Annotated in this window: 52 protein-coding genes and 1 pseudogene; 18 read left to right on the top strand and 35 right to left on the bottom strand. The window is 57.0% G+C overall.

Translation table 11 applies throughout. The features are described 5' to 3' along the window. From HHJ16_RS10250 to HHJ16_RS10220, 7 genes are all read right to left on the bottom strand, one after another. The coding region (locus tag HHJ16_RS10250; protein WP_293642601.1) for a F0F1 ATP synthase subunit gamma at positions 1–333 on the bottom strand (333 nt) is incomplete at its 3' end. Positions 334–380: 47 nt separating this feature from the next. Then, positions 381–1934 carry a F0F1 ATP synthase subunit alpha gene (gene atpA / locus HHJ16_RS10245; protein ID WP_293642600.1) on the bottom strand — a complete coding sequence of 518 codons (1554 nt, stop codon included), beginning with the start codon at positions 1932–1934 and terminating at the stop codon, positions 381–383. 60 nt (positions 1935–1994) lie between these two features. Continuing rightward, positions 1995–2525 (bottom strand): F0F1 ATP synthase subunit delta, encoded by a 531-nt coding sequence (locus tag HHJ16_RS10240; RefSeq protein WP_293642599.1) that lies wholly within the window; start codon positions 2523–2525, stop codon positions 1995–1997. A 12-nt stretch (positions 2526–2537) separates the two neighbouring features. After that, positions 2538–3008: a F0F1 ATP synthase subunit B gene (locus HHJ16_RS10235; protein WP_293642597.1), complete on the bottom strand. Its 471-nt coding sequence runs from the start codon at positions 3006–3008 to the stop codon at positions 2538–2540. A gap of 35 nt (positions 3009–3043) precedes the next feature. Continuing rightward, entirely contained in the window at positions 3044–3310 is a 267-nt protein-coding gene (atpE, locus tag HHJ16_RS10230; RefSeq protein WP_293642604.1) for a F0F1 ATP synthase subunit C, read from the bottom strand. Positions 3311–3363: 53 nt separating this feature from the next. After that, positions 3364–4248: a F0F1 ATP synthase subunit A gene (gene atpB / locus HHJ16_RS10225; RefSeq protein ID WP_293642595.1), complete on the bottom strand. Its 885-nt coding sequence runs from the start codon at positions 4246–4248 to the stop codon at positions 3364–3366. A 2-nt stretch (positions 4249–4250) separates the two neighbouring features. Continuing rightward, positions 4251–4778, bottom strand: coding sequence for an ATP synthase subunit I (locus tag HHJ16_RS10220; protein WP_293642593.1), 528 nt, complete (start codon positions 4776–4778; stop codon positions 4251–4253). A gap of 243 nt (positions 4779–5021) precedes the next feature. Here HHJ16_RS10220 and HHJ16_RS10215 point away from each other — a divergent pair, with 243 nt between their 5' ends. The 6 genes from HHJ16_RS10215 (at position 5022) to HHJ16_RS10190 (ending at position 12266) form a co-directional block, all read left to right on the top strand. Beyond that, positions 5022–5468 carry a DUF4149 domain-containing protein gene (locus tag HHJ16_RS10215; RefSeq protein ID WP_293642592.1) on the top strand — a complete coding sequence of 149 codons (447 nt, stop codon included), beginning with the start codon at positions 5022–5024 and terminating at the stop codon, positions 5466–5468. Between the two features lie 96 nt (positions 5469–5564). Next, positions 5565–5873, top strand: a complete 309-nt coding sequence (locus tag HHJ16_RS10210; RefSeq protein ID WP_293642591.1) for a DUF493 family protein — start codon at positions 5565–5567, stop codon at positions 5871–5873. Between the two features lie 152 nt (positions 5874–6025). Further along, positions 6026–6700 (top strand): lipoyl(octanoyl) transferase LipB, encoded by a 675-nt coding sequence (gene lipB, locus HHJ16_RS10205; protein ID WP_293642589.1) that lies wholly within the window; start codon positions 6026–6028, stop codon positions 6698–6700. Positions 6701–6723: 23 nt separating this feature from the next. Continuing rightward, on the top strand, positions 6724–7785 hold the full coding sequence (lipA, locus tag HHJ16_RS10200) for a lipoyl synthase (protein ID WP_293642588.1): 1062 nt from the start codon (positions 6724–6726) through the stop codon (positions 7783–7785). Between the two features lie 416 nt (positions 7786–8201). Then, positions 8202–11222, top strand: a complete 3021-nt coding sequence (locus tag HHJ16_RS10195) for a transglycosylase domain-containing protein (protein ID WP_293642587.1) — start codon at positions 8202–8204, stop codon at positions 11220–11222. 156 nt (positions 11223–11378) lie between these two features. Beyond that, positions 11379–12266, top strand: a complete 888-nt coding sequence (locus HHJ16_RS10190) for a DMT family transporter (RefSeq protein ID WP_293642585.1) — start codon at positions 11379–11381, stop codon at positions 12264–12266. Positions 12267–12325: 59 nt separating this feature from the next. Here the strand turns inward: HHJ16_RS10190 and HHJ16_RS10185 are convergent, their stop codons facing one another. After that, on the bottom strand, positions 12326–12679 hold the full coding sequence (locus HHJ16_RS10185) for a carboxymuconolactone decarboxylase family protein (protein WP_293642583.1): 354 nt from the start codon (positions 12677–12679) through the stop codon (positions 12326–12328). A 392-nt stretch (positions 12680–13071) separates the two neighbouring features. On the opposite strand from HHJ16_RS10185, the gene HHJ16_RS10180 reads away from it, so the two are divergent. Then, entirely contained in the window at positions 13072–14091 is a 1020-nt protein-coding gene (locus HHJ16_RS10180) for an alpha/beta hydrolase (protein WP_293642603.1), read from the top strand. A gap of 136 nt (positions 14092–14227) precedes the next feature. On the opposite strand, the gene ptsP is transcribed toward HHJ16_RS10180, so the two are convergent. The 5 genes from ptsP to HHJ16_RS10155 all read right to left on the bottom strand — a co-directional run bounded on the left by ptsP (position 14228) and on the right by HHJ16_RS10155 (position 17503). Further along, a complete protein-coding gene (ptsP, locus tag HHJ16_RS10175) occupies positions 14228–15997 on the bottom strand; it encodes a phosphoenolpyruvate--protein phosphotransferase (protein ID WP_293642581.1) in 1770 nt (589 codons plus the stop codon). Next, positions 15994–16155: a hypothetical protein gene (locus HHJ16_RS10170; RefSeq protein ID WP_293642580.1), complete on the bottom strand. Its 162-nt coding sequence runs from the start codon at positions 16153–16155 to the stop codon at positions 15994–15996. Before HHJ16_RS10170 ends, ptsP begins: the two co-directional genes overlap by 4 nt. Before the next feature lie 4 nt (positions 16156–16159). Then, positions 16160–16429, bottom strand: a complete 270-nt coding sequence (locus HHJ16_RS10165) for an HPr family phosphocarrier protein (protein ID WP_293642578.1) — start codon at positions 16427–16429, stop codon at positions 16160–16162. Next, positions 16398–16841 (bottom strand): PTS fructose transporter subunit IIA, encoded by a 444-nt coding sequence (locus HHJ16_RS10160; RefSeq protein ID WP_293642576.1) that lies wholly within the window; start codon positions 16839–16841, stop codon positions 16398–16400. Before HHJ16_RS10160 ends, HHJ16_RS10165 begins: the two co-directional genes overlap by 32 nt. 134 nt (positions 16842–16975) lie before the next feature. After that, positions 16976–17503 carry a hypothetical protein gene (locus HHJ16_RS10155; RefSeq protein ID WP_293642574.1) on the bottom strand — a complete coding sequence of 176 codons (528 nt, stop codon included), beginning with the start codon at positions 17501–17503 and terminating at the stop codon, positions 16976–16978. 213 nt (positions 17504–17716) lie between these two features. Here HHJ16_RS10155 and HHJ16_RS10150 point away from each other — a divergent pair, with 213 nt between their 5' ends. The 6 genes from HHJ16_RS10150 to cynS all read left to right on the top strand — a co-directional run bounded on the left by HHJ16_RS10150 (position 17717) and on the right by cynS (position 23398). Beyond that, positions 17717–18922 carry a PAS domain-containing sensor histidine kinase gene (locus tag HHJ16_RS10150; RefSeq protein ID WP_293642573.1) on the top strand — a complete coding sequence of 402 codons (1206 nt, stop codon included), beginning with the start codon at positions 17717–17719 and terminating at the stop codon, positions 18920–18922. Positions 18923–18945: 23 nt separating this feature from the next. Further along, positions 18946–19605 carry a response regulator transcription factor gene (locus tag HHJ16_RS10145; RefSeq protein ID WP_293642572.1) on the top strand — a complete coding sequence of 220 codons (660 nt, stop codon included), beginning with the start codon at positions 18946–18948 and terminating at the stop codon, positions 19603–19605. Positions 19606–19754: 149 nt separating this feature from the next. Next, the gene (locus tag HHJ16_RS10140; protein WP_293642571.1) at positions 19755–21158 is read left to right on the top strand and encodes a CmpA/NrtA family ABC transporter substrate-binding protein; all 1404 of its coding nucleotides are present in this window, start codon (positions 19755–19757) and stop codon (positions 21156–21158) included. Between the two features lie 9 nt (positions 21159–21167). Next, positions 21168–22040 carry a nitrate ABC transporter permease gene (ntrB, locus tag HHJ16_RS10135; protein ID WP_293642570.1) on the top strand — a complete coding sequence of 291 codons (873 nt, stop codon included), beginning with the start codon at positions 21168–21170 and terminating at the stop codon, positions 22038–22040. Between the two features lie 67 nt (positions 22041–22107). Next, positions 22108–22902: an ABC transporter ATP-binding protein gene (locus HHJ16_RS10130; RefSeq protein WP_293642568.1), complete on the top strand. Its 795-nt coding sequence runs from the start codon at positions 22108–22110 to the stop codon at positions 22900–22902. Positions 22903–22954: 52 nt separating this feature from the next. Continuing rightward, positions 22955–23398 (top strand): cyanase, encoded by a 444-nt coding sequence (cynS, locus tag HHJ16_RS10125; protein ID WP_293642567.1) that lies wholly within the window; start codon positions 22955–22957, stop codon positions 23396–23398. A 72-nt stretch (positions 23399–23470) separates the two neighbouring features. On the opposite strand, the gene HHJ16_RS10120 is transcribed toward cynS, so the two are convergent. The 5 genes from HHJ16_RS10120 to HHJ16_RS10100 all read right to left on the bottom strand — a co-directional run bounded on the left by HHJ16_RS10120 (position 23471) and on the right by HHJ16_RS10100 (position 29384). Then, the gene (locus HHJ16_RS10120) at positions 23471–24748 is read right to left on the bottom strand and encodes an FAD-dependent oxidoreductase (RefSeq protein WP_293642566.1); all 1278 of its coding nucleotides are present in this window, start codon (positions 24746–24748) and stop codon (positions 23471–23473) included. After that, complete coding sequence (locus tag HHJ16_RS10115) at positions 24745–25899, bottom strand: acyl-CoA dehydrogenase family protein (RefSeq protein ID WP_293642565.1); 1155 nt, start codon at positions 25897–25899, stop codon at positions 24745–24747. The genes HHJ16_RS10120 and HHJ16_RS10115 overlap by 4 nt, the downstream gene beginning before the upstream one ends. 62 nt (positions 25900–25961) lie before the next feature. After that, entirely contained in the window at positions 25962–26534 is a 573-nt protein-coding gene (locus tag HHJ16_RS10110) for an OsmC family protein (protein WP_293642563.1), read from the bottom strand. Between the two features lie 79 nt (positions 26535–26613). After that, positions 26614–27519: a sulfurtransferase gene (locus HHJ16_RS10105; protein WP_293642561.1), complete on the bottom strand. Its 906-nt coding sequence runs from the start codon at positions 27517–27519 to the stop codon at positions 26614–26616. A 242-nt stretch (positions 27520–27761) separates the two neighbouring features. Next, positions 27762–29384, bottom strand: a complete 1623-nt coding sequence (locus HHJ16_RS10100; RefSeq protein WP_293642559.1) for a sigma 54-interacting transcriptional regulator — start codon at positions 29382–29384, stop codon at positions 27762–27764. 71 nt (positions 29385–29455) lie between these two features. Between HHJ16_RS10100 and HHJ16_RS10095 the strand changes: the two genes are divergently transcribed. From HHJ16_RS10095 to HHJ16_RS10085, 3 genes are read left to right on the top strand one after another with little or no spacing between them, the layout of a single operon-like run. Beyond that, positions 29456–30691, top strand: a complete 1236-nt coding sequence (locus tag HHJ16_RS10095; protein WP_293642558.1) for a CaiB/BaiF CoA-transferase family protein — start codon at positions 29456–29458, stop codon at positions 30689–30691. Between the two features lie 54 nt (positions 30692–30745). Next, entirely contained in the window at positions 30746–32155 is a 1410-nt protein-coding gene (locus HHJ16_RS10090) for a bifunctional DedA family/phosphatase PAP2 family protein (protein ID WP_293642557.1), read from the top strand. 51 nt (positions 32156–32206) lie between these two features. Further along, positions 32207–32470: a hypothetical protein gene (locus HHJ16_RS10085; RefSeq protein WP_293642556.1), complete on the top strand. Its 264-nt coding sequence runs from the start codon at positions 32207–32209 to the stop codon at positions 32468–32470. Positions 32471–32534: 64 nt separating this feature from the next. Here HHJ16_RS10085 and HHJ16_RS10080 read toward each other — a convergent pair whose 3' ends face one another. The 3 genes from HHJ16_RS10080 to HHJ16_RS10070 all read right to left on the bottom strand — a co-directional run bounded on the left by HHJ16_RS10080 (position 32535) and on the right by HHJ16_RS10070 (position 35432). Next, complete coding sequence (locus HHJ16_RS10080; RefSeq protein ID WP_293642555.1) at positions 32535–33137, bottom strand: OmpW family outer membrane protein; 603 nt, start codon at positions 33135–33137, stop codon at positions 32535–32537. A 192-nt stretch (positions 33138–33329) separates the two neighbouring features. Next, positions 33330–34607, bottom strand: coding sequence for an aminotransferase class I/II-fold pyridoxal phosphate-dependent enzyme (locus HHJ16_RS10075; RefSeq protein WP_293642554.1), 1278 nt, complete (start codon positions 34605–34607; stop codon positions 33330–33332). Positions 34608–34727: 120 nt separating this feature from the next. Further along, entirely contained in the window at positions 34728–35432 is a 705-nt protein-coding gene (locus tag HHJ16_RS10070) for a DUF4197 domain-containing protein (protein WP_293642553.1), read from the bottom strand. A gap of 16 nt (positions 35433–35448) precedes the next feature. Here HHJ16_RS10070 and HHJ16_RS10065 point away from each other — a divergent pair, with 16 nt between their 5' ends. Continuing rightward, the gene (locus tag HHJ16_RS10065; RefSeq protein WP_293642552.1) at positions 35449–35964 is read left to right on the top strand and encodes a TlpA disulfide reductase family protein; all 516 of its coding nucleotides are present in this window, start codon (positions 35449–35451) and stop codon (positions 35962–35964) included. Between the two features lie 125 nt (positions 35965–36089). On the opposite strand, the gene HHJ16_RS10060 is transcribed toward HHJ16_RS10065, so the two are convergent. After that, entirely contained in the window at positions 36090–36545 is a 456-nt protein-coding gene (locus HHJ16_RS10060; RefSeq protein WP_293642550.1) for a cytochrome c, read from the bottom strand. Positions 36546–36730: 185 nt separating this feature from the next. Between HHJ16_RS10060 and HHJ16_RS10055 the strand changes: the two genes are divergently transcribed. Then, positions 36731–37420, top strand: a complete 690-nt coding sequence (locus HHJ16_RS10055; RefSeq protein ID WP_293642548.1) for a cytochrome b/b6 domain-containing protein — start codon at positions 36731–36733, stop codon at positions 37418–37420. A gap of 167 nt (positions 37421–37587) precedes the next feature. Here the strand turns inward: HHJ16_RS10055 and HHJ16_RS10050 are convergent, their stop codons facing one another. The 13 genes and pseudogenes from HHJ16_RS10050 to HHJ16_RS09990 all read right to left on the bottom strand — a co-directional run. Beyond that, positions 37588–38094 carry a peroxiredoxin gene (locus HHJ16_RS10050; RefSeq protein WP_293642547.1) on the bottom strand — a complete coding sequence of 169 codons (507 nt, stop codon included), beginning with the start codon at positions 38092–38094 and terminating at the stop codon, positions 37588–37590. A gap of 187 nt (positions 38095–38281) precedes the next feature. Further along, entirely contained in the window at positions 38282–38551 is a 270-nt protein-coding gene (rpsQ, locus tag HHJ16_RS10045) for a 30S ribosomal protein S17 (protein WP_293642545.1), read from the bottom strand. Further along, positions 38548–38754, bottom strand: coding sequence for a 50S ribosomal protein L29 (rpmC, locus tag HHJ16_RS10040; RefSeq protein ID WP_293642544.1), 207 nt, complete (start codon positions 38752–38754; stop codon positions 38548–38550). Before rpmC ends, rpsQ begins: the two co-directional genes overlap by 4 nt. 16 nt (positions 38755–38770) lie before the next feature. Next, on the bottom strand, positions 38771–39187 hold the full coding sequence (rplP, locus tag HHJ16_RS10035) for a 50S ribosomal protein L16 (RefSeq protein WP_011481235.1): 417 nt from the start codon (positions 39185–39187) through the stop codon (positions 38771–38773). 26 nt (positions 39188–39213) lie between these two features. After that, the gene (gene rpsC, locus HHJ16_RS10030; protein ID WP_293642543.1) at positions 39214–40122 is read right to left on the bottom strand and encodes a 30S ribosomal protein S3; all 909 of its coding nucleotides are present in this window, start codon (positions 40120–40122) and stop codon (positions 39214–39216) included. A gap of 12 nt (positions 40123–40134) precedes the next feature. Beyond that, entirely contained in the window at positions 40135–40464 is a 330-nt protein-coding gene (gene rplV, locus HHJ16_RS10025) for a 50S ribosomal protein L22 (RefSeq protein ID WP_007866508.1), read from the bottom strand. 9 nt (positions 40465–40473) lie between these two features. Next, positions 40474–40752, bottom strand: a complete 279-nt coding sequence (gene rpsS / locus HHJ16_RS10020; protein ID WP_007866503.1) for a 30S ribosomal protein S19 — start codon at positions 40750–40752, stop codon at positions 40474–40476. A 10-nt stretch (positions 40753–40762) separates the two neighbouring features. Then, positions 40763–41587 (bottom strand): 50S ribosomal protein L2, encoded by an 825-nt coding sequence (gene rplB, locus HHJ16_RS10015; RefSeq protein ID WP_293642540.1) that lies wholly within the window; start codon positions 41585–41587, stop codon positions 40763–40765. 2 nt (positions 41588–41589) lie between these two features. Beyond that, on the bottom strand, positions 41590–41916 hold the full coding sequence (gene rplW, locus HHJ16_RS10010; protein ID WP_293642539.1) for a 50S ribosomal protein L23: 327 nt from the start codon (positions 41914–41916) through the stop codon (positions 41590–41592). Then, positions 41913–42533, bottom strand: a complete 621-nt coding sequence (gene rplD, locus HHJ16_RS10005; RefSeq protein WP_293642537.1) for a 50S ribosomal protein L4 — start codon at positions 42531–42533, stop codon at positions 41913–41915. Before rplD ends, rplW begins: the two co-directional genes overlap by 4 nt. Then, on the bottom strand, positions 42533–43216 hold the full coding sequence (rplC, locus tag HHJ16_RS10000) for a 50S ribosomal protein L3 (protein WP_293642535.1): 684 nt from the start codon (positions 43214–43216) through the stop codon (positions 42533–42535). The genes rplD and rplC overlap by 1 nt, the downstream gene beginning before the upstream one ends. 226 nt (positions 43217–43442) lie before the next feature. Beyond that, the gene (rpsJ, locus tag HHJ16_RS09995; RefSeq protein ID WP_026778318.1) at positions 43443–43757 is read right to left on the bottom strand and encodes a 30S ribosomal protein S10; all 315 of its coding nucleotides are present in this window, start codon (positions 43755–43757) and stop codon (positions 43443–43445) included. Positions 43758–43782: 25 nt separating this feature from the next. Beyond that, positions 43783–43901, bottom strand: a pseudogene (locus tag HHJ16_RS09990) (elongation factor Tu); the annotation flags it as partial.

Raw genomic sequence — 43901 nt, 5'->3', positions numbered from 1 at the left:
TTCTCCTGCGGCCTGCAACTCCTTGAGCTTGCCAGTCACCGCGCGAAGTATGTTGGTGTTCAACCCACCGCACAGCCCTTTGTCGGTCGTGACCACAATAAACCCGGTGGTCTTGGCCTCATTGGATTCCATGAACGCATGGGTGTATTCGGGGTTGGCCTGACTCAGGTTGGCCGTGATGTTCCGGATCTTATCGCTGTAAGGACGAGCGGCACGCATCCGCTCCTGGGCCTTGCGCATTTTGGACGCCGCCACCATTTCCATGGCCTTGGTGATCTTCCTGGTATTTTCTACCGATTTGATCTTGCCACGTATTTCCTTGCCTGCTGCCATATGGGTTCCTAATGGTTTCTAGAACGCTTGCGTCGATTCAGGCGAGCTCAGGCAAACGACTTCTTGAATGCAACCACCGCCGCGTTTAATTCCGCCTCAGCGTCCTTGTCCATGGCTTTGTTGGCTTCAAGTTTGGCCATCAGCGCGGCATTTTTATCTTTAAGCCAGGCATGCAAACCGTGCTCGAACGCCAACACCTTCTTGACCTCCACGTCGTCCATGAAGCCCTTATTCACCGCGAACAGCGTGGCACCCATGTTAGAAATAGACAAGGGTGAGTACTGGGCTTGCTTGAGCAGTTCGGTCACCCGAGCGCCGCGGTCCAGTTGCTTGCGGGTAGCCTCGTCCAAATCAGAGGCGAACTGCGCAAACGCCGCCAGTTCACGGTACTGCGCCAAATCGGTCCGGATACCGCCAGAAAGGTTTTTGATCAGCTTGGTCTGAGCAGCACCGCCGACCCGCGACACCGAGATACCGGCGTTGATGGCAGGACGGATACCGGCATTGAATAAGCTGGTTTCCAGGAAAATCTGGCCGTCGGTGATCGAAATAACGTTGGTCGGCACAAAAGCAGACACGTCACCGGCTTGGGTTTCAATAATCGGGAGTGCGGTCAACGAGCCAGTCTTGCCTTTGACGGCACCTTTGGTGAAGTCTTCAACATACTTCTCGTTGACGCGGGCCGCACGCTCGAGCAAACGGCTGTGCAGATAAAACACGTCGCCGGGGTAGGCTTCACGGCCAGGAGGACGGCGCAGAAGCAGCGATACCTGACGGTAAGCCACGGCCTGCTTCGACAAATCGTCATACACGATCAGCGCGTCTTGTCCGCGATCGCGGAAGTACTCGCCCATCGTGCAGCCCGAGTAGGCGCTGACATATTGCATAGCCGCCGATTCGGAGGCCGATGCCGCCACCACAATGGTGTACTCCATCGCACCGGCCTGCTCCAGCGAGCGCACCACGTTTTTGATCGAAGAGGCCTTTTGGCCGATCGCGACATAGACGCAAGAAACGCCTGTGCCCTTTTGGTTGATGATGGCGTCGATCGCCACGGCGGTCTTGCCGGTTTGTCGGTCACCGATGATCAGCTCGCGCTGGCCGCGGCCCACGGGCACCATGGAATCGATGGACTTCAATCCGGTTTGCAGAGGCTGGTCGACCGATTTACGGGCGATCACACCCGGTGCCACTTTTTCGATCACGTCAGTCAACTTGGCGTTGATGGGCCCTTTGCCGTCGATCGGCTGACCCAGCGCGTTGACCACGCGGCCAAGCAACTCGGGTCCGATTGGCACTTCCAGAATACGGCCCGTGCACTTGACGGTGTCGCCTTCAGCAATGTGTTCATATTCGCCCAGAATCACGGAACCCACCGAGTCGCGCTCGAGATTCAGTGCCAGGCCATAGGTCGGCGTCCCATCCGCAGTGGCGGGAAACTCCAGCATCTCGCCCTGCATCACATCGGACAAGCCGTGAATGCGAACGATGCCGTCCGCAACGGATACCACGGTACCCTGGTTACGGATGTCGGCATTGACTGTCAAGCCCTCGATTCGGCTCTTGATCAGTTCAGAAATTTCTGCGGGATTGAGTTGCATGACTCTTTCCTTCCTTCTATATTGTTGGCCAAAAACTCGATACAACGCCTAGGCGTCAGATCAAGAAATCAGCGCGACTTTCATTTGCTCTAAACGGGCCTTTATCGAAGTGTCCAGCACCTCGTCACCCACCACGACACGGACGCCGCCAATCAGGGCCGGTTCCAGTTCAACTTTGACATTGAGCTTGTGTCCAAAGCGCTTTTCTAGCGTTGCCGCCAAATCAGTCAGCGCGGCACCTTCAAGCGGAAAGGCGCTGTATACCGTGGCATCGGATGAGCCGCTCTGTGCATTTTTCAAGGCACGGAACTGATCGGCTATTTCCGGCACTACGCTGATACGACCGTTGTCTATAACGACACGCAGGAAGTTTTTCGCGGCTTCCGGCAACGTCGTTTTAACGACTCCGGAAATTACGTCAAACGCCTGCACCGCCGTCACACCGGGGTCCCCAACAAACTGCTGCAACTGCGCATTAGCAGCAATCGCTGCCAACTCGTCGAGCCAGGCAGCGGTGCCGCCCAAGTCGGACCCTGAAGCCTTGAACAAGGCTTCAGCATAAGGACGGGCAATGGTGGCTAGTTCGGCCATGTGTGTGCTCGCTTAAAGTTCGGTCTTCAAGCGACCCAGCAAGTCAGCGTGCACACCGGCATTGACTTCCTTGCGCAGAATCTGCTCGGCACCCTTGACGGCCAATGCGGCAACCTGCTCACGCAGAATCTCGCGGGCCTTGACGGTTTGCTGCTCAGCTTCGACCTTGGCAGCGGCAATGATTTTCGCCCCTTCTTCGGTTGCCTTGGATTTGGCGTCCTCAATCAGGGAGTGGGCGCGACGCTCGGCCTCGGCCAGACGCAGTGCCGACTCGTTCCGCGACGTCGCCAGTTCTGTTTCCACGCGCTTGTTGGCAACGGAAAGTTCAGACCTGGCTTTATCGGCGGCTGCAAGGCCGTCCGCGATCTTGCGGGCGCGTTCGTCCAATGCAGTTGTAATGGGCGGCCACACGAATTTCATCGTGAACAGCACCAGCAGTGCGAAGACGATGGCTTGCGCCACCAAGGTTCCATTAATGTTCACAGTACATCTCCCTCAACGAGGTGTTGCAGGAAGTCTTACTTGACCAGACGTGCAATTTGAGCCAGAAACGGGTTGGCCGTTGCAAACCACAAGGCAATACCGGTACCAATAATGAACGCAGCGTCAATCAGACCAGCCAACAAGAACATCTTGGTTTGCAATTCGCCCATGAGCTCGGGTTGACGAGCAGCCGCTTCCAGATACTTGCTACCCATGATGCCAATGCCGATACATGCGCCCAGCGCGCCCAAACCGATGATGAGGCCAGCAGCCAGAGCGACAAAACTAATAACTTCCATGATGACTCCTTAAAATACCAAAAAGAAACGAAAACAAAACTCAAACAAACAGCGCTTCAATGCGAGTCATGCGCCTGCCCGATATACACCAGGGCCAACATCATGAACACAAAGGCCTGAAGGGTAATGATCAGAATGTGGAACACAGCCCACGACCACCCCGCCACCACATGCAGCAGCAGCAGCATCAAACTGGCAGGCTGGAACGAGAATGCCCAAGCACCGCCGAGTAGCGCAATCAACATAAACACCAGCTCGCCGGCGTACATGTTGCCAAAAAGTCGCATGCCGTGAGACACCGTCTTGGCAACAAATTCGATCAGCTGCATTGCCAGGTTTATAACCCCCAGAATCAGTGCAAAAATCGGATTTTTGCTAGTGCCGAACGGAGCAGAAACCAGCTCGTGCGCCCAGCCGCCGATACCCTTGTTCTTGACGTTGTACACAAGACAAATTACCAGGACCGAAACCGACATACCCATGGTCACGGACAAATCAGCGGTTGGTACGCTGCGCAGGTAAGCATGACTTACATCGTGTCCGGTTGCACCGTAAATCAGTGCCCAAAGCTGAGGCAGTAAATCCAACGGCAACAAATCCATCGCGTTCAGAAGAAAAATCCAGACAAAGATCGTCAGCGCCAAAGGCGCCACAAGCTTGCGACTCTTGGCGTTGTGAACAATGCCCTTTGCCTCCCCTTCGACCATCTCAACCAGGATTTCAACCGCCGCCTGAAAACGACCGGGCACCCCGGACGTTGCGTTGCGCGCTGCCTTCCACAACAGCAAACAACCAATAACACCGATGAGAATGGAGAAAAATAACGAGTCGATATTGAAGACGGTGAAGTCAACAATTTCCGTTTGAGGTTTGTTTTGCCAGTGCGTCAGGTGGTGAACAATGTATTCACTGGCTGTCGGTGCTTGCTCTTCTGCGGACATATTCAACGCTTCCTAACTCTCAAATCTGTTGTACGTTTGGGGCGCAACCAAAGCGCCAGCCAATACATTTTCAAAGTTAACACCAAGCCCGCCAACATGGCCAGCCAACTCAAATCAGCAATCAATCGGGGCGCCGCGATCATCATCGCAACGCTCAAAGCAATTTTCACCGCCTCCCACACAAAAAAACCAAAACTAGCCGTTGCAGCATTCAAGGAGGAAAACTGACTTCTCAATCCCCGCGCGAACAACGCAGCAGGTATCACCACGACAAGCGCCCCGTAAAACGCGGACCAACCCACGCTTTGCCTTCCAGTCAAACCCCAGGCAACACACGCCCCCAGAATGCCGACCATCAACTGCCCCGCCAACACCGCCCAAGGAGAGACCAAAGGCTTCGCCTCACGAAGCCTTTGCGCTTCTTCACGCGTTAAGGGCTTGAAGTCCTCGTCCTTATCCTCCACCTGCACTTCCACCTTTACCGCTTGCACTCCACGCCGATTGATGGATTGATTGACCGAATTTGCCATTTTAGACGTCACAAATTACGGGAAAGTTACAGCGCAGTATTAGCAAAGCTTTTGATTATACGTAGAAACCCCATCGCGCTGATAGAACCCGGCATTTGAATTTAAGTACCGGTTGCTTCTGGCAAAAACACGCACCGGCAAGGTAGAAATCCTGGCTCGAGGCACGCCGGCATGCTGTGTCGTATACATTGTGAAATGTCGGTAGCGCGATAGCTGCCATCCCCAACCCACGAAAGATCGCCCATGTACAACTTGATGAAATTTCTTCACCTTGCTGCCGCCATCGTCTGGCTGGGCGGAATCACTTTTATGCTGTTCGCCCTTCGCCCTGCGGCCGCTGAACAGCTCGCGCCGCCGCAGCGCCTGCCACTAATCGCGCAGATTCTCCAGCGCTTTTTTACGGGGGTGTGGGGGACCATACTGGTTTTACTGCTGACGGGCCTGCCCATGTTGTTGGGTGTCGGAATGAAAAAGGCGCCTGCGGGCTGGCACCTGATGTTGGGCATCGGCCTGGTAATGTTCGCGCTTTTCGGTCATCTTTATTTCGGTCCGTTCCGCCGCTTAAAGCAGGCGGTCAGCGGTTCCGATTGGCTCGAGGGGAGTCGCCGCGTCGGGCAAATCGCCTCGTTGTCCCTGGTAAATCTGGCGCTCGGTGCCCTGGCCATTGCGGCTGTTATCTTTCTGGTCTAAGGAGAGATACGTTGAGTGCGCCCCACGAAAGCCAGCCCGGCCGAGGCGGTACAGGGGGTGCATTGCGTACCTGTAAACTAAACGAGAGCAATCGACATGAATTCCTCTTCTAAAAATCTTCCCGAGGCTACTGCTGAGACAGCTCGCGAAAACTCACTGATTGAGTACCCGTCGCAGTTCCCCATCAAGGTCATGGGCGTTAAGGTTGAGGGCCTGGTGCAGGCCATCACCGCTGTTGCTCATCATTTCGACCCGGCATTCAATGCCTCCACCATCGAGCTGCGTGAAAGCAAAGGCGGTAAATATTTGGGTGTCACCATTACCGTCACGGCTACCAGCCGCGAGCAACTTGACGAGCTCTACCGCACCCTCTCCACACACCCGATGGTCAAAGTTGTTTTGTAGCACCCTTTCACTAAAGACCCTGGCGCTCAGATTGCCCAGAAAGCTTGCGTTCGGCGCATCGAATCCCCTGTTATCTGTGTTGTTGGAACAGCCCGGAACGCCCAGCCAGAAGCTTATTCGAACAACTGCACACTCAGCGAGATGAGGTTTCTATGCCCATAGCAACCCGCCACCTCGGTCGCGTGGATTACCTGCCAACCTACGCCGCCATGCAGGCCTTCACCGACGCCCGCACTGCAGAGACCCCTGATTCGCTATGGATTTGTGAGCATTTTCCGGTGTATACACAGGGGCTAGCTGGTAAAAGTGACCATATATTGAACGCTGGCGACGTCCCGGTGGTGCAAGCCAATCGCGGCGGCCAAGTGACCTACCACGGGCCGGGCCAGGTCGTGGCCTATCCCTTGATCGACCTCAGGCGGGCGGGTTACTACATCAAGGAATACGTTTATAAGATTGAGGAGTCAGTGATCGCGACCCTGGCGCATTTTGGCGTGACCGGACATCGCGTCACCGGCGCACCGGGCATTTACGTGCGGATGAACGACCCAGGGTCGCATGCGGCATTGATCGGCCCGTTGAACCCGGCAGACCCCTTCCAGGGCTTGGGAAAGATCGCCGCGCTGGGCATCAAGGTGAGCCGCCACTGCACGTATCACGGTGTGGCGCTGAATGTGGCGATGGATCTGGAACCATTCTCGCGAATCAACCCTTGCGGCTATGCGGGCTTAGAAACTACCGACCTTTCTACAATCGGGGTATCGGCAAGCTGGCAAGAGACGGCAGACGTGCTGGGCCAAAAGCTTGCCACCTATCTGGCGCCCTAACCTGATACAGAAGTAAACACACCATGAGTCCCTCAGAAGTCAAGAATTCAGCGAACCCCGTTGTCCGCGAGGCCCAAAGCCTTGAAGCCTACAACCCTCTGGTCAAGCAGAAAGCGGCAGCCAAGTTATCGCGTATTCCAGTCAAGGTAGTCGCCGGCGAGGTGCTGAGAAAGCCCGACTGGATTCGCGTCAAAGCCGGCAGCCCCAGCACGCGCTTCTATGAAATCAAAGACATTTTGCGAAGCAACAAGCTGGTGACGGTGTGTGAAGAAGCGAGTTGCCCAAATATTGGCGAATGCTTCGGCAAAGGCACGGCCACTTTTATGATCATGGGCGACAAGTGCACGCGTCGCTGCCCGTTTTGCGATGTGGGTCATGGCCGCCCGGACCCGCTGGACCTGGACGAGCCCGAAAATCTTGCCAAAACCATTGCCACGCTCAAGCTCAAATATGTGGTGATTACCAGCGTGGACCGCGACGATTTACGCGATGGCGGCGCCCAGCATTTCGTTGATTGCATCAAGCGCATCCGCGAGCTGTCGCCGATGACGCAAATCGAGGTGCTGGTGCCTGATTTCCGGGGTCGCGACGACCGAGCGCTTGGAATCCTGAGTTCTGCACCGCCGGATGTAATGAACCACAATCTGGAAACCGCGCCGCGCCTGTACAAGGAAGCCCGCCCCGGTAGCGACTACCAGTTCAGCCTGAACCTGCTGAAAAAGTTCAAGGCCTTACACCCCAACGTGCCCACCAAAAGCGGCATTATGGTGGGCCTGGGAGAAACCGATGACGAAATCTTGGCAGTGATGCGCGACATGCGCGCGCACGACATCGAGATGCTGACCATTGGTCAATATCTGGCGCCCTCCACCTCCCACTTGCCAGTTCGCCGCTATGTGCATCCGGACACCTTCAAGATGTTTGAGGAAAAAGCTTACGAAATGGGATTTTCCCACGCTGCCGTGGGCGCCATGGTCCGCTCCAGCTACCACGCGGACCAGCAGGCGCACGCAGCAGGTATTTCCGGAAAAATAGCGGACGTGTCCGACGGAATATCTGGCGTTACCGGCACCGCCATGCAGTGACCGCGGTCATTGCGACACGACGGCACCGAGCAAGGCAGGCCTGTCCCTGCGTCCTTATAGCGCTGCTCGGCGGGAAGGCGCGTGGCAAAGGAATGCCATCAGCGGCGCTATCTCGCCAAGCGCTCCGAACGCAAAAAAATAAGACGTCACGGAGCGTGCTGTTTCTGCAGACAAAGAGGCATGGCAAAACGCCAACCTTAAACACAAAAGTAGCTCGCCGACTTCATTAATCAGGTCTACCGCCGCATATACTTTCACAACGTTCCTATCCGGGATTCAGCCCTCATCCCAGCAGGCTTATCAATATCTTTCCGCCAGATTTCTGAAGTCTGCACCAAAATCGATTCGGGTCAAAAAGGGCGATTATCTTGATACTCAGACGATTCCGCCAAGTCGCATCTTTGTTCCTAGGGAAGATGACCCTCCGCAATCGGAGTAAGTTGCTGGCGCTGATAGGCTTGACCGGGTTGCTGGTTTTGCTGGCGTTTTTGGTCAACGCCGAATTTCGTTCATCCCGATGGCAAGCCCGATATCTGTCCAGACTTGGTCGCGAACTGACCTTCCAGCCTGAGGTGGGACCGAGTCCATCAATACGTTTTCCCAAGTCGGGACCTTACGACGAGCGTCTCGGATACAGCAAGATTCCCGCGTTTACGCAGTTCCTGTCGGCGCACGATTATCTGATTACCGACCAAGCGCGCCTCTCGCCGCGGCTGGCAGAACTCGCGGAGAAAGGGCTGTCGCCTGCTTACCAAGAGAAGACCCAAGCCGGCCTCGACTTGCTCGATTGCAATCGACAGTCTTTGTATTCGGAACGTTTTCCCGAGCACCGCTATGACCGGTTCCAATCGGTGCCGCGCTTGCTGGTAGACGCCCTGCTTTTTATCGAAGACCGCGAGCTACTCAGCACTCGTTACCCGCTTCGTAACCCTGCGTTCGACTGGAGCCGCTTCGGCAAGGCCGTCTCAGACCAATTCCTGCATGTGTTTAATAAATCGCATCAGACCCCAGGGGCCAGCACACTGGTTACGCAGATTGAGAAATACCGCCATTCTCCCGAAGGTCGTACCGCGTCGCCGCAGGAGAAGCTGCGGCAGATGGCCTCGGCTTCGGTCAGGGTGTATTTGAACGGCGAGAATACGCTTCCCACACGCCAGCAAATTGTGGTGGATTATCTGAATACGGTACCGCTTGCGGCGATGCCCGGTTACGGCGAGATCAGTGGTTTAGGCGACGGCCTTCGAGCCTGGTATGGGCGCGATTTCGCAGAGGTAAATCAGCTGCTGGCCAGCAACGCCGAGCCAACCCAAGAGGCGCCGTTGCGTCGTCGGGCGGAGGCCTTCAAACAGGCGCTTTCGCTGATGATTGCGCAACGCCGACCCTCCTACTACCTGCGCGAGGGGGCGGCTGACCTGGCACAGTTGACTGACAGCCATTTGAGGGCGCTCGCCGCAGCGGGAATCATCCCAGTTTCGCTGCGAGATGCGGCGTTGCCGATCAAGCTCAACCTTCAGCAGAAGTCCGTGCCACCCCCCCCGGTCTCCTTTGTCACACGCAAAGCGGTGACCGCATTGCGCACCAATCTTTCGGGTCTGTTGCACCTCAGCCACCTTTACGATCTGGACCGGCTGGACCTCTCCGCCTCCACAACGATGAATGGTGAAATGCAGCGCGCGGTGACGACAGTGCTGCGGCAGCTCCAGCAACCCTCCAAAGCGAAAGCGGCGGACCTGTATGGTCATAACATGCTCAGCCCCGGCGACGATCCGAGCAAACTGATTTTTAGTTTTACCCTGTTCGAGCAACGCGGCGGCGCTAATCTGCTGCGCGTGCAGACGGATAATTTTGACCAACCCTTCGACATCAACGAAGGCGCCAGACTCAACCTAGGTTCTACCGCCAAGCTGCGCACGCTCATTACCTATCTGGAAATAATCGCCGATCTGCACCAGCGCTACGCCCGCATGACCGCAACGGATCTAGGCCAAGTGCGCGTAGACAAGGAGAACGTATTGAGCCTTTGGGGACTTGCTTATCTGGCCCAAGCCAGGGATCGGGGTTTACCGGCGATGCTGGAGGCCGCGATGGAGCGACGCTACTCGGGGAGTCCCGGGGAAGGTTTTGTCACCGGTGGCGGGGTGCAGACATTTTCGAATTTCGAAGCCGAGGAAAACTACAAGGTCATGACCGTGCGCGAGGGCTTCCAACAATCGGTGAATTTGGTTTTTGTCCGGCTCATGCGCGACGTCGTGCGGCATTACAAATTCAAAATGGCCGACGCCAATTCTGAGCCCGTGGATGCGCAAAGCGCGCCCCGGCGACAACAGATCCTCGCCCGCTTTGCCGACAAGGAAGGACGCCAGTTCATGCTGCGCTTCTACAAGAAATACCAAGGCAAGACGCCGCAGGAGGCGCAGCAATTGCTACTCGGAAACCTGCGTCCGTCGCCAGCACGGCTTGCCACAGTGTTCCGAAGTGTGCAACCGAACGCAGATCTGGCGAGTTTCTCCGCCCTGATGCGTGAACAATTTCCCAAAGACAGCTTGTTGGACGCCAGGTTGAAAGCGCTCTATGAGCAATACGGACCGGACAAATTTTCACTGGCTGATCGGGGCTACATCGCCGGCGTCCATCCTTTGGAGCTCTGGCTGCTCGAATTCATGCGCCAGCATCCCGAGGCGACCCTGACGCAAACATTGGACGCAAGCCGCGACGCGCGCCAGGATGTTTATGCCTGGCTATTCAAGACTCACAATAAGAACAAGCAGGACAAACGGATCCGGCAAATGCTCGAACTGGAAGCTTTTCTGGAGATTGGACGCGACTGGCGGCGACTCGGTTATCCGTTTGAATCCTTAACGCCTTCCTATGCCAGTGCGCTTGGCGCGTCGGGGGACCGGCCCGCCGCGCTGGCAGAGTTAATGGGGATCATCGTCAACAAAGGTATGCGTTTGCCACTTAGACGGCTACCTGAGTTGGACTTTGCAAAAGGCACGCCTTACGAGACACACTTTGCGAATGCCGGTCCTGCGCCGGAGCGTCTGTTGCCCGAGGCGATTACCGACGTGGTGCGTCGATCCTTGATTGACGTGGTGGAAGGCGGTACCGCTAAACGACTCAAGGGCGGCTTACGGCAGTCGAATGGGACCCCGGTGGAAGTGGGCGGTAAAACCGGCACCGGCGACCATCGCTTTGAGGTCTACGCGCCAGGTGGCAAATTGATTTCCTCGCGCGCTGTCAATCGCTCCGCCACTTTTGTTTTTTTAATCGGTGACCGGTTTTTTGGCACCATGACTGCCTACGTGCACGAACCTTATGCGGCCAAATACAAGTTCACCAGCGCGATTTCCGTGCAACTCCTCAAATCGTTGACGCCGACACTTCTTCCCATGATGCAAACGGAGGCAAGCGATACGGCGTTGGCCTGTCAGCAATGAGGATTGCTTCGGTTATCCGCGTCGCTGAGGCGAAGGGTTTCGCGGATCCGACTCGCGTTAGCCCACTCGAAAATTGATACACGCGTAGCGGGCAAACAGCCGCCTTATCGAACGCGCGTAGTAGTCCGGCGCTTCACTGCGTCTATGCTCACGGCCATGCCTGCCAATTTTTACGCGCTCTGCGCGATCGCTTTGTGGTCGACGCTCGCCTCACTCGGGCTGTCGCTGAAGCACCTCCCGCCCTTTCTGTTGACGGGCGTGGCGCTACTGGTGGGTAGCGTGCTGGCGCTGCCATTTGTTCTCAGGGACACCGCGCAGTGGAGAGTTCCTGCGACCACCCTCGCGCTGGGCGTTTATGGACTGTTCGGTTTCCATTTTTTGCTGTTCATCGCCTTGCGCTATGCGCCACCGGTCGAGGCCAATCTGGTCAATTACCTGTGGCCGCTGTTCATGGTGGTCCTTGCACCGCTGTTTTTGGCGGGTATGAAACTGCGGGCAGTCCACGTGGTGTCAGCACTAATGGGTTTTGCCGGGGCGGCGATTGCCATTCTGGGCGCCAACAGCATGGCGACCGGCCGATCGGGTTTGAATGGCTGGTCTTGGGGTTACCTCCCCGCGTTGGGATCGGCGTTCATTTGGGCCAGCTATTCGCTACTGACCCGGCGTGTGGCAGCCTTTCCCACGGCCGCCATTGGGCTCTTCGGCGTGGTGTCCGGTTTGCTTTCGCTGCTGTGCCATTGGGTACTTGAGCCGCAGGTTCAGCCATCGGCGCACGACTGGATGTTGCTGGTTGCGATGGGACTCGGTCCACTAGGTGCAGCTTTCTTTCTGTGGGACAAAGCGCTCAAACTGGGCGATGCCCGAGAGATTGGCATTCTGAGTTACCTCACACCACTGGGCTCCACCGCCTTGCTGCTCGTGGTGAACGGTCACCCGCTGACTTGGAGCATCGGCATTGCGTCCGTGATGATAGTTGCAGCGGCGGTGCTGGGCACACGCGGACAACTAACGCCCAAGCTGCGCGCGTCGCGACTTAAACCCTGACCACCCGCCCCAAGCGCTGGCGGCCTTTTTTAAGGTCCGAAGCTACCGGTTGGCAGCACTCAGGCCCCAGCCGGCGCCAATTTTTCCCACGCTGCGATGGTCTCGGCGGCATACATCAGCGCCGGGCCGCCGCCCATGTACACGCACACAGCGAGCATCTCTTCCAGTTCGCCGCGGGTGCACTCCAGCTTGTATAGCGCCTTGACGTGAAAGCCGATGCAGCCTGAGCAACGCTGTGTCACACCAATGGCCAGCGCTATCAGCTCCTTTTGCTTGGCACCGAGTGCCCCATCGGTCATGGCGGCCCGGGCCAGCTGACCGAAGCCCGCCATGGCTTCAGGCTGGGCTCGGCGAAAAGGTGCCAGGCTCTCGTTGATATCCTGAATCAGGCCACTGTGATCAAACGTACTCATTCATATCCTGCGGTTGTTTTGCGTGCCGAACGGCAGCGGCAGGATGCCAATGCTTATTCTCGGTCGCCTCTGCCCCGGGACCAACGCCAGGTGCTGGCGCTTTTCTCGGCTGGACTGGCACTTCCGACTGACAGTGTGATACCCCCCACCCTATTGCGTCTTGACGTCGGTCAAAGCGCTTGCGAGAAGGCAACTCTGTTTTCAGTCCTTGATAGATTGTTCGACGCCACGTTGTCGAATATCCCTTCTATTGAACTGGATAAATATGATTGTCAGCAATTATATTGCTCGCAATTTATGATTTGTTGCCTAGAAAGCAAGCTCATTTCCAGCTTCCACCCGTTTTTAACTTAAGTGATTTGGCCTTCACTTCAACCATCAAGGAATCAACGATGACAAACATCACCAAACTATTTTCCGCCTCCCTGCTAAGTCTCGCAATATCCAGTGCTATGGCCGCAGGCAATCCTGCAGTCGAACACAACACACAAAAATTCCTTGACGCGCTGGCCGCAGGCAACAGTAAACCGATGGAACAAATGTCGCCAGCGGATGCGCGCGCAGTACTCGTGGGCGCCCAGGCCAGCGTCAAACTTGAGCTGCCGAAGGCTGACGTTACTCAAAAGGTTATTGAGGCTGATGGTCAAAAAATCAGTCTCACCATTGTCCGTCCCGCTGGCGTGAAGAAGAGCGTTCCCGTCTTTATGTTCTTCCATGGCGGCGGTTGGGTTCTCGGCGATTTCCCGACTCATGAACGTTTCGTTCGAGATTTGGTGGCCGGTTCCGGCGCGGCTGCCGTGTTCGTTAACTACACCCCATCTCCTGAAGCACGGTACCCGGTGGCGATCAATCAAGCCTATGCCGCAACCAAATGGGTGGCTGAGCACGGCAAGGAAATCAATCTGGATGGCTCGCGCCTGGCGGTAGCCGGCAACAGCGTTGGCGGCAACATGGCGACCGTGGTTAGCCTGATGGCCAAGGACAAGGGTGGGCCGAAGATCCGATTGCAAATGCTGTTTTGGCCCGTCACCGATGTGAACTTCGAAGATGGTTCGTATACCCAGTTTGCAGAAGGTCACTTCCTCACCAAGAACATGATGAAGTGGTTTTGGGACAATTACACGACGGATACCGAGCAACGCAAGAGCATCTACGCCTCGCCTCTGCAAGCGACCACCGAACAGCTCAGGGGCTTGCCACCAGCAGTGATTCAAACTGCAGAGAACGACGTGCTCCGGGATGAAGGCGAAGCCTATGCCAGAAAATTAGACGCTGCGGGTGTCAACGTGACGGCGGTGCGCTACAACGGCATGATTCACGACTTCGGTTTGTTGAACGTGATCAGTCAAATTCCAGGGACGCGCTCAGCCATGCTTCAGGCCTCGGAAGAGTTGAAAAAGCACTTGAAGTAATAGCCACCTGAAAAGGGGCACGCTTGGTGAGACCGCAGATGCTTACTCTTTGGCTAGCCGCGAAAACAGATTCGCAAGGAATCCTAGCCGGGAATAGACGTTTACTGAAAGCCCCAAGCGTGCCTCCATTCACACACTAATTTTGAATCAGACTAGCCGGGTCCTCACTGTCCAGCACCTGCGCAGCCCAGGCAGTTAGCTTGCTGGCGTCGGCCCGCAAAATCTGCTGCTTGACGGCCAATATCTGTGACGGGTGCATGGAAAAGCTGCGCAGTCCCAAGCCCAGCAATAGCCGCGTCATGCTCGGGTCCCCCGCCATTTCGCCGCACACGGTGACCCCTTTGCCTTGGCGCTGGCATTCTGCAATTGTGTCCGCGATCAGGCGCAGCACGGCCGGGTGACAGGGGTCGTACAAATGTGCGACCGATTCGTCCGAGCGGTCTATCGCCAGCGTGTATTGAATCAGGTCGTTGGTACCTATCGACAGAAAATCAAAGTAGCGGAGAAATAGCTTGAGCGTGAGCGCTGCAGCGGGAATTTCAATCATGGCGCCCAACCGCACCGGACCGTAGGGAATGCCTTTGTTATCCAACTGCATGCGCGCCTGATCGATCAACCCCATGGTTTGGCGGATCTCGCTGGCATGGGCCAGCATCGGCACCAGCAGGTTAACCTGACCATGCGAAGCGGCTCGCAAAATGGCGCGAAGCTGCGTCAAAAACATTGGGGGGTCTGCCAGGCTCCAGCGAATTGCACGCAATCCCAGCGCTGGGTTCAGGTGACCGTCTTGCGCCTTGCCGACAAGCCGATCAAGCGGCTTGTCCGACCCTATATCGACAGTGCGAATCGTGACGGGAAGGCCCTGCATGCCTTCAATGGCTTTGCGGTAGGCCAGGTACTGCTCGTTTTCATCGGGCAGCTTGCCTTTGCGGCCCATGAACAAGAACTCGGTGCGAAACAGCCCAACACCCACCGCCCCGACCTTGACCGCGCCGAGCGTGTCTTCCGGCATTTCGATATTGGCCAACAGTTCGACCCGTTGTCCGTCCATTGTCAGGGCGGGCGTGTGCTTGAGCCGATTCAGGCGCTCGCGCTCGAGCTCGCCCTGGCGCTGCTTGAAACCGTATTCGGCCAGAATGATGGGCGACGGGTCGACAATCAACACCCCGGCATCGCCGTCAATGATGACCCAGTCGTCTTGCTTGATCAACTGGCTAGCGCTCCGCGCGCCCACGACGGCCGGTATGTCCATGCTGCGCGCGACAATCGCCGTGTGCGACGTCTTGCCGCCCACGTCGGTCGCAAAACCGGCAAAAAGACTTTGTTTGAACTGCAGCATGTCGGCTGGCGAAATGTCGTGCGCCACCAGAACCAGCGGCACATCCAGTGTGTCGTCCAGCAACAGATCCTGCTGCGATTGTTTGCGACTTGCGCCTGCCTGCGCAGCCGGCAGCATCGGCGAAGCAGCACCCTTCATGTGCCGCAAGATGCGTTCCACCACCTGCTCCAGATCAGCCTTGCGTTCGCGCAGGTACTCGTCTTCCATATCGTCGAACTGGCGCGCAATAATCTCGTACTGGGTGGTGAGGGCCCACTCGGCGTTGTAATGCCGATCAGTGATCCAGTGCTTCACGCCGGTGATCAGCAGCTCGTCTTGCAGCAGCATCAGATGCACATCCAGCAAGGCTGAGATTTCAGGTGGCGCGTCTTTCGGCAAGTCCTGCTGCAAGCGCGTAATTTCATCGATCACTGCGTTCCGGGAAAGCCTCACCCGTGCAATTTCTTCCGTTGTTTTTGAAGCGTCTATAAAGTAATGCGTGACATCGGCGCGACTCGACGCTACCAGCACGGCGCGACCAATCGCGATGCCTCGGGAGACCGCCAGTCCGTGAACTGAGAAAGTCATTTAGAGGTCCCCAACACAGAGACTTCGGACATCACTCGCCGTTCCACGCAGGAAAGGGGGAGCTTGGCGACTGCCACGCCCCGCGCCGTGCTGCCCGAAGAGCTAACCGCTTGGGCAAGGGTCAGCACATCACGCAAAGTAAAAGGCGTGGGGGCCATACCCTTACCCTCCCTCGCCAAACTTGTCGGCGATGAGCGCGAGCAAGGCATCCATTGCGGCCTGCTCGTCCGTGCCGTTGGTTTCAACCTCGACGGTGCTGCCGAGGCCAGCCGCCAGCATCATCACCCCCATGATGCTTTTCGCATTAACGCGGCGCTCGTTCTTGGTCATCCAGACCTCGCAAGGAAAGCTTCCCGCCAGTTTGGTGAGTTTGGCGGACGCCCGGGCATGCAGGCCAAGCTTATTGCTGATGTTCGTGCTGGTCTTGATCATTTTTTCTACGTACTTGATTTTGCGGTGCGGTGATAGCCACTTGCATCACGCCTTGTGTTGCGCCCACCAGAGCTCGCGTTACGAGGGCGTCGAGCGGCTCGTGTCGGTAGGAGACAGTGCGCAGCAGCATGGGTAAATTGATGCCGGTAATTAGCTTGGTGTTGACCCCATCGACCAATTTTTGCGCCACATTGCAGGGCGTGGCGCCAAAAACATCTGTCAGCACCAGCGCGTGCGACGTACCCATCTGGGCAAGAATGATGCGCGCCTGGGCCAGCGTTTCTTCGGGCGGCATGTTGGGCGGAACATCCAGTGCCACCACGCCCGCCGCATTGTCCGGAAATACGTGTAATACGCACTGGCGAAATGCGGACGCCAGCGGCGCGTGGGCGATGATGAATATGCCGTTCATTGAACTCAATTATCTACGTAGGCTCTGAAAATAGCCGAAACAGGCGGCACAGCAACACAAAAGAGACCCCTGCCTCGCCTAAAAACTGTCCTGGGCAAGCAGATGGCGCTGACCGCCTTATAAGAACTATTCGATTATTCAAATTTAAGGCTGGAAAAATAGGTCTCGGCCACTTCAGGCGTTATTTCTTGCGCATAGATCACCACTTGAAACACCTGCGATCCTCGGGCAAAGTAGGCAGCCTGGCCGCTTACATCGGTTCCTCCCGCCCGTTTTCCCCGAGCCTGCACCACCAAAGGGGAGGGCTTCGCTGCTGCGCCACGAAGCTTGAGCGGATTCACCTCAACGGTGTCTGGCGCGGCTTGCATATTGGCCAACGTCAGTCGCTGCCACTGGGCGAGTATGGGGGTGGCCTTGTCGGCATCGCCCACATCCGCGACGGCCACAGCAAAAGTTGCGCCCCCCGCTTCGCAGCCCAGCATGAAAAGCGTGGTGTTCTGGCCGCCTAGCGGCACGACTTTTTCGGCCTTGTCGGGCTTACAGGGCAAAAGTAGACTGAGCGGGGTGTTATCCGGCCGCACCTCACGCCAGTTGAAGGCGGGGCTGCAGGCGCCCAAGGCCAAAATCGCAGTTAATACGGCAAGCTGTAAAACTCGAAGCATGATGGTTCGTGGGGTCAAGTGCGGTGAAACCTTATAGGTGCTAATGAAGGGGCGGCAAGCCTCGCACTTTACAGGGGATTCGCACAACGTTTTTAACGGCAGACTGTATTGCCGGTGGCTGTCGGCGCACTGATTTGGGCGGGTCTCCTCCTTATTTTTGCACCAATCTGGGCACGATGTTTGCTTGTCGGTGGTATGTTTACTGGCGCCTTGATGTGCAACACCGTCCCTGCTGAAACGGTGCCGACTCCTTTTCCGGGGGAAGGTCAGGTCGTCTGGCGTGATAGGCTCTCTCAACTGCTTGAATCCACCGGCGAAGGAATTTACGGCATCGACATGGACGGTCGCTGCACCTTCATCAACCGCGCTGGCGCGGCGCTGCTAGGCTACGCGCCGGACGAGGCACTGGGTCACAACATGCACGAGCTGGCCCATCACTCCCATACGGATGGGTCGCACTACCCCGAACACCTGTGCCCCATCTTCAACGCCTTTCGCGAGGGGTTGCCGTGCCGCATCGACACCGAGTTGTTCTGGCGCAAGAACGGCAGCGCGTTTGCGGTCGAATACTCCTCTCACCCCATTGTTGAAAGCGGCGTCGTCCAGGGTGCAGTGGTCACGTTTGTGGACATCTCGGCACGCCGCGAGGCCGAAGACGCTTTGAGGCAAGTCCACGCCGTGCTGGAGCAGCGTGTGAGCGAGCGCACTCAGGCACTGTCGGAAGCGTTGCAGCAACTGCGCGAACTCTCGGCGTACGCGAACACCGTGCGCGAGGAAGAGCGGACCCGCATCGCGCGCGAAGTTCACGACGAGCTGGGCAGCTTGCTGGTGGCACTCAAAATGGACGTCGGCTGGCTGGACAAGCGACTGGGCGAACAGCCGCAACGCAGTATGGACGAGGCGCAAGGCATGCGCGACCGTATGCGCTTCAAATGCCAGAACATGAGCCGGCTGATTGAGTCGGCGGTCGAGAACGTGGGCCGCATCATCACCGACTTGCGACCGAGCATTCTGGACCATCAGGGTCTATGGGCTGCACTCGACTGGCAGGCACACGAATTTGTGCAGTCGGCCGAACTCGCACTGGATTGGCAGATGGACGTCACCGACGCCGCCCCACTGCCAGAGCAGGCGGCGATAGCAGTCTTTCGCATCTTCCAGGAAATGCTCTGCAATGTGGGCCGCCACGCGCAGGCCAGCCAGATTGCCATCGCCATCAAGGCCACGGCAGATGAGATCAGCATCGCGGTGGAGGACAACGGTAAAGGAGCGGAGACCGCCGCATTCGAAGCCAACAACGCTTACGGCGTGATGGGCATGCGCGAGCGGGCCCGCCATTTGGGTGGTCGCCTTGAAATCTCAAGCGAAATCGGCTTTGGCGCTCGATTTCATTTACACATCCAGCTACTCCATAAATAGTCAGTAAACCCGATGAGCCGGCCATGAAAACTGTACATATCCTGATCGGCGATGACCACCGGATCGTGCGCGAAGGCCTCAAGCAGGTGCTGGCCGACGCCCCCGAGATCAAAGTGGTGGCCGAAGCTGAAACCGGCCCCGAAATTTTGCAACGTGTTAATGCTTTGGGCGGTCACGGCGGGCTCCATGCCGTGCTGCTCGACATTGCCTTACCGGGTCGCGACGGGATGGACGTGCTGCAGGCACTGAAAAAAAACTGGCCCTTGCTGCCGGTGTTGATGCTCAGCACGTATCCGGAAAAACAATATGCAGTTCGCTGCATCAAGCTGGGTGCAGCGGGTTACCTGAACAAAAGCGCCAGCTCCGACGACATGGTTGCCGCGGTGCGCAAAGTGGCTTCAGGTGGCCTGTATGTGTCAGCCATTGCCGCCGAAGCACTTGCCAGCGCCGTCAATGGCAGCGCGGCGCGCGGCGGTATCGAGTCGCTTTCGCACCGCGAGCATCAAGTTTTCCGCTTGCTTACGGCCGGTAAGTCTGTCGGCGAAATTGGTGCACAACTCGGACTGGCGTCTAACACGGTGAGTACTTATCGTTTGCGCATTCTGGATAAGACCGGTACAAAGAATGACGTTGAACTGGCGCTACACGCCGAGCGTCACACCAAACCACCGTCTGTCGCCTGATTTAGCGGGGACACCCTGGGCTGGTGTAGTGCGCGCACTACAAGTCGTCATTTAGTACGCGGTTAATTGTGGGGTACCGCAGGGCGGTGACCCACATTGGCGCGCACCTTGCAAGGGCTGCTTCATCTTCTTTTCGAAAGATGCGCGCCATGACTGAACACTTTTCTCCTTATGATGCCGACCGCCCGCTCATGCTCAAGTGCAGCTGCGGCCAAGACCACTCGGCGGCCGATCACCGACATGAGGCTGCCGCAGTCGAGCTGCGCCAGAGAAGCCTTACGAGCGAATTCGAGGCTTATTCCAATGAGTTCATCGAAGCCACGCTGGTCAAGGCATTGTTTCCACAAGATGCCGTACGGCGGCGCTTTTTGCGCGCCGTCGGTAAAAGTACCGCGCTGGCAGCGATCTCTAGCGTGTTGCCGGTGGCGAGCATGCAGGCGCTGGCGCAGGACGCAGGCAAAAAAGCCGGTTCGCTGGAAAAAACTAATCTGAGGATTGGCTTTATTCCCATCACGTGCGCCACGCCACTCATCATGGCGCAACCCTTAGGTTTCTATAAGCAGCAGGGCCTCAATGTCGAGGTGACAAAAACCGCTGGTTGGGCTCTGATTCGCGACAAGATGATCAACAAGGAGTACGACGCCACCCACTTCCTCAGTCCCATGCCGCTGGCCATCTCTATGGGTCTGGGTTCGAATGCCACGCCCATGAACGTCGCCACCATTCAGAACATCAACGGTCAGGCCATCACGATGAGCCTGAAGCACAAGAACAATCGCGATCCGAAAAACTGGAAGGGTTTTAAGTTCGCCATTCCCTTCGAGTTCAGCATGCACAACTTTTTGCTGCGCTACTACCTTGCGGAGGCTGGACTAAATCCAGACACGGACGTGCAGCTGCGCGTGGTACCGCCCGCCGAGATGGTCGCCAACCTGCGAGCGGGCAACATTGACGGCTTCCTTGGCCCTGACCCCTTCAACCAACGGGCGGTGTACGAAGAAGTGGGATTTATCCACCTGCTGACCAAAGACATCTGGAATGGGCACCCCTGCTGCGCTTTCGGAACCAGCACGGAGTTCATCGAGAAAAATCCGAACACCTTTGCGGCGCTCTACCGCTCGATATTGACTGCCGCCGCGATGGCGCGCGATCCAAAAAACCGCGAATTGATCGCGCGGGTCATCGCGCCTCAAGCCTACCTCAATCAACCTGAAGCCGTCCTTAATCAAGTGCTAACCGGCAAGTTCGCCGACGGTCTGGGAAACATCAAAACCGTACCAGACCGTGTCGACTTTGACCCCATGCCGTGGCAGTCGATGGCGGTATGGATGCTGACTCAAATGAAGCGCTGGGGCTATGTCAAGGGCGACATCAACTACAAGCAAATCGCCGAAAAAGTCTTCCTGATCACTGACGCTAAAAAGTATATGAAAGAGCTACACCAGAAAGTACCCGAGGGCGCGTATCCAAAGTTCAGCATCATGGGCAAAGAGTTTGACGCGGCCAAGGCAGAGCAATATGCCAAGAGCTTCGACATTCGCAAGGCCGGTTGAAAGCTAGCCATGAACATCATAAAAACAATGGGCTTTAGAGCGGGCGTGGTGTCGGCGCTGGTGCTGCTGGTTTTCGTGTCCGCATGGTACGTGGCAACCGCGTCATCGGCGGGCACTGGGACAGCAGGCGTATTAACTCAGACGGCAGATCAGATCGAGTATCAAAAGATGATGGGCAAAGACCCCGGAGCCTCTAAAGCGTCGGGCTTTCCTACGCCCGGCCAAATGGGCCAGACGGTGGTGAAACAGCTCAGTGATCCGTTTTACGACCGAGGCCCCAATGACAAGGGCATCGCCATCCAATTGGCGTACTCGCTAGGCCGGGTCGGCCTGGGCTTTCTGATGGCCTGCCTTATCGCCATTCCACTCGGCTTTGCGATTGGCATGTCGCCTTTACTGCGCCGCGCGCTGGACCCCTTTATCCAGGTGCTCAAGCCGATCTCCCCATTGGCGTGGATGCCACTGGCGCTGTACACGATCAAAGACTCTTCCGCCTCAGGAATTTTTGTGATTTTCATTTGCTCGATTTGGCCCATGTTGATCAACACCGCCTTTGGCGTGTCGGCGGTTAAGCGCGAGTGGCTCAATGTCGCCAGCACCCTTGAAGTCAATCCGCTGCGCAAGGCGTTCCTGGTGATCCTCCCGGCGGCGGCACCTACCATCCTGACAGGCATGCGAATCTCCATGGGCATTGCCTGGTTGGTCATCGTGGCAGCAGAAATGCTGGTTGGGGGCACCGGCATTGGCTACTTCGTTTGGAACGAGTGGAACAACCTTTCGCTCACCAATGTGATTTTTGCGATTCTGGTCATCGGCGTGGTGGGGATGCTGCTCGACCTCAGTTTTGCTCAACTTCAAAAGATGGTGACTTATGTGGAGTGATCTGACATCACGTACCGTGACGACAAATCTGACGGTCGGCGCAAGCTCCCCAACGAAAGAGCACACCATGCAGGGATTTCTGAAAATCGAAAGCTTGAGCAAAGCGTTCGCACCCGCGAAACCGGTGTTTTCCGACGTGTCTTTCACCATCGCCAAGGGCGAGTTCGTTTGCATCATCGGCCACTCGGGTTGTGGAAAAACCACCATCCTGAACGTGCTGGCCGGTCTGGATACGGCCACTTCGGGGCACGCTTTCATGGACAACCGCGAGATCGCCGGACCAAGCCTTGAGCGTGGCGTGGTATTTCAAAGCCATGCCCTGATGCCCTGGCTCACCGTTCGCAAGAACATTGCGTTTGCCGTGCTGTCGCGCTGGCCCGACTGGACCGCGGCCCAGGTAAAAAATCATGTGGAAAAGTTTGTAGGCATGGTGGGCTTGAGCGCCGCCATTGACAAGAAGCCCTCGCAGCTTTCTGGCGGCATGAAACAGCGTGTAGGCATTGCCCGCGCCTTTGCTATCCAGCCCAAAATGCTGCTGCTGGACGAGCCATTTGGCGCTCTCGATGCATTGACGCGCGGCACAATTCAGGATGAGCTGATGACCATTGTGCGTGAGACTCATCAAACGGTTTTCATGATTACGCACGATGTTGATGAAGCTATTTTGCTGGCCGACCGCATTTTGCTGATGAGCAACGGTACCGAAAATGCGGGCGGGTATGCACCGGGCCGCATCGCTGAAGAGGTGATCAACCCACTCCCACGAAAGCGCACACGCGCCGGGCTGCACCACTTGCCTGGTTACTACGAGCTTCGCAACCATATCGTTGACTTTTTGGTCACCCGGGCTAAAGCATGTTGAATGCGGACCGCCTCGCAACTCTCCCCCACTCTCTCAACCAACCGGAGCAAACATGAACCGCAACGACATTACCGAAAAAATCATCACTGCCAAAGTTAGCAAGGGCATCACTTGGGAGTCGGTCGCTAAAAAAGTGGGCCTGAGTAAGGAATGGACAACCGCCGCCTGTCTGGGTCAGATGACACTCGACGCTGGCCAAGCCACGATCGTCGGCGAAATTTTCAGCTTGACCGAGGAGGAGTGCAAATGGCTGCAAGTGGTGCCCTATAAAGGCTCGCTGCCCACCGCCGTGCCGACTGACCCCCTGATCTACCGCTGGTATGAGATCGTCAGCGTATATGGCTCGACCATCAAGGAGCTCATCCACGAAGAATTTGGTGACGGCATCATGAGTGCGATTGACTTCAGTATGAACATCGTGCGCCAGCCGGACCCAAAGGGCGACCGCGTGAACGTGGTGCTGTCGGGGAAATTTTTGCCTTACAAGCAGTACTGAATCCGACCTGCCCTTGACTGTATCTCCCACCGACTCCAGCTCACTTGAAAGAAATCTGAAGCCTGCCGGCTCTCAGCCCAAGGTGAGCGGCAGTGAACTTGTTTTAACGCGCACCAACGAGGGGCGTACGGTGTAGGGCAATGGCGATTGGCCCGCGAGTTCTGCTGCAAGGGTGAGCGCTTGGCGGGCAATCGGCTCAATGAAACGGCTGGTTTGGCCCGCGATGCTGATGCAGTCACCGAGCGCGTGAATCGCGGCGGCGCTGGTGCGCAGGGTCAGATCCACTGCGATTCCGTTCTCCCAGGCCAATCCCGCGCCTTTAGCCAAGCGGCTTGGCGTCTGCAGACCTGCCGCGACAATCACCTGGTCAGCGGCGAATTGCTGGCCACACGCCGTAGTGACGCGAAAGCCCGCACCTATTTTTTCAAGGCTGGCGACGCTCACGCCGCCCACAAAGCGAATCGGCAAGTCTTTCCAGGCCTGCAAAATCTGTTGGCCTGCCGCCTCAGCCTGCCAACGCGCCAAAGGCTCAGATTGCACGTCCAATAGCGTTATCCGGTGGCCCCCCAGGGCTAGGTCGTTCGCGAGTTCGCTGCCGATCAGGCCGGCGCCGACGATCACCACCTCTTTGGACGTTTCTCCCAGCGCAGCGCGCAATTGCAAGTAGACCCCTAAATGATTAATACGCCAGCAGAGCGATGCAGAAAGTTCAGGTGGCAGTGCCGCCTGCGCGCCATGCGCCAGCACCAGATGGTCGTAGCGCAGTGTGCCGCGCGTCGTGCGCAGCCGCTTGGTATCCCGACAGATGCGGATCGCATGGGTATGCGACATCATGCGCAGGTTAAGACGTCGGGCGGCATCGATACCGCGTTCCTTGATGAGTTTTTCAGGCGTGAGTTGACGCGCCATAGCCACCGACAGCAGGGGCTTGTCGTACACATCGCCCGCGCAGGAGGTCACGATGGTAATTGGCATCTCTGCGTTGCTGGCGCGCAGGTTTTCAGCCAGTTGCCAGCCTGCGCGTCCAGCGCCCACGATGACGACACCGGGGGTATGACGTGCGCTGCTGAGGGTGGCGGGCGCGCCGGTAAGACATTCAGCGCGCAGCGCGTCAAAGCTTGGCGGCGAGTACAACTCGAAGTCTTGCTTGGTCACGCCACACAGTGGGCAGTACCAGTCGTCGGGAATGTCGACAAAGCGCGTGCCAGCGACCAACCCACTGTCCGGGTCGCCCTCCGCCTCGTTGTAGATATACCCGCAGGCGTGGCAAATGTACTGCTGCCACGGAGAAATTATCCCCTTGAGTGCGGAGCTACCTTCAGGAGGGGGCGTGGCGGCAACGGCGCTCATACCGGCATCTCCTCGGTACTCAAATTCGCGATTTCCATCCGCAAGTGCTTGATGGCTGGCGTCACGATAGCGACGAAGTGTGACTCGCGCACGCGTCGCTGTACGCTGGAGCTCATCAAGTAGCCGCGCGCGCCCTGGTGCATCAGTGCGGACTGCGCGGCACGCAGGCAAAGCTCGGCGCCGTGCGCCCGAGCGTCCAGCACGTCGATAAAAAATTCACGGGTCGTATCGAATGGGGTTGCAGCCATCGTCATCACCCGAGCAGTCAGCGCATCCAGCTCGGCTTGCAGTGCGGCTGGTCGGTCTTCCAGAAATTGGTTTACATGGCCCAGTTGGGGCTCCACGGCCCACATGGAGTCAATGGCACCTTGAGTGATGCCTACCGCCATGCCGCATTGCAGCATGACAAACGCGGCGCGAATGCGGGCGATATACGGCTTGGCGGGGTCGGCGATGATCTCATCGGCCCCAATGAAATGGTCTTTCAAGCGCAAGGCATAGGTGCCGGTGCCCTCCATTGCCGAGAAGCTCGGGCACTCTCTCAATTCCACGCCTGGTGCGTCGCAGCGAAGTAGAAACATCACTTCGCGTGACCCGGGCGCAGCACTGTCCACCACCGCCGCAATTGCGCCACAGTAATGGTCAAGTGCCAGGTTGCTGACCCAAGGCAGCGTGCCGTTGACCAAATAGCCGCCGTCAACGGGTACGGCTTTGAGCAGCAGGCTTTCGATCTGCGCATAGCTTTTCATAGGGTTCGACAACGCTGTGCCGCCCAGACCCACTCCGCTGACATGCCGTTGCAAAGCCTCACCCATGAGCGCGGGGTTGCCAGACTGCTGCATATAAAGGCCGCACACCGCCTGGCACCACATCATGAATCCGGTGGCGCCGCAAACGCGCGACGCTTCGGCCATGGCGCGGATTGCCAAGCCGTAATCGCCGGTGCCCGCCGCGGAATCCAGGTGCGCACTCATGGTGCCCATTGCAGCGAATTGCCGCAAAGTAGCGAGCGGGTAGAGTCCTTTGCGGTCGATGGCTTCGACTTGCTCCGTCAGCAAGCCCTGCGCCAAGGCACGCACCGCAGCCAGCAGAGCGTCGCCTACAAGCGGCTCGTTGTTAGTGAGTTCACGGGGCAAGTCAGCAAGATTCATTGGGAGTCCTTGAGGTACGGGTGATGGACGGGGGCTAAGTCTGGGGGTTGGCGATCAGTCGCTCAATCTGCAAGGCTGATTTCCATGGGGATCGGATTACGCATGCTGTTGGCCACAGGTGAATAGAAGTTAGCGTGATGCACGATCTCTTCCAGCACTTCGCGCGGCGCGTCACCCTCAACCAGAACCTTCACGCGGATGGCCTGAAATCCCATTTCGGGGGGCATTTTCTGCAACGCACCGCCAGCACCCCAAGCAGCGGGGTTGCCAATGTCGCCTTCCAGGAAGATTTCGATTTTTGTGAGCTTGACCTGCTTCCAGGTGGCCACAGCCGTTATGCCAACGGCGAGGCAACCGCCCAGACCCGATAGAACGATCTCGCCCGGCGCTGGGGCAGTGTCCTGGCCGAACAAGTGCAGAGGCTCGTCCACCACCACCGGGACGTGGTTTCCTACCTGACTCAACGAGCGGTACTGGCCGTCCATCACCGTATGAACCTTGTTGGTGCCTCGGCTTGCGGGATTGTTGCGGCCCTTATCGGCGAAGACCATCAGGCCGTCGCGGTCGATAGGGTTCAGATAGGTTTTTACGGTTTTGACAGTCTGGGCAGGGCTAAGGGTGGCAGTATCGGACATGAAGAGTTCCTGATGGAAATTTTTAAAATAACGTGGGCGGTCTGCAAATTTGCAGACTCGGGAGACGACCGTTAAGGGTTTAGGCAGCCAGCGCCCGTGGTTGGGTCGCGGCAGCGTGGCTCGCAGTGGGCAGTCCGGTTTCGATGGGTAGAGCCGGATCGCGAGACCACTCGTTCCACGACCCGAAGTACATGCGCACGTCCTTGAATCCCGCCTGTTTGAGAGCCAAGAACGTATTGGAAGCTCGTGCGCCCTTGAAGCAATAGAGGTAGACCGTGTTGTCGGGCAGGATGCCAGCGGTGGCGCATTCAGCGCGTACCTCATCCGGCGACTTGAACACCGGACCCTGCGGTGACGGCTTCATGAAGCGGTACCACTCCAGCCATTTCGCGCCAGGCAAACGACCCTTTCGTGGCGCAAAATCTTTACCGTACGGCGAAGAGCTATCCCCAATCCATTCGTCCACATCGCGCACATCCATCAACACGGTATCGGTACCGAGCACCGCCTTGACGTCATCCAGCGTGACCATCACGTCTGCTATGGGCAAATCAGTCGGGAACTTGACTGCAACTGGTGTGGCAGGTGCAGTGGACACTGCCAGCCCGGCCGCTTTCCATGCTGAGAAGCCCCCATTAAGGACCCGCACCTTCGGATAACCCAGCCAGGTCAGCAGGTAATAGCCGCGGCAAGACTGACCATAACCGCTGTTCAAAGCGTCTTCGTAAAACACCGCCGTTTCGCGGCCGGAAAGGCCCGCCGCGCCAAGCTGCTGTGCAAAGCTTTCCTTGAGAGCTTGTAGCCCCTCTGGCGTTGAGGTGGCGAGGTAAGTAAAAATTTCGCGCAGGTTCACCGCGCCTTCAATATGGCCGGCGACGTAGGCTTCAGCGTCGCGGGTGTCGATGATGACTACCGGTTCGGCGCTCTTGAGCGCCAGGAGCTGGTCGGGGGAAATCAAAACAGGTGAATCGATTGCGTTGGCCATTGTGTCCTCGTGTAGGTTGGGTTGCAGGCGGGTTGCCCGACGGACTAAATGCAACACCTGTGCCAATGGCGGCCTATTGCAGTAAGTTTTAGCAATCTGTCCTGTGAGTCAGGTATTTGAAGGAGTCTTTGCTATGGAAAAGTCATCTTTTTAGATTTTTAAGACCTGCCGGCGTTCGAACTGCGCCGGGAGGTCACTTCAATATGTCAACAATTTGTCGACATATTGAAAGCCAAGCTGAGTCAGCGCAATCCAGCCTTGCGCAATCGGTAGCCGTATTGGCGCATCGTGAGACCCAGACTCTGCGCGGCGCGAGACTGGTTGCCGCCGTGCGCCTCCAATGCAGCTTGAAGGGCGAGGGCGGAGTGCGAAGTCGCACTGGAGTAGTCGCGTACAAGCGGCGGCTCCCTCAGGCCAGGCACCGTTGCCAAAGGGTCAGAGGAAGGCGGCAAGGAAGTGTCTAAAGGTGCTTGCTGCACAAAGCGCTGCAACGCGGCTTCAGTCACGACGGTCTTGTCCGCTAGAAGGACCAGCCGCTCAATCAAGTTGCCCAGCTCGCGGATGTTGCCCGGCCAGTCGTGGCGTGTCAGCATTTGCAGGGCACCCGCCGAGAGGTTGACGTTGCGTTGGTGAGTTTGATTAGCCCGATTCAAAAAGTGAAGGGTCAATGCGGGAATATCCTCGCGCCGCTCGCGCAAAGAGGGCAGACGAATCGGTATGACATTCAGTCGGTAAAACAGATCCTGCCGGAAGCGGCCGATCTGCACGTCGGCCGATAGATCACGGTGGGTCGCCGCTACCAGGCGGACGTTCACCTTCAACTCACGTCGCCCACCCAGGCGAACCAGCGTGCCTTCCTGCAGAGTCCGCAAGAGCTTGGACTGCAGGGCCAGCGGCAGTTCGCCGATCTCGTCGAGGAAGATGGTGCCGCCATCCGCCTGCTCGAACCACCCTGGACGTGCGCTGTTAGCGCCGGTGAAGGCGCCCCGTTCGTGGCCGAATAGCTCGGACTCGAACAGTGACTCAGGGATGGCCGCACAGTTGACCTTAATGAAGGGTTGGTCGCGTCGGCCACTGGCCAAGTGCACGGCGCGCGCAAAGAGTTCCTTGCCGGTGCCCGATTCGCCCAGCAGCAAAACGCTCACGCTGGCCTGTGACACCTGTTCCAGCTCGGCGAGCGCCCGGAGAAGTGCAGGAGAACTGCCGACCAGTCCATAGCGCGCTGTCTTGGCGTCAAGCGTTTGGGCCAGCATCGTATTGTGGTCCTGAAGTCCCCGGGTTTGCTCGGCCACGAGTTGCTGCAACTGGAGTAGCTGGCCTGCCAAGGTAGCGAGTACGCGCAGCACCGCCAAATCGTCATTGAGGTGCCGCTGGCGGCTGCGGATGCGGTGACAAGCCAACACGCCAACCGGCACATTATTCACCACCAATGGCAGCGCAAGGAAGGCGACAGTTTCGGGCGGAAGTTGATTGCGCGCCACGGCCCGGAACAGAAACTGCGGTTCTTGGTCGATATCCTGCACGAGGACCGGCTGGCCGGTCGCCAGCACGCATCCGGTGAAGCCCTCACCCCAAGCATAGCGGCCCCGGTCGATTTCTTCGCGCGTGAGGCCGTAGGCGTGGCGTATGGAGGAGGTACGCGTCTCCTGCCCACCCGTCTGCCCCTCGGCCCCCTCATCAGCCAACACGATCCGGCCACGATTAAGCCCTAGTAATTCACTCATTAAGTGCAGCATTTCGCGAAATACCAACTCCGGTGCCAAGCTCCGGCCGACCAACCGCATGATCTCGTGCATCAGCAGCAACTCCTGAACGTGCCATTCGTTGGCATTCAGGGAAGGGGTGTCGAGTTGCGATTTCGGCATGTCCTGCCTACCGCAAGTTTCGGGCCCAGAGCGGAAATTCAGGCGCAGAGTACGCTGGCAAAATAGCGACCATGAACTCTCTTCAAGGCATTCGCATCCTCGATTTGTCCCGCGTCCTCGCGGGCCCGTGGTGTACCCAGACGTTGGCTGACCTCGGCGCTGATGTCATCAAGATCGAGCGCCCAGACACCGGCGATGACACCCGTTCCTGGGGACCGCCGTTTTTAAGGGATGAGCAGGGTGCGGAGACGCAAGAAGCCGCCTACTACCTCGGCACCAACCGCAACAAGCGCTCCGTCACCTGCGATATTTCCCAGCTGGCCGGCCAGACGCTAATTCGCGAACTGGTCACGCACTGCGACGTCTTTGTCGAGAACTTCAAAGTCGGCGACATGGCGCGCTACGGCCTCGACTATGCCTCGCTGAGCGCGATCAATCCGCGTTTGGTCTATTGCTCTATCACGGGGTTTGGCCAAAACGGGCCTTACGCCGAACGGGCCGGTTACGACTATGCGATTCAAGGCATGGGCGGGCTGATGAGCATCACCGGCGAGCGCGACGACCTGGGCGGTGGCCCTCAGAAAGTCGGCGTAGCCGTCGCGGATCTAATGACCGGCATGTATGCCACGGTCGGCATACTCGCCGCCCTGCGCCATGTCGAAAAAACCGGCGAAGGCCAACAAGTGGACATGGCGCTACTCGACACTCAAGTCGCCATGCTCGCCAACCTGGGGGCCAACTATCTGGTCAGCGGCAAGGTGCCGCAGCGCATTGGCAATGCGCACCAGAACATCGTGCCTTATCAGGTGTTTGAGGTATCTCCTGCAGCGGATGGCAGCAAAGACCACTTGATCCTGGCGGTGGGCAACGATTCCCAGTATGTGAAGTTCTGCAAGGTTGCCAATATTCCGGAGCTAGCCTCGAATCCACTCTTTTCCAAAAACCGAGACCGGGTCATTAACCGGGGCCAGCTGGTGCCGATGCTGGAAGAGGTGATGAGAACCCGCACCAAAGCCGATTGGCTGACCGCGCTGGAAGCGGAAAAAGTGCCGTGCGGCGCCATTAACAATCTAGCGGAAGTGTTTGCCGACCCGCAAATCGAGGCCCGTCACATGGTCACGCACTGGAAGCATCCGATTAAAAGCGACCTGCGCTTGGTCTCCAGCCCGATCAAACTCAGCGCCACACCGGTCCGTACTGATCTGCCGCCCCCCCTGCTGGGCCAGCACACCGAAGAAGTGTTGCGCAGCTTACTGAATTACTCTGCGACACAACTGGCGGAGCTGAGGCAAAAAGCGGTAATTTGATCGCCAGTTGCTCGCACCCCGCAGTTGGTTACCCAAGGCTCAAAGGAGATGCCCATGCTGCAGTACCTCATCAACCTTATCGGCCGCCTTGGACAATGGGGCTATCTAGTCATCTTCGTTGGCGCAATGCTGGAATCGGCCGCTTTTGTCGGCTTGGTTATTCCGGGCGAAAGCCTTGTGTTGGTCGCCGGCTTTCTTGCTGCCCAGGGACTGCTCGACCTGGACCTGCTGATCGCGGTCGTTGCCGTGGGAGCGGTCGTGGGAGACAGTCTCGGTTATGAAATGGGACGCCGCATGGGGCGCCCGGCGTTGACACAGTATGGCGGGCGACTAGGCTTGACCGACGCGCGCGTTAGCAAGGCAGATGCATTTTTTTCACGGCATGGCAGTAAAGCAGTTTTTTTGGGCCGATTTGTCGGTTTTGCCCGAGCCGTGGTGCCCTTCCTGGCTGGATCGTCCCGAATGGCTTATCGGAAGTTCTTGCCTTACAACGTCGCAGGCGCGGTTCTCTGGGCGTCCGCTGTCGCGCTGCTTGGATACTTCCTGGGCGCCAGCTGGCACACCGCCGAGCGCTGGATGGGGCGGGCCAGCGCATTGCTGGGCGGCCTCGCGGTATTCGCACTGTTGCTGATCTGGTTATGGCGATGGGCAGCGCGCCATGAGGGGTTCATTAGGCAAGTCGGGTATCGCCTTCTTCAACAACCGCGTATCCGAACGCTGGCGCTCCGCTTTGCGCCTCAACTTGCTTTTATTCGAAACAGGCTGTCTCCTCGCAATTATCTTGGCTTGCAACTCACCATAGGCGCAGGGGTGCTGATTGGCGCGAGCTGGTTATTCGGCGGAATCGCCGAAGACGTTGTCAGTGGTGACCCGTTAACCGTCATCGATTTGCGGGTGGCGCAATGGTTTCACGCACACGCCACACCACTTCTGACGCAAGTCATGCGCGTGGTTACGCACCTCCATGATCCGATTCCGGTTACCGCAGCCGTGCTGCTGATGGCCAGCTATTTGGCCTGGAAGCGGGACTGGTATTGGTTCATCTGCGTAAACGTCACCATACCATTCGGGATGCTGCTCAATGTCCTGATGAAGTACGCTTTTCACCGCGCCCGCCCCAGCTTTGACGATCCACTCGTTGCCTTGTCGAGTTACAGCTTCCCAAGCGGTCATGTAGCGGGCGCAACGCTTTTTTATGGCGTGGTGGCCGCAATGCTGGTGAAGACGATTCACGGTTGGCGCTGGCGGGTGATGATTGTGCTTGCGTCGATCGCGTTGGTGATTCTGGTGGCACTCACCCGAATTTATCTGGGTGCGCACTACCTCAGTGACGTGCTGGCTGCTTTCGCCGAAGGGGTCGCCTGGTTGACGCTATGCCTCACGGCGATGCACACTTACTGGCAGCACTCCCGTAGAAACCTCGCCCCCCACCCAAAACCGAACCCGCCCGGCCACACTGAATAGGGCAGCCACCTTGGTCACATTGATTAGTCAGCGCAAAACCACCTGAATCCGATGAGAGGTCTCCTTGCCAGCGTCGTGCAGGGACTGGGACAACTGACGGCACTGACCATGAGCATCAGTGGTGACTGGTTGTTCACGGGGAAGATACCCAACGGCTTGGTGCTCGAGAGACTTAAAGCTATCGCCAACCTGATGTGGATCTTCGTGATCAGCCATGCCGGACTGGCGGTGTTCCAGCAGATTCTGAGTCATCATGTACTGCAGCGGCGGTTCAGCAGTTCCCCTTCAATGCAGTTTGACTCATCGCCTGGGTGACGGGCATAAAAAAGCCCTGTCACGCGACTGAGTGACAAGGCTTGCCGTTCAGGAAAAGTTGAACTTAGAAGCGCCAGCCCAGACCAACGCCGAAGAGCACGGGATCGATCTTGAAGGTGCCGAGATTTGCCCCGCCGGCATGCACATCCGTGCGGATGTAAACCTTTTTCACGTCCACGTTGAGGTACATATTGCCGCTCAGCGGGATATCTACACCCGCTTGCAAGGCGGGACCCCAGCTGTTTTTGTCGATGGTGGCCGCGCCTCCCAGGACATCAACGCTGGAAAAATGCGTATAGTTAATACCTGCCCCAACGTACGGTTTGACACCCTTGACGTCAAAGTGGTACTGCAACGTCACCGTCGGTGGCAGGTGATAGAGGGTGCCGATGTCTTTGCCCAAAAGGCTGGAGTGCAATGTCTGCTTCTGGGGCACCGTCAGAACCAACTCAACCGCCAAATTTTTACTGAAGAAGTAGCTGAAGTCCACTTCAGGAATGACCTTGTTGTCAATACTCAGCCCCAGGCCCGTGGTGTCGCCATTGGCGCTTTCCAGGTTCACGGCACGAACACGCACCATCCAGGGACCTTCTTTGGCCTGCTGGGCAAAGGCTGCACTTGACACGAGAGCGCACAGCACGGCAGCTGCGATAACTTGTTTTTTCATGATGAGCGTTTAATAAAGAATTGGGAACATTCCCAGCACTGATTGGGCGCTTCCGGGGCCAAAAGCACGCTTGATTTGGCTCAAAAGTGCCACAAGCGGCCTAGTAGCCCGCCGTAAGGTTGACGCAGATCAAACATCGGGACCCAAAGGTCGGCCAAATCGTTGCGTAGCTGAAACAACGTGGCCGAAGAATCAGACCACGGACAGCGCCTGTTGGAGATCCGCCAGCAGATCATCAATGTGTTCAATGCCGATGGACAAGCGCACCATATCGGCACTGACACCCGCTTTAGCCAGTTCGGCGGGATCAAGCTGGCGATGGGTGGTGGAGGCCGGGTGGCAGGCGAGCGACTTCGCGTCGCCGATATTGACCAGGCGCGTGAAGAGCTTGAGTGCATCCTGGAAGCGGGTTCCGGCGGCAATCGCGTCAGCAGAATTCACGCCAAAGCTGATGATGCCGGAGGCTCGGCCGCCCATCAGCCTTTGCGCGAGCGCATGGTCGCGGTGGTCAGGCAGGCCCGCGTAGTTGACCCAAGCGACCTTAGAGTTGCTTTGAAGGAAGTGCGCTATTGCCAAGGCGTTGTCGCAAATGCGATCCATACGAAGGGCCAGAGTTTCAATCCCTTGCAAAATCAAAAAAGCGCTCATGGGGCTGAGCGCCGCGCCCATGTTACGCAACGGCACCACACGAGCCCGACCAATATAGGCCGCAGGGCCAAACGTATCCGTGTACACCACACCGTGGTAGCTCACGTCAGGCTCATTCAGGCGTTTGAAGCGGACCTTGTGATCGGCCCAGGGGAACGTGCCGCTGTCCACAATAGCGCCGCCTATCGTCGTACCGTGACCTCCGAGGTATTTGGTGAGTGAATGCACCACAATGTCCGCGCCATGCTCGAATGGTCGGCACAAGTAGGGGCTGGGCACCGTGTTGTCCACAATGAGCGGGATCCCTGCGACGTGGGCGACCTTCGCCAAAGCGGCAATGTCAGTGACATTTCCCAGCGGGTTGCCGACCGATTCGCAAAAGATGGCCTTCGTGCGTTCATCGATTAACTTGGCAAACGAGGCCGGATCTCGCGGATCGGCAAAACGCACCCCAATACCCATTTGCGGAAAAGTGTGTGCAAACAGGTTGTAAGTGCCGCCGTACAGCGTTGCACCCGAAACGATGTTGTCTCCTGCCTCGGTAATGGTTTGGATCGCATAGCTGGTAGCAGCCATGCCAGAGGCCACAGCCAATGCACCCACCCCGCCCTCCATAGCCGCCAGGCGCGCTTCCAGCACGCCATTGGTAGGGTTCATGATGCGGCTGTAGATATTGCCCGCAACCTTCAGGTCGAACAGGTCCGCTCCATGCTGCGTGCTATCGAACGCAAAGGCCGCCGTCTGATAGATGGGCACCGCGACAGCCTTAGTGGAGGGATCTGGCGAGTAGCCGCCATGGACGGCAATAGTTTCAATTTTCATGGGGTGCACCGGTTCAAAAGAAAGCAGCGTAACAGCCCTCTTGCCGGCTTGTCTAATACCCAGTAGTTGGATGCTTATGCAGGCGTTCTCCTGAAGCGGGGGAGCCCGTCGCAATTAGCGCTACTTCAAGGCCCCAAAAACCTTCTGAAGGATCGCGCTGCCGGTGCCGACTGGATTTTGACGTATTTTCCTTTCTTCTTCGGCAATGATCAGGTAAAGGCCGTCTAGCGTCTTGCTGGTGATGTACTGCTGAATGTTCGCGTCTTCCTTTTTAACCAAGCCAAAGTCAACGGCCTTGCTGGCAAATTCGTTGTATTTTCTGGCGACTTCAACCTTTTCGGTGGCTTGCGTGACTACCGGCAAAAACTTTGCACCCAACGGGGAACGGGTTTTTTCGACAAAAAAACTGGTGACAGAGGTTTCCCCGCCCTGCAATATATTTTTGGCGTCGTTAACGTTCATGGACCGGACTGCGCCGATTAGAAGGTCTTTACCCATCGGCACGGCGGCTTCAGCGGCGCGGTTGATGGCGGTGACCAGCTCGTCGATGCGCTTGCCTTGACCAAAATTTCTAAGCAGCTGTGAGGCGTTTTCCAGGTACCCAGGCAAAGGAATGCGAACTTTTGGGTTTCCGAGGAATCCATCTGGTTTGCCCAGTAAGGCCACGGCCGCCAATACGCCCTTTTCAAGGGCAGCTTTCAAGCCCCTACTGGCCTCGGCGTTGGTCAGGTCACTCAGTGACAGCGCGTAAGCTGGGCGGTTGGTGGTTAGCAGCAATGCAACCAGCGCAGCGACGCTGGCGTGGTTAAACTCTCGACGTAGCATGATGAGAACTTTCCCGATGAAAAACTTTTCTATTTTGTCAGTATGCCGCATGGTGTTGGCTAGCGCACTGGTGCTGAGCGGATTAGCGAACCTGTCGGGTTGCAGCGGCGCGCAGGCCGCGCCGGAATCGACCTTCGTGCTGCTGGATGGCAGCACAAAGACCACCGCCGACTTGAAGGGAAAAGTCACTCTCGTCAATTTCTGGGCCACCAGCTGCACGACTTGCGTGGCGGAGATGCCCAAAGTCATTTCCACCTACAACAAATACCATAGCCAGGGCTACGACACGTTAGCAGTAGCCATGAGCTACGACCCGCCAAGCTACGTCGTCAATTACGTCGAAACACGCAAACTGCCATTCAAGGTGGCGATTGACAACACCGGTTCAGTCGCCAAAGCCTGGGGCGACGTGCAGTTGACGCCGACCACCTTTTTGGTTAATAAACGTGGACAAATTGTCAAGCAGTTCGTGGGCGAGCCGGACTTTGGCGCGCTGCACAAGCTGATCGAGCAGTTACTCGCTGAAACCTGATCTCACTGCCTCAATCGTCGAACCTGCGCGGAAAAGCTCCTTTTGAAGCCATTTAGGCCTTTCTCGTTCGGCGGACTGCGCAGGCAGGCACTCATTCGACAGCGCCGATTCGGCGCTGATTCAGGTCACTTTTCGCGGAAAGCATCGTGGCAAACCTTGCAGGTCTCGGCGGTGGCGGCAAAAGATGTTTTCAGACTGGCGAGGGTGCCGGTCTTGGTCGAAGCTGCCAGCTTGGCAGTTTCTGCAATCATCTTGTCGCTATTTGCTTTGAACTTGGCCGGCTCGGTCCAGATTTCAGGTCGTGCTTTGGTATTCCCATCCATGTCCGTACCAGGGCCGAAGGCCGACCAGGGCAATTTTGCGAGAGCGGCGACGACTTCGGCGTTGTCAGCGGCCACCTTGGGATCGAAAGGCGTTCGACCATTGACCATAGCGCCCAAGCGGCCGAAATGCTGGCCCATCACAAACAGCGCACTTTGGCGGTATTTGATGGCATCCTCCGCTTTTGCAAATTGCGCGTACGCGGGAGCAGACAGGGCAACCAGAGTAGTTGTCGCAACGATACCGGCAAAAGCTTTCATGTTTTTCCTTCTCGGTTTTTCTTGAACTCGGGTGAATGGCAACTTTGCTCCGAGTTGCCAAACAGCTGGAGTTTAGCGACTACCTGTGAGTTCCGCTGGAACCTGACCGGCGAGGGAAGGCAGCCATCTTCAACCTGGCCGCCAGAACCGCTGTAGCAGTTCTGTAGCGTCAATAACAAACAATTATGTACACCAACAAAAGTTTGAACAAGGTGCGAGTCTGGGACTTGCCGACGCGGATTTTCCACTGGACACTGGCACTCTGCGTGTTGGGCCTTGCCATTACCGGCACCCTTGGCGGCGATGCGATGGTCTGGCACTTCTGGTTTGGCTATTCAGTCTTGGCGCTGCTTTTGTTTCGTGTCATTTGGGGGCTTGTAGGAGGGCGTTGGTCACGTTTTGGCGCCTTTATTTATGGCCCTCAGAGCGTAATTAGTTACCTCAAAGGTCAAGGCAAGCCCGAGCATGGTGTGGGCCACAGCCCTATCGGGGCTGTTTCGGTCTTCGCCCTACTAGGCGCTTCTCTGGCTCAAGTTGGCACGGGCTTGTTCAGTGACGACGAAGTCGCCTTTGCCGGGCCGCTGACACGCTTTGTATCCAACGCCACGGTCAGTCTATCAACTCATTACCATGCCCACATTGGCAAATGGTTGCTGCTTGGACTGATTGCACTGCACATTGCAGCCATCCTCTTTTACCTGCGTCGCAAACACAACTTGGTTGGCGCCATGCTGCACGGCGACAAAGCATTGGTGGTGGCCGCGCCGTCCGCTCGTGACGACGCGGTGTCACGCGGGCTAGCGCTGCTAATTTTGGCAGCTTGCGCTGCGCTGGCCTATTGGGTATCGGGCCTCGCGACGCCGCCTGCCTTCTAAATGGAAACGGACTTTCGACTGTCAGGCCTTTACTTCAACAGGGCCACCAATGCCGATGGCCTACTCTCCAGGTCCTGACTCTCGAGCGACCCGAACAACTGGCAGAAGCAGTGCTTGACGACGCCTGCCGAGCGGGCCAACAGCGCCCTCTCCCAAGCGCAAAGACGTCAGGCTTTGGCTTGTGCCAGCAGCGTATCCGCGTCACTGACTTCAAACTTGCCGGGACCTTCAATATTGAGGCTCGCGATTTTGCCGTCTTTGACCAGCATTGAATAGCGGCGGCTCCGCAAGCCCATGCCCTTGCCCGTCAAGTCCTGCGTCAGCCCGGTTGCCTTGGAGAATAGTGCATCGCCATCGGCCAGCATGCGTACCTTACCGTCGGTCTTCTGGTCACGCGCCCAGGCCCCCATGACGAATGCATCGTTCACGCTCACGCACCAGATTTCATCGACACCGGCGGCCTGAAGCTCAGAGAATTTCTTCACATAGCCTGGTACGTGCTGGGCTGAGCAGGTGGGAGTGAAAGCGCCGGGAAGCGCAAACAGAGCAATCGTTTTTCCGGCGCTCGCCTTGGTCACGTCAACCGCATTAGGTCCAATGCTGCAACCTTTACCTTCCACTTCCGAGTACTCCAACAGCGTAGCTGCCGGAAGAGTGTCACCTACTTTGATCATAAAGGCTCCTAAATTGAGGAAAAGTGAAAATCTATCAATACCGCCATTCTGATCCATGGAGAAAGTCTCGGGGCGATCACGGTCTTTTTTCGTCTCACACTTTGTCACGCGTTAACGGGAGCTGGAAACAAAAACGGCTCACAAAGCGAGCCGTTCTTTAATGACTTACCGCCAAAGCCCGGAGGACTTAAACGGCAGCGCCTTTCTGCACCAACCGGGTCACAACCCAGTTTTTGGTTTTGGAGATAGGACGACTCTCCGTGATCTCGATCGTGTCACCCATCTTGTACTCGCCTTTTTCGTCATGCGCATGGTACTTGCTGGACAAAGAGACAATTTTGCCGTAAAGCTCGTGCTTGACCCGGCGTTCTACCAGCACCGTCACGGTTTTAGCGCGCTTGTCGCTGACAACCTTGCCAACCAAAGTGCGTTTGAGGGATTTTTTAGGTTCCGTCATTTGTTGGCCCCTTGCTTGATGATGGTTTCCGCCAGAATGGTTTTGGCACGGGCGATGGCACGACGCGTAGACCGCAGCGTGGCAGTGTTGGTAAGTTGTTGCGTCGCTCTTTGCATGCGCAAACCAAAGTGGGCTTTTTGCAGCTCTTTGACTTCCACTTGCAGGCCGGCAACGTCTTTTTGGCGCAGTTCAGTAGTGTTCATTGCTTCATTCTCCTGATCACTGGCCGATCATGCGGCTGACGAACGTGGTGCGCAGCGGCAGCTTGGCCGAAGCCAGGCGAAACGCTTCGCGTGCAAGTTCTTCAGGCACACCGACGATTTCAAAAACGATCTTGCCGGGCTGGATTTCAGCCACGTAGTACTCTGGGTTACCTTTACCGTTACCCATACGCACTTCAGCAGGTTTTTGGGAAATAGGCTTGTCCGGAAAGACACGGATCCAGATACGGCCGCCACGTTTGACGTGACGGGAAATCGCACGACGTGCGGCTTCAATTTGACGAGCAGTCAGGCGACCGCGGTCAGTGCACTTCAGGCCGAAGTCACCGAACGCGACCGAGTTACCCCGGGTTGCGACGCCGGTGTTACGGCCTTTTTGCTCTTTGCGATATTTTCTGCGAGCGGGTTGCAGCATTGGTTATTCTCCGTTATTCCGACCGATTACTCGGTCTTGGCACCGTCAGCTGCTGCAGCTGGCGCGGCTTTGCGGACGCGCTTAACGGTGGTGGTGTTCGGGGCCTCGGCGCCAGACGCCTCAGCGGGTTTGTCGCTGCCGTCAGCTGGCGCCATATTCACGCCGACTGCGCGTGGCGCACGGGGTGCACTGCGGGGAGCGGCACGGTCTGGACGATCACCTGGGCGTGCGTCACGACGTGGGCCGCGTGGCCGGCGCTCCTCTTCCGCAGGCGTTTCCATCATCTTGGCACCAGGCGCATCGCTGCGACCCAATGTATCACCCTTATAAACCCAGACCTTGACACCGATAATGCCGTAGGTTGTCTTGGCTTCAGAGGTGCCGTAATCGATGTCAGCGCGCAGTGTGTGAAGCGGTACGCGCCCTTCGCGATACCACTCGCAACGAGCAATTTCGATGCCGTTGAGACGGCCAGAAGACATGATTTTGATGCCCAGGGCACCCAGACGCATGGCGTTTTGCATGGCGCGCTTCATCGCCCGGCGGAACATGATGCGTTTTTCAAGCTGTTGGGTAATGCTGTCAGCAATCAGCTTGGCATCAATTTCAGGCTTGCGAACTTCTTCAATATTCACGGCGACCGGCACGCCCAGCTGGCGGCTCAGTTCTTTCTTGAGGTTCTCGATGTCCTCGCCTTTTTTGCCGATCACAACGCCCGGACGCGCCGAAAAAATCGTGATGCGGGCATTTTTGGCAGGCCGCTCAATCACGACGCGCGAAACGGCGGCGTTCTTCAGCTTGGCTTTGAGGTACTCGCGAACCTTGATGTCTTCGGCCAGCATGCCCGAAAAATTGCGATTGCTTGCATACCAGCGGCTGGCCCAATTGCGGCTAATTGACAGGCGGAACCCGGTTGGGTTGATTTTTTGTCCCATATCCTGCTGCCCTTAGTTGCCAACTACCACGTACACATGGCACGTGGGCTTGCTGATACTGTTACCGCGGCCTTTTGCGCGCGCCGAGAAACGCTTGAGCGTGGCGCCTTGTTCGACGTAAATGGTTTTCACCTTCAATTCGTCGATATCGGCACCGTCGTTATGTTCAGCGTTGGCGATCGCAGACTCAACGACCTTCTTGATGATTCCGGCAGCTTTTTTCTGCGTGAAATTCAGGATGTTCAGCGCTTGATCCACTTTCTTGCCGCGGATCAGGTCAGCAACAAGACGACCCTTGTCGACCGACAGACGAACGCCCCGGAGGGTTGCACGTGTTTCCATGGTCTTTCCTTACTTTCTCACAACTTTTTTGTCAGCCGGGTGACCTTTGAAAGTCCGGGTGAGTGCGAACTCGCCTAGCTTGTGGCCAACCATTTGATCGGTGATGTAGACAGGGACGTGCTGCTTGCCGTTGTGCACGGCAATGGTCAGGCCGATGAACTCGGGCAGGATCATGGAGCGACGCGACCAGGTCTTGATCGGCTTTTTGTCTTTATTGGTAACCGCTTTGTCAGCTTTAGCTACCAGATGATGGTCGACAAAGGGACCTTTTTTGAGTGAACGGGTCATAGCCTATCCCTTACTTCTTGCGACGCGACACGATCATGACCTGCGTGCGCTTGTTGTTACGGGTACGGTAACCTTTAGTCAGATTGCCCCATGGATCGACAGGATGGCGGCCTTCGCCGGTCTTGCCTTCACCACCACCGTGCGGGTGGTCAACCGGGTTCATCACCACACCGCGAACGGTTGGTCGAATACCCATCCAGCGCTTCACCCCGGCCTTGCCCAAACGGCGCAGGCTGTGTTCTTCGTTGGCAACTTCACCAATAGTGGCGCGGCATTCGATGTGGATCTTGCGGACTTCACCGGAACGCATACGCACTTGAGCGTAGGTACCTTCACGTGCCAGCAGTGTCGCAGAGGTACCGGCCGAACGCGCAATTTGCGCACCTTTTCCGATTTGCATCTCGATGCAGTGGATGGTGGAACCTACCGGAATATTACGGATGGGCAAGGTGTTACCGACGCGAATCGGGGCTTCAGAACCGCTGATCAGCGTCGCTCCGACTTCAAGGCCACGGGGGGCGATGATGTAAGCGCGCTCGCCGTCGGCGTAGCAGATCAAAGCAATGTGGGCCGTGCGGTTGGGGTCGTACTCGATACGTTCGACCTTGGCCGGAATGGCATCCTTGTTGCGCTTGAAATCGACCACGCGGTAGTGATGCTTGTGGCCCCCGCCTTTGTGGCGAACCGTGATGTGCCCGTTGTTGTTACGGCCCGACTTCTGGAATTGTGGCTCCAGCAGTGGCGCGTGAGGTTCACCCTTGTGCAGGTGATCCCGGGAAATTCTCACCATGCCACGCATGCCTGGTGAGGTTGGTTTCATCTTAATGACGGCCATGATTATGCAGTCTCCCCGCCGAGGTTCAGCTCTTGACCAGGCTTAAGCGTTACATAGGCCTTGCGGATGTTGTCCCGTCGGCCGACGGACTTGCCAAAGCGCTTGGTCTTGCCTTTGATGTTAAGTACAGCGACTGCTTTGACATCCACCTTGAACATCAATTCCACAGCGGCCTTGATTTCATACTTGGTGGCATCTTGCAACACCTTGAAAGTCACAGAATTGGATTTTTCCGCGATCATCGTGGCCTTTTCAGACACGATGGGAGCGACCAAAACCTGCATCAGGCGGCCTTCGTCATATTTGGTTTGGGCGTTCACGGCGCTCATGCGAACATCTCCTTGAGTTGGTCCATGGCGGCCTTGGTCACCAGCACTTTTTTGTAGTGCACCAATGACAGCGGGTCAGCATAGCGAGGCTCAACCACCAGAATATTGACCAGATTCCGGGAAGCCAAGTACAAGTTTTCGTCGACCTGATCCGCGATGACCAAGACAGAACTGAGATTCATGGCCTTGAATTTATCAGCCAGGACTTTGGTCTTGGGGGAATCTACCGTCAATGAATCCACCACCGCCAGGCGGCCTTCGCGCGCCAGCTGGGAAAATATGGACGCCATGCCAGCGCGGTACATTTTCTTGTTGATTTTGTGCGTGAAGTTCTCGTCAGGCATGTTCGGGAAAATCCGTCCACCTCCACGCCATAGCGGCGAAGAGGTCATACCGGCACGTGCGCGACCTGTCCCTTTTTGTTTAAAAGGTTTCTTGGTCGAGTGACGTACTTGCTCACGGTCTTTTTGAGCGCGAGTACCTTGGCGGGCGTTGGCCTGGAAGGCCACGACCACCTGGTGAATCAGGCTCTCGTTGTATTCACGACCGAACACGGTATCAGGTGCGTCCACTTTGGACGAAACCAGACCTTGGTCATTCAGGAGTTCGACTTGCATCAGTTCGCTCCTTTCGCGGCAGCGGAAGGTTTGGCCTTGATCGCGGCACGAACCGTAACAAAACCACCTTTGGAACCAGGCACCGCACCACGAATCATCAGCAGCTGACGCGCTTCGTCGATGCGCACGATATCGAGGTTTTGCGTGGTTTTGGTGACATCACCAAGATGGCCAGTCATGCGCTTGCCCGGAAACACGCGACCAGGATCTTGCGCCATACCAATGGAGCCAGGAACATTGTGCGAACGGCTATTGCCGTGCGACGCGCGCTGCGAACTCATTTTGTGGCGTTTGATGGTACCGGCAAAGCCTTTACCAATGGAGGTACCCTGAACGTCCACCAACTGGCCAACCGCAAACACGTCGGCAGCTGGCACAACGGTACCGGCAGCGTATTTGCCTGCAACGTCGGCCGTCACTCGGAATTCTTTCAGGATTTCGCCGGCTTCAACACCTGCTTTTGCAAGGTGTCCCGCGGCTGGCTTGGTCACGCGCGATGCTTTGCGTGAACCAAATGCCACTTGAAGGGCATCGTAGCCGTCATTTGCTTCGGTTTTGACCTGGGTCACGCGGTTGTTAGAGACATCTACCACTGTGACAGGAACGGTATCCCCATCATCAGTGAACAGACGCATCATGCCCACCTTGCGGCCCAGCAACCCTAGGGAGTTGCTCAGACTCATTGTTTTCTCCGTAACTTCCACCGCTGCGACTTCAATTGGCCGCGGGCGTTTTGATGTGAAAGACTGTTAATAAAACTGTTTCAGACCTGAAATACAAATCCGGAACAGCCCAAGATTATAGCGCAGCCTGTCGGATAAGGCAAATCCGCGCTAAATCTTTGGCTTTTTTGGAAGACTTTCCGCAGTGGGCCGTTTGCCCTACGCGTTCAACCTCCCCGTTTCTCATTTACTGCAACTTGATTTCAACGTCTACGCCAGCCGGCAGATCGAGCTTCATCAACGCGTCGACGGTTTTATCCGTTGGGTCAATGATGTCCATCAGACGCTGATGGGTGCGGATTTCAAGCTGATCGCGACTCGTCTTGTTGACGTGAGGCGAACGCAAAATATCAAACCGCTTCATGCGGGTTGGCAGCGGCACGGGGCCTTTGACAATCGCCCCGGTACGTTTGGCAGTGTCCACAATCTCGGCAGCGGACTGGTCAATCAGTTTGTAGTCAAACGCTTTGAGGCGGATACGAATTTTTTGCTTGGTGGCCATGGTAATTCCTTTGGGTTATCTGGAATCAGGCGATGATTTTGGCGACAACGCCAGCACCAACGGTTTTTCCGCCTTCGCGAATAGCGAAGCGCAGGCCTTCTTCCATGGCAATCGGGTTGATCAGCTTGACGGTGATCGACACGT

This window comes from Polaromonas sp., from assembly GCF_012927485.1.
Classification (GTDB): domain Bacteria; phylum Pseudomonadota; class Gammaproteobacteria; order Burkholderiales; family Burkholderiaceae_C; genus Polaromonas.
Note: the sequence above shows the minus strand (reverse complement) of the source record. Positions and strands in the feature narration are given on the sequence as shown.

What these genes read in the sequence shown, in the direction of transcription:
- HHJ16_RS10055 (WP_293642548.1), top strand. Translation starts at nt 36,731, where the DNA reads ATGTACACCAACAAAAGTTTGAACAAGGTGCGAGTCTGGGACTTGCCG.
- HHJ16_RS10220 (WP_293642593.1), bottom strand. Translation starts at nt 4,778, where the DNA reads ATGGCAAATTCGGTCAATCAATCCATCAATCGGCGTGGAGTGCAAGCG.
- HHJ16_RS10210 (WP_293642591.1), top strand. Translation starts at nt 5,565, where the DNA reads ATGAATTCCTCTTCTAAAAATCTTCCCGAGGCTACTGCTGAGACAGCT.
- rpsC (WP_293642543.1), bottom strand. Translation starts at nt 40,122, where the DNA reads ATGGGACAAAAAATCAACCCAACCGGGTTCCGCCTGTCAATTAGCCGC.
- HHJ16_RS10240 (WP_293642599.1), bottom strand. Translation starts at nt 2,525, where the DNA reads ATGGCCGAACTAGCCACCATTGCCCGTCCTTATGCTGAAGCCTTGTTC.
- rpsS (WP_007866503.1), bottom strand. Translation starts at nt 40,752, where the DNA reads ATGACCCGTTCACTCAAAAAAGGTCCCTTTGTCGACCATCATCTGGTA.
- lipA (WP_293642588.1), top strand. Translation starts at nt 6,724, where the DNA reads ATGAGTCCCTCAGAAGTCAAGAATTCAGCGAACCCCGTTGTCCGCGAG.
- HHJ16_RS10145 (WP_293642572.1), top strand. Translation starts at nt 18,946, where the DNA reads ATGAAAACTGTACATATCCTGATCGGCGATGACCACCGGATCGTGCGC.
- HHJ16_RS10165 (WP_293642578.1), bottom strand. Translation starts at nt 16,429, where the DNA reads ATGATCAAGACCAGCACGAACATCAGCAATAAGCTTGGCCTGCATGCC.
- HHJ16_RS10215 (WP_293642592.1), top strand. Translation starts at nt 5,022, where the DNA reads ATGTACAACTTGATGAAATTTCTTCACCTTGCTGCCGCCATCGTCTGG.
- HHJ16_RS10155 (WP_293642574.1), bottom strand. Translation starts at nt 17,503, where the DNA reads ATGCTTCGAGTTTTACAGCTTGCCGTATTAACTGCGATTTTGGCCTTG.
- atpA (WP_293642600.1), bottom strand. Translation starts at nt 1,934, where the DNA reads ATGCAACTCAATCCCGCAGAAATTTCTGAACTGATCAAGAGCCGAATC.
- rpsQ (WP_293642545.1), bottom strand. Translation starts at nt 38,551, where the DNA reads ATGACGGAACCTAAAAAATCCCTCAAACGCACTTTGGTTGGCAAGGTT.
- rpsJ (WP_026778318.1), bottom strand. Translation starts at nt 43,757, where the DNA reads ATGGCCACCAAGCAAAAAATTCGTATCCGCCTCAAAGCGTTTGACTAC.
- HHJ16_RS10110 (WP_293642563.1), bottom strand. Translation starts at nt 26,534, where the DNA reads ATGTCCGATACTGCCACCCTTAGCCCTGCCCAGACTGTCAAAACCGTA.
- HHJ16_RS10120 (WP_293642566.1), bottom strand. Translation starts at nt 24,748, where the DNA reads ATGAGCGCCGTTGCCGCCACGCCCCCTCCTGAAGGTAGCTCCGCACTC.
- rplW (WP_293642539.1), bottom strand. Translation starts at nt 41,916, where the DNA reads ATGAGCGCCGTGAACGCCCAAACCAAATATGACGAAGGCCGCCTGATG.
- HHJ16_RS10160 (WP_293642576.1), bottom strand. Translation starts at nt 16,841, where the DNA reads ATGAACGGCATATTCATCATCGCCCACGCGCCGCTGGCGTCCGCATTT.
- HHJ16_RS10185 (WP_293642583.1), bottom strand. Translation starts at nt 12,679, where the DNA reads ATGAGTACGTTTGATCACAGTGGCCTGATTCAGGATATCAACGAGAGC.
- HHJ16_RS10180 (WP_293642603.1), top strand. Translation starts at nt 13,072, where the DNA reads ATGACAAACATCACCAAACTATTTTCCGCCTCCCTGCTAAGTCTCGCA.
- HHJ16_RS10195 (WP_293642587.1), top strand. Translation starts at nt 8,202, where the DNA reads ATGACCCTCCGCAATCGGAGTAAGTTGCTGGCGCTGATAGGCTTGACC.
- HHJ16_RS10190 (WP_293642585.1), top strand. Translation starts at nt 11,379, where the DNA reads ATGCCTGCCAATTTTTACGCGCTCTGCGCGATCGCTTTGTGGTCGACG.
- rplV (WP_007866508.1), bottom strand. Translation starts at nt 40,464, where the DNA reads ATGGAAACACGTGCAACCCTCCGGGGCGTTCGTCTGTCGGTCGACAAG.
- HHJ16_RS10115 (WP_293642565.1), bottom strand. Translation starts at nt 25,899, where the DNA reads ATGAATCTTGCTGACTTGCCCCGTGAACTCACTAACAACGAGCCGCTT.
- HHJ16_RS10060 (WP_293642550.1), bottom strand. Translation starts at nt 36,545, where the DNA reads ATGAAAGCTTTTGCCGGTATCGTTGCGACAACTACTCTGGTTGCCCTG.
- HHJ16_RS10090 (WP_293642557.1), top strand. Translation starts at nt 30,746, where the DNA reads ATGCTGCAGTACCTCATCAACCTTATCGGCCGCCTTGGACAATGGGGC.
- rpmC (WP_293642544.1), bottom strand. Translation starts at nt 38,754, where the DNA reads ATGAACACTACTGAACTGCGCCAAAAAGACGTTGCCGGCCTGCAAGTG.
- HHJ16_RS10105 (WP_293642561.1), bottom strand. Translation starts at nt 27,519, where the DNA reads ATGGCCAACGCAATCGATTCACCTGTTTTGATTTCCCCCGACCAGCTC.
- HHJ16_RS10070 (WP_293642553.1), bottom strand. Translation starts at nt 35,432, where the DNA reads ATGCTACGTCGAGAGTTTAACCACGCCAGCGTCGCTGCGCTGGTTGCA.
- HHJ16_RS10050 (WP_293642547.1), bottom strand. Translation starts at nt 38,094, where the DNA reads ATGATCAAAGTAGGTGACACTCTTCCGGCAGCTACGCTGTTGGAGTAC.
- HHJ16_RS10150 (WP_293642573.1), top strand. Translation starts at nt 17,717, where the DNA reads ATGTGCAACACCGTCCCTGCTGAAACGGTGCCGACTCCTTTTCCGGGG.
- lipB (WP_293642589.1), top strand. Translation starts at nt 6,026, where the DNA reads ATGCCCATAGCAACCCGCCACCTCGGTCGCGTGGATTACCTGCCAACC.
- rplB (WP_293642540.1), bottom strand. Translation starts at nt 41,587, where the DNA reads ATGGCCGTCATTAAGATGAAACCAACCTCACCAGGCATGCGTGGCATG.
- HHJ16_RS10140 (WP_293642571.1), top strand. Translation starts at nt 19,755, where the DNA reads ATGACTGAACACTTTTCTCCTTATGATGCCGACCGCCCGCTCATGCTC.
- rplP (WP_011481235.1), bottom strand. Translation starts at nt 39,187, where the DNA reads ATGCTGCAACCCGCTCGCAGAAAATATCGCAAAGAGCAAAAAGGCCGT.
- rplD (WP_293642537.1), bottom strand. Translation starts at nt 42,533, where the DNA reads ATGCAAGTCGAACTCCTGAATGACCAAGGTCTGGTTTCGTCCAAAGTG.
- cynS (WP_293642567.1), top strand. Translation starts at nt 22,955, where the DNA reads ATGAACCGCAACGACATTACCGAAAAAATCATCACTGCCAAAGTTAGC.
- HHJ16_RS10065 (WP_293642552.1), top strand. Translation starts at nt 35,449, where the DNA reads ATGAAAAACTTTTCTATTTTGTCAGTATGCCGCATGGTGTTGGCTAGC.
- HHJ16_RS10095 (WP_293642558.1), top strand. Translation starts at nt 29,456, where the DNA reads ATGAACTCTCTTCAAGGCATTCGCATCCTCGATTTGTCCCGCGTCCTC.
- HHJ16_RS10080 (WP_293642555.1), bottom strand. Translation starts at nt 33,137, where the DNA reads ATGAAAAAACAAGTTATCGCAGCTGCCGTGCTGTGCGCTCTCGTGTCA.
- HHJ16_RS10100 (WP_293642559.1), bottom strand. Translation starts at nt 29,384, where the DNA reads ATGCCGAAATCGCAACTCGACACCCCTTCCCTGAATGCCAACGAATGG.
- HHJ16_RS10170 (WP_293642580.1), bottom strand. Translation starts at nt 16,155, where the DNA reads ATGGCCCCCACGCCTTTTACTTTGCGTGATGTGCTGACCCTTGCCCAA.
- atpB (WP_293642595.1), bottom strand. Translation starts at nt 4,248, where the DNA reads ATGTCCGCAGAAGAGCAAGCACCGACAGCCAGTGAATACATTGTTCAC.
- HHJ16_RS10075 (WP_293642554.1), bottom strand. Translation starts at nt 34,607, where the DNA reads ATGAAAATTGAAACTATTGCCGTCCATGGCGGCTACTCGCCAGATCCC.
- ntrB (WP_293642570.1), top strand. Translation starts at nt 21,168, where the DNA reads ATGAACATCATAAAAACAATGGGCTTTAGAGCGGGCGTGGTGTCGGCG.
- HHJ16_RS10130 (WP_293642568.1), top strand. Translation starts at nt 22,108, where the DNA reads ATGCAGGGATTTCTGAAAATCGAAAGCTTGAGCAAAGCGTTCGCACCC.
- ptsP (WP_293642581.1), bottom strand. Translation starts at nt 15,997, where the DNA reads ATGACTTTCTCAGTTCACGGACTGGCGGTCTCCCGAGGCATCGCGATT.
- rplC (WP_293642535.1), bottom strand. Translation starts at nt 43,216, where the DNA reads ATGAGTCTGAGCAACTCCCTAGGGTTGCTGGGCCGCAAGGTGGGCATG.
- HHJ16_RS10085 (WP_293642556.1), top strand. Translation starts at nt 32,207, where the DNA reads ATGAGAGGTCTCCTTGCCAGCGTCGTGCAGGGACTGGGACAACTGACG.